Raw genomic sequence first — 55,576 nt, 5'->3', positions numbered from 1 at the left:
ATCAGCAGCGTGAACCGGGCCTGCCCGCCGGACAGGTCGATGTCGATCAGCCGGAAATCGGCCTGCGGGTTCTCGCCATAGGTGACGACGCGCCGGTCCTCGATCTGCCCGACCAGACCCTGCACGGTCGGATGATCGATGCACATCACGGCGAAGCCGTAGAAGGGCAGGTTCTCGACGAAGGAGCGGAAGGCCTCCTTGATCGCGTCGAAGGTCTTGAAGTGGTCGAGATGCTCGGGATCGATATTGGTGACGATCGCCACGTCGGCCGGCAGCTTCAGGAAGGTGCCGTCCGATTCGTCGGCCTCGACGACCATCCAGTCGCTCTCGCCCATGCGCGCATTGGTGCCGTAGGCGTTGATGATGCCGCCATTGATCACCGTCGGGTCGAGCCCGCCCTTCTCCAGCAGCGTCGCGACCAGCGAGGTCGTCGTGGTCTTGCCATGGGTGCCGGCGACGGCGACGCAGGATTTCAGCCGCATCAGCTCGGCCAGCATCTCGGCCCGGCGCACGACCGGCAGGCGCTGCTCGCGCGCCGCGGTGAGTTCGGGATTGTCGCGCCTGATCGCGGTCGAGACGACCACGACCTCGGAATCCGCGATGTTCTCGGCCGCATGCCCGATGAAGGTCTTGATGCCCTTGTCGGCCAGGCGGCGGACATTGGCGTTGTCGGAAGCGTCCGAGCCCTGGACCTTGTAGCCGAGATTATGCAGCACCTCGGCGATACCGGACATGCCGATGCCGCCGATGCCGACGAAATGGATGGAGCCGAGTTTCGGCGGCAGCTTCATGGCTCAGGCGTCTCCGTGGGATTTGAGACCCGCGACCTCGATGACGAGGCGGGCGAGTCGGTCGGCGGCATCAGGGATGCCGGCGCTCTTGGCGCTCGCGGCCAGGGCAGTCAAGCGCCCGGGCTCGGAGATCAGGGCAGAAAGCTCGCCCGCCAGCCGGCGCGGCGTGAAATCGGGCTGCAGGATGCGGATGGTTCCGCCCGCCCGTTCCAGCACCGCCGCATTGGCGGCCTGGTCCTGGTCGAGCGCGCCCGGCAGCGGCACCAGGATGGAAGGGCGCCCGATCACGGTCAGCTCGGCGATCGTCGAGGCGCCCGAGCGCGCCACCACGAGATGCGACGCCGCCATGCGGGCCGGCATGTCCTTGAAGAAGGGCTCGATCTCCGCCGCCACGCCGAGCCCGGCATAGATCCGGCGCACCCGCTCGTCATCCTCGGCACGCGCCTGCTGCATGATATGAAGGCGAGCGCGCTCCTCCGGCGTCAGCAGCTGGATCGCCGGCGGCACGATGTCGGCCATGATCCGGGCGCCCTGGCTACCGCCGAAGACCAGCAGCCTGAGCGGCCCCGTCGTCGGGTCGGGATAGGGCGAGACCGCGTCGATCACCGCCGGCCGCACCGGGTTGCCGACCTGCCGGCACTTCGCGGCACGCGCGCCGTCGAGCCCGCCGACCTCGGCGAAGCCGGTCGCGATGGTGTGGACACGCCCCGCCAGGAAGCGGTTGGCCCGGCCGATCACGGCATTCTGCTCGTGCACCATCGTCTTCACGCCCATCAGCGAGGCGGCGAGCACGGGCGGCACCGTCGGATAGCCGCCGAAGCCGACGACGATCGCGGGCTGGAGGGCCTTGATCACGCGCCGCGCGACGAAAAGACCCTTGGTCAGCTCCAGCGCCGCGCCGGCCATTTTCAGCGGCGAGCGGCCGGACGGAGTGGCGGCCGGGACCGGGTGCACGGATTCGGCCGGGAAGCCGCCGGCATACTCGACCGCCCGCGTGTCGGTGACGAGCGCGACCCGGGCGCCGAGCCTGGCCAGGGCATGGCTCAGCGCCTCGGCGGGAAAGAGGTGACCGCCGGTGCCGCCGGCCGCGAGAACGACGAGCGGAGCTTTTGCCATCTTCGTCAGCGTCCGAATTCGCCAAAACCCTCGGCGCGCGGTCGTTTGCGGGTCAGCGCCAGCAGGAAGCCGGTACCGAGCGCCAGCGAGAGCAGCGAGGAGCCGCCATAGGAAATGAAGGGCAAGGTCATGCCCTTGGCCGGCATCATGTGGAGATTGACCATCATGTTGATCGCGGCCTGCACGCCGAAGAGCAGGGCGAGCCCGGTGACCGCCAGCCGCACGAATGGATCCTCGGCGCGCTGCGCCACGAAGAGCGCGCGCAGCACGATCAGCGCGAACAGCGCGACCAGGACGATGCAGACGACGATGCCGAACTCCTCGGCCGTGACCGCGAAGATGAAGTCGGTATGCGCGTCGGGCAGGATGCGCTTCACCGTGCCCTCGCCCGGCCCTTTGCCGAACCAGCCGCCCTGCGCGAAGCTTTCCAGCGCCGTGTCGATCTGAAAAGTGTCGCCCGAGCCCTTGTCCATGAAGCGTTCGATGCGGGCGCGCACATGCGGGATGAGCTGGTAGGCGACGAGCACACCACCCATGCCCGCCCCGCCGAGCCCGATCACCCAGAACCAGTGCAGGCCCGCCACGAAGAACAGCCCGCCCCAGACCAGGCTGATCAGCACGGTCTGGCCGAAATCGGGCTGGAGCACGAGCGGCACGATCGTCGCCGGCAGCAGCAGGAAGGCGAGTGTGGTGCCCGGCAGGTCGGGCCGGCGCGTGCCTTCCGCGAAGGCCCAGGCGGCGAGCACCACGAAGGCCGGCTTCAGGAATTCCGAAGGCTGGATCGAGCCGAGCGGGCCCAGTGTCAGCCAGCGCCGCGCGCCCTTGACCTCGACGCCGAGATAGAGCGTCGCCACCACCATCGCCAGCGAGACCACGAAGATCAGCAGCGCCGCGCGCCGGACCTGCCGCGGTGTCAGGAAGGAGGTGGCGAGGAAGATGGCGAAGGCCGCCACCAGGTAGAGCGCTTGCCGGTTGACGAAATGGAAGGTCGAGAGCCCGAGCCGCTCCGCCACCGGCGGGCCGCCAGCCATCAGCAGCACGACGCCGGAGACCATCAGGGCAACCAGTGTCGTCAGGATGACGCGGTCGATCGACCACCACCAGCGACCGCTGAGACTGGGTTCCGCGCGCGAGACCATGGTTCAGGCTCCATAAGCCGCACGGCACCAACAACGCGCCGCCCGGGCGAATCACTCTGTCAATGAATGGTTAACCGATTGATTCCGATCGTCGGGTTTCGCGGCGAGCCTTGATCTCCCCGCTACCTCCTCCGGCGGCTCAAGGCGCGGGATAGGGCCTCCCGTCCTTGTGCACGAAGCGCCCGTCGGCATTGGCGCTCATCATGTCGATGTCGGAGCAGGTCGTCACGTCGGCGGGGGCCCGCGTGCCGACTTCGAGATAGACCGCGACCTTGCCCGACCGGTTGATCATGTGATGGCCGTTGCCGCTGTTCTTGGCGAAGGCGGCGCAATCGCCGGCCCGCAGCACCGTCTCGCCATCGTCCTCGACCAGAACCAGCTCACCTTCGAGCAGATAGACGAACTCGTCCTCATGCGAATGCCAGTGGCGCTGGCTCGACCAGTTCCCGGGCGGCAGTCGCATGAGATTGACGCCGAAATCGCTCAAGCCGCCGGCATTGCCGAGCCGCTTGCGAATGCGCTCGGCGCAGGGGGTATCGAAGGGCTTCGGGTAGCCCGAACCCTTGCGCTCCGGCACGGCAGTGACATCGATCTTGGGCATGGGCGCGGCTCCTGATGATGGGCCCAACCTATCACGGTTCGACAGGGGCTCAGTTCGGCTGAACCGTCATTGCGAGCGCAGCGAAGCAATCCAGGGGCGGCAGAGCTCTACGTCCCCCCTGGATTGCTTCGTCGCTTACGCTCCTCGCAATGACGAACCGGGAGCTAGCGGCCCGCGACCGCCTCGAACCCCGGCAGCGCCGCCACCAGCGTGCGAAAAGCGTCGCCCCGGACCTCGAAATTGGGGAACTGGTCGTAGGATGCACAAGCCGGCGAAAGCAGCACCGCGATCTCCGCATCCCCGCCATGCGCCGCCGCATCGCGTGCGGCCGCGGCGACGGCGAGGTCGAGCGTGCCGCTGCGCTCATAGGTGACGCGGCCATCGGCGTCGAAAGTCGTAGCGAAGGCGTCGGACGCCGCACCGATCAGATAGGCCTTGGCGATGTTCGGGAAATAGCGCCGCAGGCTCTCGATGCCGCCCTCCTTGGCCTTGCCGCCAAGGATCCAGAAGATGTCGCGGAAGGAGGTCAGCGCCTTTTCCGTCGAATCGGCATTGGTCGCCTTGGAATCGTTGATGAAGACGACGCGGCCGATGCGGCCGAGCTCCTCCATGCGATGGGCGAGCCCGGGATAGCTCCGGAAGCCGGCCGCGATCTCGTCGTCCGAGAGCCCGAGCGCCGAGCAGGCGGCAAAGGCCGCCGCCGCGTTCTGGGCATTATGCGAGCCGCGCAGCGAGCCGATGCCGGCGAGATTGGCGACCACGCGCGGCTTGCCGTCCCTGACCGACACAATGCGCGTGTCGAGCTTGCCTTCATTGGCGGTGACGCCGGCGAAGACGCCCTCGTCGAGCGGCTGCTCGCCGCTGATCCTGACCAGCGGGCGACCGGACGCGGCGCGCCGGCGGGCCATCTGCTTGGACGGCTCGTCATCGACACCGACAATGGCGATATCGGCGGACGCGACCATGCGCTCCTTGATCGCGGCATAGGCTTGAAGCGTGCCGTGCCGGTCGAGATGATCGGGCGTCAGGTTCATCTGGATGCCGACCGTGGGCTTGAGCGACGGCGTCAGGTCGATCTGGAAGGTCGAGCATTCGACGACATGGATGCGGTCGTCGGCCGGCGGCTCCAGAGCGAGGACGGCCGTGCCGATATTGCCGCCCATCTGCACGTCGCGGCCCGCTTGGCGCAGGACATGGGCGATCAGCGCCGTCGTGGTCGATTTGCCATTGGTGCCGGTGATGCAGACCACCGGCGCCTTCGGGGCGACCCTGGCGCGCTCGCGGAAGAACAGCTCGATATCGCCGATGATCTCGACGCCGGCGCCCTGCGCCTTTCCGACCGACCAATGCGGCTGCGGATGCGTCAGTGGCACGCCGGGCGACAGCACGAAGCTGGCGAAGCTCGACCAGTCCGCCTGCGTCAGATCGACGATCGCGATACCCTCAGTCGCTGCCTTCTCGCGGCTCTCGGCCTTGTCGTCCCAGGCCGCGACCTCGGCGCCGCCCGCGATCAGCGCGCGCGCCGTCGCCAGCCCCGAGCCGCCGAGGCCGAACAGGGCGACCTTGCGCCCGGCGAAGACCGTGACGGGTAGCATGATCAGCGCAGCTTCAGCGTGGCGAGGCCGATCAGCGCCAGCACCACGGAAATGATCCAGAACCGGATCACCACCTGCGGCTCGGTCCAGCCCAGCTTCTCGAAATGATGGTGGATCGGCGCCATCAGGAAGACGCGCTTGCCCGTGCGCTTGAAGACGAAGACCTGGATGATCACCGAGAGCGCTTCCAGGACGAAAAGGCCGCCGACGATGGCGAGCACGATCTCATGCTTGGTCGCGACCGCGATGACGCCGAGCAGGCCGCCCAGGCCGAGCGAGCCGGTGTCGCCCATGAAGATCTGCGCCGGCGGGGCATTGAACCAGAGAAAGCCGAGACCGGCGCCGATCACCGCACCGCAGATCACCGAGAGCTCGCCGGCGCCCGGCACATGGTGGATCTGCAGGTAATTGGCGAAGATCGCGTTGCCGGTCAGGTAGGAGATGAAGCCGAAGGTCCCGGCCGCGATCATCACCGGCACGATCGCCAGCCCGTCGAGCCCGTCCGTCAGGTTGACCGCGTTGCCGGCGCCGACCACGACGAAGGCCGTGACCACCGGGAACAGCAGGCCGAGCGGAATCACCAGTTCCTTCAGGAAGGGCATGGCGAAGCCGGACGAGATCGCCGGCGGCCCGACATTCATGACCGCCGCGCAGGCGGCGAGCGCGATGAGCATCTCCAGCGTCAGCCGCGCCTTGCCCGAGAAGCCCTTGTGCGACTGCTTCGTGACCTTGAGGAAATCGTCATAGAACCCGATCGCGCCGAAGGTCACGGTCACGAACAGCACGATCCAGACATAAGGATTGCGCAGGTTGCCCCAGAGCAGGACGGCGGCGAACAGGCCCGACAGGATCATCAGCCCACCCATGGTCGGCGTGCCACGCTTGGCGAGATGCGATTCCGGCCCGTCGGTGCGGATCGGCTGGCCCTTGCCCTGCTTGATGCGCAGCCAGGAGATGGCAGCGGGACCGAAGAAGAAGACGAAGAGCAGCGCGGTCGCGGTCGCGCCGCCGGCCCGGAACGTGATGTAGCGGAACACGTTCAGGATCGGGAAGGCGCCGGAAAAATCGGCAAGCCAGACCAGCATCGGCAGGGGTGTCCTCTTGTCTCAGTCGTCGGCAGGCACAGCAGGGAAACGGGCTGTGATGGCCTTGACGACCTCGCCCATGCGGGAACTCAGCGAGCCCTTGACCGTGACGACGTCGCCGGTCCGGATCGCATCCAGGACGAGCGGCGCAAGCCCGCTCGACTGCGGGGCATAAGCGCCTCTGAGGGCGGATGGCAAGCTGTCATAGAGGCCGCGCATCAACGTTCCGCAGGCAAAGACCTTGTCAATGCCGTTTCCGGTGATGGCATCGGCCAGGCCTTCATGCAGTTCCGGGCCGCGCGGGCCGAGCTCCAGCATGTCGCCGAGCACCGCGAACCGCCGCCCGCGTCCGCTCACCGGGATGCGCCCGAGATTCTCGATCGCGGCGCGCATTGAGGCCGGGTTGCCGTTATAGCTTTCGTCGATCAGCGTGAACGGGCCGGACGGCGCATTCAGGACCTGGCTGGCGCCGCGCCCGGCCGGCGGCGTCAGGTCGCCAAGCGCCAGCGCCGCCAAAGCGAGATCGGCCCCAAGCGCCTCGACCGCCGCCAGAACGGCGAGCGAATTCAGCACGATATGCCTGCCCGGGCTGCCGAGCCTGTAGGCCACCGGCTTGCCCAGCACAATCGCGTCGACAGTCGAGACGTCGGGCTTCAGCGAGCAGGAGACCAGCCTGACATCCGCCTCGGCGCTCTCGCCGAAGGAGATGATCCGGCCGGCGGGGCTTTTTTCGGCGAGCTCCCGCAGCAGCGCGGCCTGCGCGATGTCTGCATTGACGATGGCGGTTCCGCCCGGCTTCAGCCCGGTGAAGATCGCGGCCTTCTCGACGGCGATGCCCTCGACCGAGTCAAAGGCGGCGAGATGCACCGGCTGCACGGTGGTGACGATCGCCACATCGGGCGCGACCATCATCGCGAGCGGCAGAATCTCACCGGGGCTGTTCATGCCGATCTCGTAGACGCCGTAGCGCACCGAGGCCGGCGTGCGCGTCAGGGTCAGCGGCACGCCCCAATGGTTGTTATAGGATGCGACCGGGGCATGGGTCTGCCCCTGCCGCGACAGCACCAGCCTGAGCGCCTCCTTGGTGCCGGTCTTGCCGACCGAGCCGGTCACCGCCACGACGCCGGCCTTGAGCTCGGCGCGCCGCGCCATGCCGGCCTTTTCCATGGCGCGCAGGACATCGGGCACGACCGCCAGGGCGCCCTGCCCCGCAAAGCTCCCGGCATGCGCCTCATCGACCACCGCGAGCGCGGCGCCCTTGGCCAGCGCGGCCTCGACGAAGTCATGCCCGTCGCGTGCCTCGCCCCTGATCGCGAAGAAGGCGTCGCCGGGCTGCAGCGTGCGCGTGTCGATCGAGGCCCCTGTCACGGCGGCAGGCACGTCGCCGACCAGCCGGGCCTCCATCGCGCCAATGAGACGCTCCCCGGACCACAAAGCTTCGCCGCTCATTCCTCGATCTCCGCGATGGCCGTCCGCACCACGTCGTGATCGGAGAAGGGCAAGGTCCGATCGCCCACGATCTGGCCGGTTTCATGGCCTTTTCCGGCCACCACCAGAAGATCGCCGGGCCCGATCATGCCGACCGCGACACGGATGGCCTCGGTGCGGTCGCCGATCTCGCGCAGGCCGGGCGCCGCCGCCAGGATCTCGGCGCGGATCGCGGCCGGGTCCTCGCTGCGCGGGTTGTCGTCGGTGACGATGGCGATATCGGCCTTCTCGGCGGCGATCCGGCCCATGATCGGGCGCTTGCCGCGGTCGCGGTCGCCACCGCAGCCGAAGACGCAGATCAGCCGGCCGCTCGCATAGGGCCGGAGCGTCGAGAGCACCGCTGCCAGCGCGTCGGGCTTGTGGGCATAGTCGACGACGACGAGCCCGCCATTGACCTCGCCGACGCGCTCGAGCCGTCCGGCGACGCCGCGCAGCCCCGAGATCGCGGACAGCGCCGCCTCCTCATCCTCACCCGCGGCGATGGCGAGGCCGGCGGCGACGAGCGCGTTGCCGGCCATGAAATCGCCGACCAGCGGCAGGACGACCTCCATCTCGCCCGCCTGCGTCCGCAAGGAGAGACGCTGCGAGAAACCCTCGCGCGCCACGTCGAGAAGCCTGATCGTCTCGCCCGCCCGGCCGACGCCGATCATCGGGTGGCGGCTCGCCTGCGCGGCGGCGGCGGCTTCGGCGGAATAGGGCTCGTCACGGTTGACCACCGCCGGTGCGCCCTCCGGCAGCAGCTCCCAGAGCCGCAGCTTGGCTTCGAGATAGGCCTCGACGCTGGGATGATAGTCGAGATGGTCGTGCCCCAGGTTGAGGAAGGCGCCGGCCTTGAGCCTGACGCCGTCGAGACGGTGCTGGTCGAGCCCGTGCGAGGACGCTTCCATGGCGAGATGGGTCACGCCGTCGCCGGCCAGCCGGTCGAGCGACTGATGCAGCGAGAGCGGATCCGGCGTCGTCAGCGAGCCGTAATCGGCCCCCTTGGAGGTGACGACGCCGATCGTGCCGAGGCTCGCCGCCTCATGGCCGAGCGCGCTGAAGATCTGGCGGGTGAAATCGGCCACCGAGGATTTTCCGCTCGTGCCGGTCACCGCGACGATTGTTCCGGGCTGGCCCGGATGGATCCGCGCCGCCGCCTGGGCTAGCGCCAGCCTGGGCTCGGCCACGACGCCATAGGCTATGCCGGCGGCGAGATCCGCCGGCCGGGGCTGATCGGAGACGATCGCGACGGCGCCGCGCGCGACCGCGTCCGCGACGAAGCGCGCGCCATCCGCCTTCGCCCCGGCGAGCGCGACGAAGACGTCGCCCTCACCGACTTTGCGGCTGTCGGCAGCGACGCCCGAGACCGGCCGGGCCGCGTCCTCGGGAAACGCCCCGGGGAAAAGCTGGCCGAGGCTGAAACCGCGTTGTCCCATAGTCCTCGTCCGTCTCTCGCTTTTAGTTCAGAGACCGTTTTCCCGATCAGCTTGCAGTGCAAATCGATCGGAACGGGCTCTAGCGCGAACCCCAGGCGCCGAGCCGCGCCATCAGCGGGAACGGCGCGGTCGGCGGCTCGAAGCGCGGCGGCAGTCCGAGGATCGGCGCCGCACGCTCGACGAGCTTGCCGGTGGTGACGCCGGCATTCCAGGCCGCGGTCGAATAACCGCCGCTCTCGGCATAGCCTTTAGGCTCGTCATAGATCGCAAGGAAGAGGTAGCGCGGCTTGTCCGCAGGCACGATCGCCATGAAGGTCGTAAAATTCTTGTTCTTGGCGTAGCGGCCGTTGATGACCTTTTCGGCCGTGCCGGTCTTGCCGCCGACGAAATAGCCGGGGACGTCGGCCTTCCGGGCCGAACCGCGTTCGCCGTTGAGGCGCATGATGTAGCGCATCGCCTCCGAGGTCTCGGGCTTGATGACGCGCACCGAAGCACGTTCCGCGTCGTCCGGAGCACGCTTGATATAGGTCGGCGTCATCAGCTTGCCGCCATTGACCAGCGCGCCGACGGCGGCCAGCGCCTGGATCGGCGCTACGGCGAGGCCGTGGCCGAAGGCGATGGTGGCGGTGTTGAGCTCGCCCCAACGCGGCGGGAGGATCGGCTCGGCGCTCTCGGGCAGTTCCGTGCGCATGCGGTCGAGCTGCGCCATCTTGCGCAGGAAGGCCTTGTGGCCCTCGACGCCGACCGAGAGCGCCATCTTCACCGAGCCCATGTTCGACGAGTGCACGAAGACCTCGGGAACCGTCAGGGTCCGGCCCGTGCCGTGATATTCGCGGATGACCTGGCGGCCGAAGCGCATCATGCCGCCGGCCGTCGAATAGGTGGAGTTGATATTGGCCTTGCCGGAATCCAGCGCCATCGCCACGGTCAGCGCCTTGAAGGTCGAGCCCATCTCGTAGACGCCGACATTGATGCGGTTGATCCGGTCTTTTTCCTGGGCATCGACCGGGTTGCTCGGATCGTAGTCGGGCAGCGAGGCGGCGGCGATCATCTCGCCGGTATTGACGTCCATGATGGCGCCGGCCGCCGCGAGCGCGCGGTATTTCTCCATGCCCTTGATCAGCTCGTCGCGCAGCAGGTGCTGGACGCGCAGGTCGATCGACAGCACCACCGGCTTCAGGTCGGAGGCCTGGGTCGCGAGACCGGCGCCGTTGAGGTCCTGCAGGCCTTGCGAGTCGATGTATTTCTCGATGCCGGCGATGCCGACATTGTCGATATTGGCGAAGCCGAGCACATGCGCGGCCGCCGGCCCGTTCGGATAGACCCGCTTGTTCTCGGGCACGAAGCCGACGCCGGGGATGCCGAGCCTATGCACCTCCTGCTGCTGGCGCGGCGTGATCTCGCGCTTGACCCAGACGAAACCCTTCCTGGTGCCGAGCTTGTCGCGCAATTCCTTGGCGTTGAGATCGGGCAGGACTGCCGTCAGCAGCTCCGTCGCCTCGTCCTTGTCGATGATGTTGCGCGGTTCGGCGAAGACCGAGACCGAGCGCACATCGGTCGCCAGCACGACGCCGTTGCGGTCGACGATATCGGGCCGCGCCGCCGAGATCGCGTTCGAGGTCGCGCGGCGCAGGCCGACCTGCTCGTTCGGCAGGGTCGCGAGCATCACCAGCCGCCCGGTGATCGCGATGAACAGGGCCGAGAAGCCCAGGATGACGAGGCCGACGCGCGGCTGGCTCTTCTCGCCGCTCATCCGGAAGACATCGCGCAGGAAGGCCAGTCGGCTGCTTGGCGCGGCTTCCTGGCCCTGCTCTGCCTGCTCCGGGCGGGCTGCGGAGACCTGAGCTTCGGTCATGGCCGGCCTCCGGGCGTTGTGACACCGCTCGCCTTGCGGTCCTTGGGGGTCTCGGTCGGCAGCCCGAGGCCGAGATCGGCAAGCTTGCGGCCGATGGAATCGACCTTCGGGCCACGATTCGGGATGTCGGAGACGCGCACGATCTGGTTGATCGCCAGCGGCTGGAGGTCGAGATGGCGGTCCGCCAGCGCCTGCAGCCGGTCCGGCCGGTTGAGATATTGCCATTCGGCCTTCAGCACGGCGATCGCGTCGCGCTCACGCTGCGCCTTGCCCTTGAGCTTCTGCAGCTGCTCGGCTTCGAGCGTCGTCTCGTATTTGATCGTGTAGGCATAGAGCGCCGAGGAGACGAGCGCGCCGATGGCGATCACATGCAGGAGCTTGATCATCCTCAGGATCTCCGGCGCGGCTGCGGTTGGGGGACGCTCGCGAGCGCCACGAGCTCCGGCTCGGCAGGGCGGGCGTCGGCGGCGGTCCGTTCCGCGGCGCGCAGCTTGGCCGAACGGGCCCGCGGATTGGCCCGCATCTCCTCTTCGGACGGTGCGACCGCGCCCTTCGTGACGAGGCTGAAGGTCGCGACCGGCGCGACCGTCGCCGGCGCGTGGCGCGAGGCGGCAGGCGCGCGACCCGAGCGCGTCGTCAGGAACTGCTTGACGATCCGGTCCTCGAGCGAATGGAAGGTGACGACGGCGAGCCGCCCGCCCGGCGCGAGCACCGCCTCGGCGGCGTGCAGGGCCTGCACCAGCTCGCCGAGCTCGTCATTGACCGCGATGCGCAGCGCCTGGAAGACCCGCGTCGCCGGATGGGCGCCGCCGGGCTCCGCCCTGACGATGCCGGCCACGAGATCGGCGAGCTGCTTGGTGGTGGTCAGCGGCGCCTTGCGCCTGGCTTCGATCACGGCGCGCGCCACGGCCCGCGAGCGCCGCTCCTCGCCGTAATGGTAGAAGATATTGGCGAGCAGGCCTTCCTCGGCCTCGTTGACGAGATCGGCGGCGCTTTGCCCGTCCGAACCCATGCGCATGTCGAGCGGACCGTCGAAGCGGAAGGAGAAGCCGCGCCCGGCCTCGTCGATCTGCATCGAGGACACGCCGATATCGAGCACCACGCCGTCGAGCGGCACCATCTTGAAGCGCGCGGCCTCCTGCGCCAGCTCGCCGAAACGCGCCTGCGAGATCGTCAGGCGCCCGTTCATCGCCGCGACCAGGTCGGCCCCGCCGGCGACGGCCGTCGGATCGCGGTCGAGCGCAAGCAGGCTCGCCTCCGGAGCGCGCTCGAGCAGGGCTCGCGCATAGCCGCCCGCGCCGAAGGTGCCGTCGAGATAGCGCCCGCCCGGCTTGAGCGCGAGCGCGTCGAGCGCCTCCGTCATCAGCACCGGCACATGACGGGCCGGTCCGCCAACGGCGCCGCCATCGCGACTGCCGCGATCCGTCATGTGTCCGATGCCTTTATGGAATCCGCACTCCGCGAGCCGAGGCTGCGCTTGACGTCGCGCAGCCGGGCCCGCGCCGTGTCGAGATGCGCCTGGAACCGTGCGGGCTCCCAGATCTGGAACTTGTGGCCATGGCCGACAAAGGTCACGGCATCCTGGATGCCGGCATGCGCCCGCAGCGTCTCGCTGAGCATGATCCGCCCTTCCGGGTCGACCTTCAGCACCTCCGAGGTGCCGTTCAGCGCCGTCGACAGCGATTCCCATTCGTCCGAGAAAGGCGAGAAGCGCGACAGGATGTCGTCGATGGTCGCGCGCAGGGCATGGCCTCCCGCGTCGAGCGCCTCGAGATCCAGGGCTGGATGGACGTAGAGCCCCTCGTAGCCGTCCTTCGTCAGGACCGACCGGAAGCTCGCGGGAATCGAGACACGCCCCTTGGCGTCGAGCCGATTGGTGAAGTTCGAGACGAAGCGGTCCATCAACGCCGCCCCCCGGCCTGCTCTCTGTCATCCCGAGACGCCGCATCGGCGGCAGGATCGGGAGCTCCCGTCGAAGCAGGCACGGCATTGGCGATGACCGGGATCCGCGCGGCACACGGACCCTGATCTGCCTATCGCCTGCCGGCTTCGACGGGATGATTTGGGATAGCATGGGATATTATGGGCGTCAATGGATTCAGGGTTGTCGACGCAGCTGCGCCGACATCAGCCGTCATCACAACCTGTTAAGGTTAAGCATCCGTAAGCATATGGATTTTTGGCGGCCCGCCTGCCCGCGCGGCCGATCCGGGCGCGAGGCGCGCCGAAAAAAAGTCCGGCCTTAGCCCGGCTCGTCGGCGGCCTTCAGCAGCGTAGCGCGCAGGGCCCGCAAATCATCGGCCAGCCGGCCGGCCCGGTCGGGCGAGCCGCCGATCGCGCAGGCCATCCTGGCAGGAACGCCACGCGCCCGCTCGCGGAGCGCCTGCCCCGCCTCGGTCAGGTGGACGCGAACCTGCCGCTCATCCTTGCGGTCGCGTTCACGGCGAATGAGCCCGACGCTCTCCAGCCGCTTGAGCAAGGGCGTCAGCGTGCCTGAATCGAGCATCAGCCGCTCGCCGATCGCCTTCACCGGGATCGCGTCACGATCCCACAGCACGAGCATGACCAGATATTGCGGATAGGTCAGGCCGAGATCGGCGAGAACGGTGCGGTAGAGCCGGGTGAAGGCATGCCCCGCCGAATAGATCGCGAAGCAGAGCTGCTCCTCGGCTTTCGGCAAGAGCGTTTCGGGAACCTTTGGCCGCTTCATCTCTTCGTTTCGCATGGCTGACATCACCCAGGACACAAAGCCGCAACGGCGGCGCGGGCGCAATCACCGTCGCGTGATCACCTCGCTTTGATCGTTGACAATTAGATTGTGCACAATTTAATTTTGCTTCGCAAGTTCACTGCAGCCGAAGGAGTTCACGTCATGAAGATTCTCTACACCGCCCATGGATCGGCCACCGGCGGACGCGAGGGCGAGGCCGCGACGGATACCGGCAACGTCAAGCTCGTGCTCAACACGCCGAAGGAGCTCGGCGGCGGTGGCGGCAACGGCACCAATCCCGAGCAGCTCTTCTCGATGGGCTATTCGGCCTGTTTCCTCGGCGCGCTGAAATTCGTCGCCGGCAAGGAGAAGGTGAAGATCCCGGACGATGCCCGCGTCAGCGCCGATATCGGCATCGGCCCGCGCGACGATGGCGGCGGCTTCGGCATCGCCGCCAAGCTCACCATCTCGGTGCCGGGCGTCGACAAGGCCGTCGTCGAGGACCTCGTCAAGAAGGCCCATGTCGTCTGCCCCTACTCGCATGCGACCAAGGGCAATATCGACGTCGAGCTGAAGGTCGCCTGAGCAAGCGCCATCGGACCGGAACGCGAAAGGGCCGGATCGCTCCGGCCCTTTTCGTCGTTATCGTGATGGGCGCCAGCCGGCCTGTAAGCCGGGTTCTGGATGGAGGGCGGATCGCTCCGCCCCCGTGACGGCCATTCCTCTGGGACGCGCATTGCTGCGCGCCTCGAGCAACCAACCCGGACGACCGGGCCTGGAAACCGGCCCCTCCCTCCTTGCGGAGGAAGCATCGTCCCTATTCGGTTTTGCTCCCGGTGGGGCTTGCCATGCCGTCCCCGTTGCCGGGTCCGCGGTGCGCTCTTACCGCACCTTTTCACCCTTACCTGCCTTCGCAGCTTGCGCTGCTACGGCACGGCGAGCCCGGGGGCTTGTCGCGCCGAAGTCCCGAGGGACGAAGGCGGGCGGTTCGATCTCTGTGGCGCTTTCCCTGGGGTCGCCCCCGCCGGACGTTATCCGGCACCGTGTTTCCGTGGAGCCCGGACTTTCCTCCCCCGCGAGCGGGAGCGGCCGTCCGGCCGACTGGCAGGGCGCTACTGCGCCCTCGCCCGCCCCGCGTCAAGCGAAGCGGGTCCGCTTCGCCGCTCAGTTCTGCGCGGAGATGGTGCGGACCTTGGCGCAATAGGTCCGGTTGGCGCCGCTCATCCGCGTCGTCATATGCCCGCTCTGATATTTCATCACGGTCCTGCAGGTGTCGCCGCCGGCGAGGCGATAGGCCTGCGCCAGGTACTTCATGGCGTAGCGCGCATTGGTCTCGGCATCGAGCAGGCCGCCGGCGCTGCCCGAATAGCCCATGCCGCGGGCGGTCTGATGGCGGATCTGCATCAGGCCGTAATTGCCGGCATTGGAGGCGCGGGGATTGTAGCGGCTCTCGATGCGCACCACGGCATCGGCGAGCGCGAAGGGAACGCCGTTCTCGGCCGCGTGGCGCGCGACGAGCGCCTTCAGCCCGTCCGAGCCGGCGGGCGCCGCCAGCGCCTTCCGGCGGCCGGTCGCCTTGCCGGCAGCCTTCGGCGCGGCGGCCTCGGCAGCGGTCGCGCGCTGAGGCTTCGCTGGCGCGCCTGCTTCCTGCGCCTGCTTCTCGCGCTTGATCTCCGCTTCCCGGACGACGAAGGCGAGCGCGTCGTTCTCGTCATTCACGGGGCCGGCATGAGCAGACTGGAACGCCCCGAGGCAAATCAGGAGCGCGGCGGCGCCGGTGCAGGTATATTTCATTTCTGACTGATCCCATCCTTCAGGAAGGCGATTGATGGGGCGAGCGATCTGATGGGGGAATGTGTTGATAATCTGACCGATGAGGCACCCGAATCTAAGCCACAACGGTGGTCAATATCTATTTAGACTGAACTTTACGAAACGTATTCACTATGTATTGCCAACCCGAGCGAAGACCCTCCTGAAATCTTCCCTCCGCGCCGCCGCGGAGCAAATCATTGCCCCATTGCCGACGCATTTCCCCTCCGCAGTGCCGAGCGCGCGACTTTTTAACCGCCAGGGCGCCCGAATGCGCTCCATCGACAGGGAGAGACGCCGTGAAGAAGATACTGGCGATAGCCGCAATCGCACTCAGCCTGGGCGCCTGCACGGCCCGCGAGGAGCGCGCCGGCACCGGCGCCTTGATCGGCGGCGCGGCGGGCGCCGTCGTGGGCGGCCTCGCCACCGGGCGCGCCGGCGGCGCCGTCGCAGGCGGCGTGATCGGCGCGGCGGGCGGGGCCATCATCGGCGCGGCGACCACGCCGCGCTATCACCGCTATCATCGCCGCTGTCCTTACGGCTATTATCGCGGCCGCAGCGGCCGGCTCTATTGCCGCTGACGATCCGGGGCCGTCGGCGCCGGGCTTTGACGAGCGGCAGGGGTCGGGCGAACCTCGCGCAGGGCTGATTCTGGGAGTTGCCTGAACGATGGTTTCGTCATTCTGGGGCGCGCTGGGCGGCGGCGGCCTGGGCCTGGCTCTGGGCGGTCCGCTCGGTGCGCTGGTTGGCGCGCTCGCCGGCCATGTCCTTGTCGACCGCGAGGGCGCGCCTTTCGGGCCGGCTCCGCGCGAACTGATCTTCACCACGGGCCTCGTCGCGCTTGCGGCCAAGATGGCGCGCTCGGACGGCGTCGTGACGCGGGACGAGGTCGCCGCCTTCCGGCGGATCGTCGCGGTTCCCCCCGAACAGGAGGCCCGGATCGAGAACCTGTTCGACCTCGCCAAGCAGACCAGTGCCGGCTTCGAGGCCTATGCCAGGCAGATCGCCGACAGCTTCAGGGAGGAGCCGGCCCTGCTCGAGGACGTGCTGGACGGGCTTTTCCTGATCGCCGCCGCCGATGGCGCGATCCACGAGGCGGAACACGCCTATCTGCGTGACGTCGCGACGATCTTCGCGATCGACGAGGCGGGGTTCGCCCGCATCGAGGCCCGCCACATGCGCCGTCCCGACGATCCCTATCTCGTGCTCGGCGCCAGCCGCGAGATGAGCGACGCCGATCTGCGGCGCCACTATCGCCGCCTCGTCGCCGACACCCATCCCGACCGCGAGATCGCACGTGGCCTGCCCGAGGAGGCGGTGGCGATCGCGACGCGCCGGCTGGCCGCCATCAACGCCGCCTGGGACAATATCCAGAAGGAGCGCGGCATGGGTGTGCTCCGGCAGCCGGAGCCCGCATGAGCCTCGTCGCCACGCCCGACAGCCGCTTCGCCGCCAAAATCTTCCCCTCCCCCAATCACGGCGAGCGCATGGGCGCGAACGGCATGTCCGGACGCCGTCCGGACATGCTGATCCTGCACTATACCGGCATGCCGGACACCGGCGAGGCGCTGCAATGGCTGTGCAACCCGGTCTCGCAGGTCTCCTCGCATTATTTCGTCTTCGAGAACGGCCATGTCCTACAGCTCGTGCCGGAGGAGCGCCGCGCCTGGCATGCCGGCGCCTCGCACTGGGCCGGCGAGACCGATCTCAATTCCTGCTCGATCGGCATCGAGATCGCCAATCCCGGCCACCCCGGCGGCCTGCCCGACTTCACGGCCGAGCAGATCGCCGCGACGCTGAACCTGAGCCGCGACATCTGCGAGCGCTGGGCGATCCCGCCCGAGCGCGTCCTCGCCCATTCCGACATCGCGCCCGGCCGTAAGATCGACCCCGGCGAGAAATTCCCGTGGCGACATTTCGCCGAGGGCGGCGTCGGCCTCTGGAGCGAGCCGGCGCCGATCCGCGGCGGCCGCTTCCTGGCGCGCGGCGAGCGCGGCCAGCCGGTCGAGGCGCTGCAGGCGATGTTCGCGATGCTCGGCTACGGCGTGGCGGTCGACGGCGTCTTCGACCAGAAGCTGGAGGACGTCGTCGCCGCCTTCCAGCGCCACTGGCGGCAGGAGAAGGTCGACGGCGTCGCCGACGCCTCGACCATCACGACGCTGCGCGACCTCGTGGCGCAGACGCGGCAGGCCAGGACCGCCTGACCTCGCTTTCTGACTGCTGGCTCACCTGGACATTGCGTTAAGTTAACTCGCCTCGATCCCGCGATTCTGGCATCGTCCGGTCAAACGAGCTTTGCCTGTGGAACCAGGCGTTGGGGACGAAGACTTGCGCAACTGGGTGATCGCCGCTGGACTGGGATTGGCCGCCGCCGGCGCCGGATACTGGGCGCTCCGCCCGACCGGCGGCGCGGCGAACGATGTCGCCTATCGCACCACGACCGTCGACCGCGGCCAGATCACCGCGGCCGTGCGCGCCACCGGCACGCTGACGCCGATGACGACGGTCGTCGTCGGCTCGCAGCTCTCCGGCCAGATCGTCGAGATCCTCGCCGACTACAATTCGCAGGTGAAGGCCGGCCAGATCGTGGCGCGCCTCAACAGCGACCAGATCAAGACCCGGCGCGACGCCGCCGCCGCCGATCTCGCCCAGGCCCGGGCCGACCTGATCGTCAAGCGCGCCCAGCTCGACCGCGCCAAGTCGGGCCGCCTCAAGGCCAATTCGACGATCAAGGATCTCGAGGCGCAGCGTGACCGCGTCACCGCGCAGCTCGCCGACGCCAAGCGCACCTTCGATCGCCAGAACGAGCTGTTCACCCGCAAGGCCGGCTCGCAGCAGAGCCTCGACAGCGCCCGCACGCAGGTCGAGGTCCAGGCCGCCACCCTCGCCTCGACGCAGGCGCAGATCGCCTCGGCCACGGCCGAGCTCGACGGGCTCGATGCCGACATCCTGCTGGCGCAGGGCCAGCTCCAGGCCGGCGAGGCCCTGATCGCGGCGCGCGACGCCAAGCTCAAGGACATCATGATCGATCTCGAGCGCACCGACATCCGCTCGCCGGTCGAGGGCGTCGTGGTCCAGCGCCAGGTCGATCTCGGCCAGACGGTCGCCGCCTCGCTCTCGGCGCCGGTCCTGTTCCAGATCGCCCAGGATCTGCGGACGATCGACATCTACGCCAATATCGACGAGGCCGATGTCGGCCGGCTCAAGCCTGGCCAGCCGGTCTCCTTCACCGTCAACGCCTATCCCAGCCGCACCTTCGAGGGCCGGGTCGAGATGGTGCGGCTCGGCGCCCAGACGATCCAGAACGTCGTGACCTATACCGGCGTCGTGCGCGTCGAGAACCACGACATGGCGCTGCTGCCGGGCATGACGGCCAATCTGCAGGTCGTGACCGAGGACCGCGACAACGTGCTGCGCATCGCCAATGCCGCCTTGCGCTTCCGGCCGGCGGGCCAGACCGCCGGTCCGGCGAATGCCGCCTCCGTGGCTCCCGCCGCGGCGCAGGGCGAGCGCGGCGGGCGTGGTGGCGGGCGCGCCGTTGCGGCCCTGCGCGAACGCATCGAGACGGAATTGCAGCCGACCGCCGAGCAGAAGGAGGCGATCGCGGCCGTCTTCCAGGAGCGGCGCGGCGGCGGGCGCCAGGCCGCCGCCGGGCTTTCCGAGGAGGAGCGCCGCGCCGCCTTCCGCGCCGCGCGCGCCGAGTTGCTGGCCAAGGTCGCCGCCGCGCTCGACCCCGAGCGCAAGGCGAAGTTCGAGGCGATGATGCAGGAAGGCCGGCCCACGCCCCAGCAGGGCGTGCCGGGCCGCGTCCATGTGCTCGACGCCGGCGGCCAGCCCAAGGCCGTGCCGATCATGCTCGGGCCGACCGATGGCGCCTTCACCGAGATCGCCTCGGGCGATCTGAAGGAGGGCACGCAGGTTCTCGTCGGCGGCGGCCCGCGCGCGACGGCTCCCACTGAGCCGGCTCCCCGCATGCGCGGCCCACGGCTGTTCTGAGGAGCGAAGCGGTGGCCCTGATCGAAGCGCATGAGCTCAGCCGGGTCTACGACCTCGATTCCGGGCGCGTCACGGCGCTCGACCGGATCTCGCTCGAGATCGAGGCCGGCGACCTCGTCGCCGTGATGGGGCCGTCCGGTTCCGGCAAATCGACCTTCATGAACCTGATCGGCTGCCTCGACCGGCCGACCGGCGGCCAGTATCGTCTCGACGGCGTCGCGGTCGAGACGCTCTCGGGCGACGGCCTGGCGGAGCTGCGCAACCGCAAGCTCGGTTTCGTCTTCCAGCAGTTCAACCTGCTGCCGCGCGTCGATGCCTGCGCCAATGTCGAGCTGCCGATGGTCTATGCCGGGCGCGACGGCAGGACGCGGCGCGAAAAGGCGCTCGCCGCGCTCGGCCGCGTCGGCCTGGCCGAGCGCGCCCATCACCGGCCGATGCAGCTCTCCGGCGGCCAGCAGCAGCGCGTCGCCATCGCCCGCGCGCTGGTCAACGAGCCGCGCCTGCTGCTCGCCGACGAACCGACCGGTGCGCTCGACAGCCGCACCGCGCTCGAGATCCTCGCGCTCTTCCAGGACCTGAACCGCGAAGGCGTGACCGTCGTCATCGTCACCCATGACGCCGAAGTTGCGCGCCATGCCCGCCGCGTCATCCGCTTCCGCGACGGGCATCTCCTGTCGGACGAGCGCCAGGACGCAGCCGACGCCCGCGCCGCGCTGGCCGCGCTCGACACCGCTCCGACGAGCGAGGCCGCGGCATGAGCATCTGGGAAGCCGTCCGCTCGGCACTCTCCGCGATCGGCGCCAATGCCCTGCGCTCGGCGCTGACCATGCTCGGCATCATCATCGGCGTCGCCGCCGTCATCGCCATGGTCGCGATCGGCTCCGGCGCGCGCGAGCGCGTCACCGGCCAGATCAAGTCGCTCGGCGCCAATCTCGCCATCATCCAGTCCGGCAACGTCACCCAGGGCGGCGTCCGCCTCGGCGCCGGCGCCTCCTCGACCCTGACCGACGAGGATGCCCGCGCCGTCCTCGCCGAGGTCGAGAACGTCACGGCCGCCGCGCCGGTCATCTTCACGCGCGCCCAGGCCGTCTATGGCGGCACCAACTGGTCGACGCAGGTCACCGCGACCGATCTCGATTTCTTCACCGCCCGGGAATGGGACGTCGCCGAAGGCCGCCTGTTCGAGCCCGAGGAACTGCGCCGCGGCGAGATCGTCGCGATCATCGGCCAGACCGTGGCGAAGAACCTCTTCGGCGAAGACGATCCGATCGACCAGATGTTCCGCATCCGCAACGTGCCGTTCAAGGTCATCGGCGTGATGGCGGCCAAGGGCCAGTCGGCGCTCGGGCAGGACCAGGACGACGTGATCTTCGTGCCGCTCGACACCGGCCGGCGCCGCATCATCGGGCGCAACTATGCCCGCGACCGTTCGGTCCAGACCATCATGGTCAAGTTCGCCAGCGAGGAGGCGATCGCGCCCGGCATCGCCGACACCAGCGCGCTGCTGCGCCAGCGCCATCGCCTGGGCGATGACCAGGACGACGACTTCATCGTCCGCAACCTGACCGAGATCGCCAATACCGCGACGGCAGCGGCGACCACGCTGTCCTGGCTGCTCGCGGCGGTCGCCGGCGTCTCGCTGCTGGTCGGCGGCATCGGCATCATGAACATCATGCTGGTCTCGGTGACCGAGCGCACCCGCGAGATCGGCCTGCGGCTGGCGGTCGGCGCACGCCAGCGCGACGTGCTCGCCCAGTTTCTGATCGAGGCGACGACGCTGGCGACGATCGGCGGCGCGGTCGGCATCGCGCTCGGCATCGGGGCGGCGCTGACCATCGCCAACATCGCCGGCTGGCCCTCGGTGATCTCGATCGAGACCATCCTGATCGCCGTTGGCGTCTCGGGCATGATCGGCGTCTTTTTCGGTTTCTATCCGGCCCGGCAGGCGGCGCGGCTCGACCCGATCGAGGCGCTGCGGCGCGAGTGACGCGCGCCGCAAATAGTAACCTTCGTTAACCAGTTGCGGCCTAGCTTCGACGGGGCTGCGGTCCGGCAAGGGGAAGCCGGCTGCCGGCCGCCGAAGACGAGATTTGACCCGCATGCCGCTGCATGACGCCGAAGCCAGACGCCTCTACGACCAGGCCGCCGGATTGGCCGGAATCGGCGCCTGGGAATGCGTGCTGGCGACCGAGCAATTGACCTGGACCGACGGCGTCTACGACCTGTTCGGCCTGCCCCGCGGCTCGACCTTGCACCGGCCGTCCACCGTCGATCTCTACAGCAACGAGTCGCGCGCCGAGATGGAGCGGCTTCGCGCCGGCATGATCCGCACCGGCCAGGGCTTCGTGCTCGATGCGCGGATCATCGCGGCCGACGGCGAGGACCGCTGGATGCGCCTGAGCGCCGCGGTCTCGCATAGCCAGAACCGACCCACCCGCATCTTCGGGGCGAAGCAGAACATCACCTCCGAGAAACACATGTGGCAGGGCCTGCGCCGGCTCGCCTATAGCGACCCGCTCACCGGCCTCGCCAATCGGCGCGCTTTCGAGGCCCAGCTATCCGAGTTGCGCCACAGCCCCGCCGATAGCGCGGCGATCGGCGCGCTCGCGCTCGTCGACCTCGACATGTTCAAGCCGATCAATGACCGCTTCGGCCACGCCGCCGGCGACGAATGCCTGCGGCAGGTGGCGCTGCGGCTCGAGGCCACGCTCAGCGATGCCGTGATGATTGCTCGCCTCGGTGGCGACGAGTTCGCGTTGCTGCTCTGCTCCCGCGCCGGCTGGCCCGCCATCCTGCGCCGGCTCGACCATGCGCTGGCCGCCCTTGCGCAGCCTGTCGCCTGGAACGGCCGCCTGATCGAGATCAGCGCCTCGATCGGCGTGACGACCCTGCTGCCCGGCAGGCTCCACGAGACCGACCGGAGCTTCGCCGAAGCCGATTCCGCGCTCTATGTCGCCAAGGCCTCCGGCCGCAACCGCTTGCATCTGTTCGGCGACCCGCTGCGCAGCCAGGCCAATGGCGAGGCGGTGCTGCGCCAGGCCCTCGCGACCGGCTGAGCCACCTGTCCCAAGGCAAGCCAGGCGCGCCGCCCGCGCCTTCACAATAGTCACCAAGTTGTCGCACCCGCGGCCTAGCGTGATCTCGCTGGCGGGTTAAGGGGTCAGTTGCGTCTGAAGAGGCGTTCCTTAGGGAAGCGTGGGTGTTTTCCTGCGCCAACGTTCCCGTGCCTGATCGAGCGACCATTGCGGAGCAGGTCAGATGCAGGTCGATATTTTTACGCAGGTAGTGGTGCCGGTCATCGGCGGGCTGGGCATCTTCATGCTCGGCCTCGAATTCATGAGCAACGGCATCCAGTCCCTCGCCGTCAACAAGATGCGGGCTTTGCTGGCCAAGATCGCCGGCACGCCGGTCAAGGGCGTGATGGCAGGCACCTTCATCACCGGCGTCATCCAGTCCTCGACCGCGATGACCGTCATGGTCGTCGGTCTCGTCAATGCCGGCGTCATCGGGCTGCGCCCGGCGATCAGCGTGATCATGGGCGCCAATATCGGCACGACGCTGGGCAACGGCCTGATCGCGCTGCCGCTCGGGCCGCTCGGCCTGCTGCTCGCCGGCATTTTCGCGCTGCTCCACATCTTCGCCAAGACCGACAAGGTGAAGAACATCGCGCTCGCCTGCATGGGCTTCGCGCTGATCTTCTACGGCCTCAACCTGATGACCGGCGGTCTCAGGCCGCTGCGCTCCATGCCGGAAGTGATGGGCGTGATCTCCGCGCTCAGGGCCGACACCTATCTCAACCTGCTCTATTGCGTGCTGATCGCCGCCGGCATCACGGCGATGATCCACTCCTCCTCGGCGACGATCGGCATCGTCATGGGCCTCGGCGCCGCCGGCATCCTGGACTGGAAGACCGCCGTCGCCTTCTCGCTCGGCGCCGATCTCGGCACGACGATCACCTCCTGGATGGCCTCGCTCAACCTCTCGAAGAACGCCAAGCGCGCGGCCTATGCCCATATCTCCTTCAACATCATCGGCGTCGCGGTCACGATACCGCTCTTCTTCGTCTCGATGGACGTGCTCGCCTGGGCGATGCAGTGGTTCGGCGGCGATCCCGGCGTCCCCGTCGTCAAGGACGGCAAGGAGACCTTCCCGCTGATCCCGGTCGCGATCGGCCTCTACTCGACCTTCTTCAACATCTTCAACACCGCCCTGCTCTTCCCCTTCGTCGGTGTCTTCGAGCGCGTCCTCTCGAAGGTCGGCGCCTCGACGCTCGACGATGTCGAGGATTACTCGCAGCCGCGCTTCCTGACGCCGGGCGCCGCCGCCGATCCGGCGCTCGCCGTCCCGGCGATCCAGCGCGAGACCGGGCGCTATCTCGAGGCCGCCCGCCTCTTCCTCGACATCGCCAAGGGAACCGAGAACGCACCGGACAAGGTCGAGGAGCACTATGCCGCGATCGACATCCTCAATCGCGAGATCCGCTCCTACACCTCGGGCATGTTCCAGCCCGACATGCCCTACGCACGTGCCGACCTCGTCGCCAGCCTGATCGAGGAGGAGGACCACACCGCGAGCCTCGGCGAGACGCTCTACCAGATCGCCCGCCGGATCGAGCGCCAGCCCTTCGGCGAGCTCGGCCGGGGCATCGTCGACACCATCGTCGACCAGGTCTCCGACGCCTTGCGCGCCATCATCCCGATCGACCAGCCGAACCCGCCGGTCGGCGCCGAGGCCGCGCCGCGGCTCGGCGACCTGCTCGCCCTGCGCGAGCGCTGCCTGCGGCTCGGCGCCGAGCTGCCCTGGACCGAGCGCGGCGCGATCCTGGCCCTGCTCGGCAGCGCCGAACGCGCCTATTTCATGATCGAGCGCATCGACGCCGAGCGGAAATCGGTCTCGCGCGCCGTGCCGGCGAGCCGGCCGGCCGAACAGCCGCGCGGCGCCGAGGATTTTGGCGGGGCCGCCGTTCCTGCGTAAGCAACACGGTCCTTCGGACAGCAGCGAGGGCCGCCCCTGAGGCGGCCCTTTTCTGTTGAGCGGCCGGGAGATGCTTGGACAGCGCTCCGGGCTCCTCGACAGCTTTGATTTGCAGAGTGAGCGATCCGCGCGTGATTGCCGCAGGATAGTCGCCACAAAGTCGCCGAACTTCCTGCGCATATGCCGCCCGCGCAACGCACAAAATCCCCTTGAGATTGGAACGAGCAAGTTTTGTTGGAAGTCACAAGCGGCGAAGGCCGCCGCTATACGTTTCAGAGAGCCGTGATCGTCCTGATCTCGATCGGCCCAAAGCTGCTCACCCCATCAAAAATCTGAGATAGACCGAGCCAGCGGGCCGCTTCTTCAGCCGCCCATGAGCCGAAGCGCGCGCGCTCGGCCTGGCCCTTACCCCGGAGCATCCCGTATCATGAAGCGCATCGCCCCGCTGGCGTTGCTCGCGCTCTCGGCTTTCGTCGAGCCGCTCGCCGCGAGCACACCGAGCACGTCCCTCATCCTCTCGGGCGTGCCCGTCGTCATCGACGGGGACACGCTGGCGAAAGAGCAGCGCTGCCTGGCGGAGGCGGTCTATTTCGAGGCCCGCTCGGAAGAGCAGGATGGTCGCGCCGCCGTCGCTCAGGTCGTCCTCAACCGGGTCAGGAGCGGGGTTTATCCGGGCTCCGTCTGCGGCGTCGTCTACCAGAACCGCCACCGCTATCTCGCCTGCCAGTTCACCTTCGCCTGCGAGGGCAAGTCGCTGCGCATCACCGAGCCAGAGCCGTGGCGGGAAGCCGTGCGCATCGCCCGCGACGTCTACGAGGGCCGGATCTATCTCGCCGAGGTCGGCGCCTCGACGCATTATCACGCCGACTATGTCAGTCCCTACTGGGCGAAGAAGCTGAAGAAGATGGACGTGATCGGCCGCCACATCTTCTACAGCGACGAGACGCATCCGAAGGCCGCGATGGGTGGCTAGTTGCCTTCAGAGCTGAACGCGCAGTTCCCGCTCCAGATGCTGCCGGCGCGGCCGATGCCAGTAGTCGTAGCCGTTCCGCTGGTCGTCGTCATAGAGCGACTCCACGAATGCGCGAAAAGACGGAGCCTGGCGGCAAAGATAGCTGTTCTCCTCGCTTCCCCAGACGCCCCAGTTGCGAACCCAGCTATAGACTGCGCCATGGTCGTCCTGCCGCAGGGACAGGATGATCTCGAGCAAGCCCGGATCGGCTCCAATCGTCAGCGTCGCGGGTGGCAAGCGATTTCCGAGTTCCCCGCTCCACGTCACCACCCGATCCCAATCGTAAAACGGATCGAGATAGCTCTCTGACGGATTCGGAAAGTCCTGGGCATCGAGGGCCGTATGCCTGAAGATGTTGGGATAGGGACGGCCGCCATTATAGCCGCGCATGAAATCGCGATAGTCTTCGGGCAGTTGCAGGCGGCTTTCTTGTTCCCATAGGGCGATCGCGGAAGCAGCCGCTCCGTCGGTATTCCAGGCCTCGCCCACGGGTCTGATCAATCTGTTCATCGGCGCGCTCCAGACCGTCGTCAATTCGATGCGAGGCGCATTTGCGGCTTCATCGGCCTACCGCGGCTCAGAGCGTCCGCACGAACACCACCTGCCCGCCGAGCTCGCGGCCCATGTCGCGCCAGCCGTGAGCCGTATAGAAGCGCTCCGCCCGGGTTCCGGCGCCCGTCGTCAGCCAGGCCTGGCGATGGCCGGCTTCGCCGAGCCGGCGCAGCACCTCGTCGAGCAGGCGACGGCCATGGCCGCGCCTCTCATGGGCCGGATCGATGAACAGCGCCCAGACCAGCCCGGTCTGGTGATTGGCGCAGGTGAAGCCGACGACCTCGCCCTCCTCCTCGCTGACGAGGAAGATCGCCTGCTCCATATACCAGGCGACCTCCTCGTCGCTGACCTTGGAGGGGTCGCGCAGCACGTTCTCGCTCACGCCATGCCGGATCGCGTGGATGGCCGGCAGGTCGGCAGGCGTCGCAGGCCTCAGGTTCACTCCGCCGCTTCCAGCCGATAGGCGCTGGTGTCGTAGTTCAGGATCGGCGAGAGCCAGCGCTCGACCTCGTGGATCGCCATGCCCTTACGCTGCGCATAATCCTCGACCTGGTCGCGCTCGACCTTGGCGACGCCGAAATAATAGGCCTCGGGATGCGAGAGATAGAGGCCCGAAACCGACGAGCCCGGCCACATCGCGTAGCTCTCGGTCAGCTTCACGCCGACGCGCGGCTCGGCCTGGAGCAGATCGAACAGGGTCACCTTCTCGGTATGGTCGGGCTGGGCCGGATAGCCCGGCGCCGGCCGGATGCCCTGGTATTCCTCGCGGATCAGGTCCTCGTTCGAAAGGTTCTCGTCCGGCGCATAGCCCCAGAACTCGGTGCGGACCTTCTGGTGCATGCGCTCGGCAAAGGCCTCGGCGATGCGGTCGGCCAGCGCCTTGACCATGATCGAGCGGTAATCGTCATTGTCGCGGGCGAAGCGCTCGGAGATGCGCTCCTCCTCCGCGCCCGACGTCACAACGAAGGCGCCGACATAGTCCGGCCGCTCGATGCCTTCGGGCGCGACGAAATCGGCGATGCACATGTTCGGCTTGCCGTCGCGCTTCGAGAGCTGCTGGCGCAGCCCGTGGAAGGTCGCGAGCGTCTCCTGCCGGCTTTCGCCGGTATAGAGCCGGATATCGTCCCCGACGGCGTTCGCCGGCCAGAAGCCGATCACCGCCTTGGGATTGAACCAGCGCTCCTCGACGATGCGCTTCAGCATCGCCTGCGCGTCGTCCCAGAGCGCGCGCGCCGCCTCGCCCTGCTTCTCGTCCTGGAGGATCGCCGGGAAGCGCCCCTTCATCTCCCAGGTCTGGAAGAACGGCGTCCAGTCGATCAGCGGCACCAGGTCGGCGACGTCATAGGTCCGGAACACGCGGGTGCCGAGGAAGCTCGGCTTCGGCGGCGCATAGTTCGCCCAGTCCGGCTTGAAGGCGTTGGCGCGCGCCTTGACCAGCGGCAGGCGCTGCTTGTCGGCCTCCGAGCGGCGATGCGCATCGGCGACCTTGGCATATTCCGTCTTGATGCCGTCGACATAGGCCGGCTTCTGGTCCTGCGAGAGCAGGCTCGAGACCACGCCGACCGCGCGCGAGGCGTCGGTGACATAGACCGTCTGGCCCTGGCTATAGGCCGGATGGATCTTCACAGCCGTGTGGACGCGGCTCGTCGTCGCTCCGCCGATCAGGAGCGGGATATCGAAACCCTCGCGCTCCATCTCGGAAGCGACCGTCACCATCTCGTCGAGCGAGGGCGTGATCAGGCCCGATAGCCCGATAATGTCGACCTTCTCCTTGCGCGCCGTATCGAGGATCTTCTGCGTCGGCACCATCACGCCGAGATCGATCACCTCGTAATTGTTGCACTGGAGCACGACGCCGACGATGTTCTTGCCGATATCGTGGACGTCGCCCTTGACCGTCGCCATCAGCACCTTGCCGGCGGCCGAGCGCTCGGAGCCGCCGTTCAGACGCTTCTCCTCCTCCATATAGGGCATCAGATAAGCCACGGCCTGCTTCATCACGCGGGCCGACTTCACCACCTGCGGCAGGAACATCTTGCCGGCGCCGAACAGATCGCCAACGACGTTCATGCCGGCCATCAGGGGGCCCTCGATGACGTGGAGCGGCTTGTCGGCCTGGAGCCGCGCCTCCTCCGTATCGCGGTCGATGAACTCGGTGATGCCGTTGACCAGCGCGTGCTCGAGGCGCTTCTGCACATCGGCCTCGCGCCAGGCGAGGTCCTTGCCCGAGACGGCCTGCGAGCCGTCGCCCTTGAAGCGCGGCGCGGCGTCGAGCAGCCGCTCGGTCGAATCCTTGCGCCGGTTGAGGACGACATCCTCGCAGAGCTCGCGCAGCTCCGGGTCGAGATCATCATAGGAGCCGAGCTGGCCGGCATTGACGATGCCCATGTCCATCCCGACCTTGATGCAGTGGTAGAGGAAGACCGAGTGCATCGCCTCGCGCACGGCCTCGTTGCCGCGGAACGAGAAGGACAGGTTCGAAACGCCGCCTGAGATATGGGCGTGCGGCAGGGTCTCGCGAATGGCGCGCGTCGCGTTGATGAAGTCGTTGCCGTAGTTGTCGTGCTCCTCGATCCCGGTCGCCACCGCAAAGATGTTCGGGTCGAAGATGATGTCCTCGGGCGGGAAGCCGGCCTGCTCGGTCAGCAGCTTGTAGGCCCGCGTGCAGATCTCGATCTTGCGCTCATAGGTGTCGGCCTGGCCCGTCTCGTCGAAGGCCATGACGACGACCGCCGCACCGTAATTGCGGCAGATGCGGGCATGCTCGAGGAAGGCGGCCTCGCCCTCCTTCATCGAGATCGAGTTGACGATCGGCTTGCCCTGGATCGTCTTCAGGCCCGCCTCGATGACGTGGAACTTCGACGAGTCGACCATGATCGGCACGCGGCTGATATCCGGCTCCGAGGCGATCAGGTTGCAGAACTCGGTCATCGCCTTCTCGGAATCGAGCAGGCCCTCGTCCATGTTGATGTCGATGACCTGCGCGCCGTTGGCGACCTGGTCACGCGCCACGTCGAGCGCGGCGGCGAAGTCGCCCTCCTTGACCAGCTTGCGGAAGCGGGCCGAGCCGGTGACGTTGGTGCGCTCGCCGACATTGACGAAGGGGATCGTCTCGTCGAGCGTGAAGGGCTCCAGTCCGGCGAGCCTGAGATAGCGCTTCACCTCCGGCACCACGCGCGGCGCCTTGCCGGCGACGGCCTCGGCGATGGCCTTGATATGGCCGGGCGTCGTCCCGCAGCAGCCGCCGACGACATTGACCAGCCCGGCATCGGCGAACTCGGCCAGCATCGCCGCCGTCGCCTCGGGCCGCTCGTCATAGAGGCCGAACTCGTTCGGCAGGCCGGCATTGGGGTAGGCGCAGACCAGCGTCTCGGCGACGCGCGACAGGTCCTTGATATGCGCCCGCATCTCGCGCGCGCCCAGCGCGCAGTTGAGCCCGATCGTCAGCGGCGAGGCATGGCGCACCGCGTTCCAGAAGGCCTCCGTCGTCTGGCCCGACAGCGTGCGGCCGGACAGGTCGGTGATGGTGCCGGAGATCATCACCGGCAGCCGGATGCCCTTCTCGCGATAGACATCCTCGATCGCCACGATCGCCGCCTTGGCGTTGAGCGTATCGAAGATCGTCTCGATCAGCATCAGCTCGGCGCCGCCATCGATCAGCCCGCGCACCTGCTCGGCATAGGAGTCGCGGACCTGATCGAAGGTCACGGCCCGGAAGCCGGGATTGTTGACGTCGGGCGAGATCGAGAGCGTCCGGTTGGTCGGGCCGATCGCGCCCGCGACGAAGCGACGGCGGCCATCCTGCTTCTGTGCGATGCCGGCAGCCTCGCGGGCGAGCTTGGCGGATTCGACATTGAGCTCGTAGACCAGCGCCTCCATGCCGTAATCGGCCTGGGCGATCGCCGTCGAGGAGAAGGTGTTGGTCTCGACGATGTCGGCGCCGGCATTGAAATAGGCGAGATGGATGTCGCGGATCGCCTCCGGCTGGGTCAGCACCAGCAGGTCGTTATTGCCCTTGAGGTCGTGGTTCCAGCCCTTGAAGCGCTCGGCGCGGAAATCCGCCTCGGAGAGCTTCAGGTCCTGGATCTGCGTCCCCATCGCGCCATCGAGCACGAGGATGCGCTCGGACGCGGCCTGGCGCAGCACGCGCTCGATTTCGGCGCCGTCGACGGGATTGGGCTGGTAGTCGGACATTGCTGACGCTTTCGTCGTGACACTGAATCTGTATCGTCTTTCGTCATCGCGAGAGGCGAAGCGACTTTGCTTCGCTCGCAATGACGAGCCTCATTCCGCGGCCGCTTGCTGCTGCACGCTCTTGTCCGGCTTCAGCCCGACGAGATGGCAGATCGCATAGACCAGGTCGGCCTTGTTCATCGTGTAGAAATGCAGGTCGGAGACGCCGCGGTCGACCAGGTCGAGCACCTGCTCGGCGCAGACCGCCGCCGCCACCAGCCGACGCGTCGCCGGATCGTCCTCCAGCCCCTCGAAACGGTCGGCCAGCCATTGCGGCACGCTGGCGCCCGTGCGGGCGGCGAAGCCCGCCGTCTGCTTGAAGTTCTGGACGGGGACGATGCCGGGCAGGATCGGGATGTCGATGCCGCGCGCGCGCACCTTGTCGAGATAGCGGAAATAGACGTCGTTATCGAAGAAGAACTGGGTGATCGCGCGGGTCGCACCGGCATCGACCTTCTTCTTCAGCGCGTCGATATCGGCATCGAGCGAGGCCGCTTCCGGATGCTTTTCGGGATAGGCCGAGACCGTCACCTCGAAATCGCCGACGCGGCGGATGCCGGCGACGAGGTCGGAGGTCTGGTGATAGCCCTGCGCATGCGGCTCATAGACCGTGCCGAGGCCGCCGGCCGGATCGCCGCGCAGCGCCACGATATGGCGCACGCCCGCGGCCCAATAGGCGCGGATGACGTCGTCGACCTCGTCGCAGGACGCCGAGACGCAGGTCAGATGGGCGGCAGGCTTCAGCCCGGTCTCATCGACCATGCGCTTGACGGTGTTGTGCGTGCGCTCGCGGGTCGAGCCGCCGGCGCCATAGGTCACCGAAACGAAGGACGGGCCGAGCGGCTCGAGCCGGCGCACGCTCTCCCAGAGCGCAACCTCCATCTCGGGCGTCTTCGGCGGGAAGAACTCGAAGGAGACGCGGGGACGGCGCGAGCCGTGCCGGCTGGGACGAAACGCGTTCATCAGGCTACCTCGAAACTGGATTCTTGACGCAATGGAAAATCTCCCCGCACGCGCCGGTCGCGCCCGCGCCAGAGCATCACGGAAAGCTGGCCGGAGGCGCCCTCGGCCGAGGTCACCTCCTCGGCCAGGTCGCAGGTGAGCCCGGCCTCGCCGAACCAGCCGGTGATCTGCGCGCGCGAGAAGCCGAGGCGGCGATGGGCATGCTCGGTGCGCAGGAACTCCATCTCGTGCGGCGCGAAATCGACGACGATCAGGCGGCCGCCCGGCGCGAGCATGGCCGCCGCCTCGCGCAGTGCCCGGCCCGGATCCTCGAGGAAATGCAGGACCTGGTGGATGATCACGAGATCGAAGGCGCCGCGCGCGAAAGGCAGGGCATGGATATCGCCCTGGCGCAGCTCGACGCGTGACAGGCCCGCCTTTTCCAGGTTGGCGCGCGCCACCGCGAGCATGGCGTGGCTGGCGTCGACGCCGATGGCGCGGCCGAATTTCGGCGCGATCCGCTCCAGCATCCGTCCGGTGCCGGTGCCGAGATCGAGCATCGCCCCGGCCGAGCCCTCGCCCGCCGCGGCCTCGACGGCGGCCTCGACCGCATCGTCCGGCACATGCAGCGAGCGCAGCCGGTCCCAGTCCCGCGCCACGCTGGCGAAATAGGATTGCGCGGCATCGGCGCGCGCTGCGCGCACCGCGGCGAGCCGTTCGCGATCGGCCGCGAGCTCCGGATCGGAGCGATCGAGCCAGGCCGCGAGCGAGGCGGCAAAGGCGCCCCCGGCGCCCGCCTCATCCAGCCGGAAGAAGGCCCAGGCGCCTTCGCGATAGCGCCGCACCAGGCCGGCCTCGGCGAGGAGCTTGAGATGGCGCGAAATGCGCGGCTGCGACTGGCCGAGAATGTCCGTCAGGTCGGACACCGACAATTCGCCCTCGGCAAGCAGCGCCAGGATGCGCAGCCGCGTCTCCTCGCCGGCGGCGCGCAGGCCGGCGAGCAGGGATGGCGATGACAGCGTCGTCGGTTGGCGCAACGGTTCGGCCTCCGCGAAACGAAAAAAGATATAAAGATATCTTTATGTCGAAATCGCCATGGGTGCAAGCCTCTTCGATCGCCGACGTGCGTCCGGAGGCAACATCAAAAACATCCCGCGCGCCTCGCATTCTCGACACGATGCCGTTGCGGAAGAAGATGAAGAGGGAAGTTGAATCCTATGAATTACCTGCGCACAATGATACCTCATTTGCGCGATCTAATGATCAAATTGGGGGAGGAGGCGCATGTGCGACTGTTTTAGCAACAGCACTGGAGTTTGCACAGGCAATCGAATTTCGAGGAGAGCGGTAATCGGCGCCATTGCTTGCCTATCTGTTGATTCAAAGTTTAGTACGGCAAGATCGCAGGATCAATTTAAGCACATTTTAGACGGAGCCTGCAATTTCTATCCTGATGATAAATTCGACACCAACGTTTATTCATTTGGCTCTACAGCCGAAGCGCAATCTGTGGTTAGCAAGATTACATCATCTGCGGGATTGAAGCCTAATTTTGAGATCATTGCATATAATGTTCCGAATGCAGCGGCCGTTATCCAGAACGGAATTAGATACATCCTCTACAATCAGGCGTTCATAAATCAAATCACCCAGCAGACGAGCTCTGAGTGGGGTGCGTGGTCCATTATGGCGCATGAGGTAGGGCATCATCTTAACGGCCATACTTTGCAGCCAGGAGGCAGCAAGCCGCCAACCGAGCTTGAGGCTGACGAATTTGCCGGCTTCGCCGTGCAGAAGATTGGAGGAACGCTCGATCAGGCCCTGTCGCCCTACAAGACCATGAACCCCGCCGGCTCTTCAACTCATCCTCCGCGTGACGCACGGTTGACGGCAGTCACCAAGGGTTGGAACAGTGCTGCCGGGACCGGTGGACCGGCCAATATTCCGACCCCAGGGTCGGTTCCTGCACCGGTTGCAAATGCTCACGATATGCTCACTGCAATTGTTACGAGTCTCCAAAACGGGATGACGCCACCGTTTCCTATGCTGCCTCAGCTGAAAGCTATCTATGATTCTCAAGCGCCCATGGTTGGACAGCAACTGAAGGCGCTAGGAAGCCTGACAGGATTAACGCAGCTTAAGCCACCTGTCGTCATGGCAGACGCAACGTATTATGATTACAGATCTTCTTTCTCAACCGGCCAAGCTTTTTGGCGTATTGGGGTTGCTCCGAATGGTGTGATTGCCGGCCTTTGGATTTCGCCGGCCCCGCTCTAGCCTAGCGCCGCATCGCCGCCTCCAGCGCCCGAATCAGCCGCGGATCGGAGGATTGCGCGACGTTGAAGCGCAGGAAGCCACCGGCCGATTGCGACAGGCTGAAGGCGTTGCCGGGCGCCAGCACGATGTTCTCCAAGAGCACGCGCTGCGCGATCTCGGCCGCGTCGAGCCCGTCCGGCAGCCGGCACCAGAGGAACATGCCGGCGCGCGGCTCCAGCCATGGTTCGATCCCCAGGGCCTTGAGACGGACCGTGGCCTCGCCCATGGCGCGCCCCAGCCGCTCGCGCAGTCCGTCCATATGCTTGCGATAGGTGCCGTCCTTCAGGATGCCCAGCACGAACTCCGCCGAGAGCCGGCCGCCGCCGAAGGTGGTTGCGATCTTGAGATCGGTCAGCCCCTCGATCCAGTCGCGCCGCGCCGCGACATAGCCGCAGCGCACCGAGGCCGAGAGCGTCTTGGAGAAGCTGCCGATATGGACGACCCGGCTGAGCCCGTCGAAGGCGGCGAGCCGCGCTGCGGGCTCACGCTCGAAATCGGCGAAGATGTCGTCCTCGATGATGACCAGCCCGGCCGCGTCCGCGAGCTTGAGGAGCCGATGGGCCACGACGGGCGACAGCGTCGCCCCGGTTGGATTGTGCACGGACGAATTGGTCACGTAGAGGCGCGGCCTGTGCTCGGCCAGCGCCTGCTCGAACAGCGCGAGATCCGGACCCGAGGCCGTGTAGGGAACGCTGACGAGCTTTGCGCGATGGGCTCGCAGCAAGGCCTGGAAGTTGAAATAGCAGGGGTCGTCGACGAGCACCGTGTCGCCGGGCTCGATCAGGAAGCGGCAGAGCAGGTCGATCGCCTGGGTGCCCGACTCGGTCAGCATGATCTGGTCGGGCGCGACCTCGATGCCATGCTCGGCGACGCGGCGGGCCAGGATCTGGCGCAGCGGCAGCAGGCCGAGCGGCGTGCCGTAATCGGTGAGCGTCGCGGTATCGGCGCGCGCCAGCGAACGCAGGTTACGGCGCAGGCTCTCCTCCGGGAACCAGGCCGGCGGAAGCCAGCCGCAACCGGGCTTCAGAAAATCCTCCCCCGCATCGAGCGATTGCCGCGACACCCAGAACGGATCGATGGCGCGGTCGAGGCGCGGCCCGATCTCCGCCAGCGACAAGGGAGGCAGGCGCCCCGCGACATAGAAGCCCGCCCCGCGGCGGGAGCGGATCACGCCCTCGGCGGCGAGCCGGTCATAGGCTTCGACGACCGTCGATTTCGAGACGCCCATGGTCTGGGCGAGCCCCCTGATCGAGGGCAGCTTGGCGCCGGGCGTCAGCGCGCGACCCGCCAGCCGTTGCCGGACGGCCTGCATCACCCGCCCCACAAGCGTGTCGTCCTGCTCCAGGATCGTCATGTGAGCATCGCCTGTACTGCTCGCCCGAGCATGACAGTTTAGCCCAACTGTGCTGAAGCGTCTCTGGAAAACGCGCGCGGAGCGCCCAAAGCAGGCACCCGGTTCGAGGCATCGCGGAGATTGCAGCGTGAACGGTTGGATGAACGGCTTTCTCGGCGTGCTGATCTTCAGCGGCTCGCTGCCTGCCACCCGCGTGGCGGTCGCCGATCTCGATCCGATATTCCTGACCGCCGCCCGCGCCGCGATCGCAGGGCTGCTCGGGCTCGGCCTCCTGTTGGCGTTTCGGGAAGCCCGGCCGAAGCGCGGCGACCTCGTCCCGCTCGCCGTCGTCGCGCTCAGCGTGGTGGTCGGCTTTCCGCTGCTGACGGCGCTGGCGCTGCAGCATGTCAATTCTGCCCACTCGATCGTCTTCATCGGGCTCTTGCCGCTGGCGACGGCGGTCTTCGGCGTCCTGCGCGGCGGCGAGCGGCCGCGCCCCGCCTTCTGGCTGTTCTCCTGCCTCGGCAGCGCGCTGGTCGCCGGCTTCGCCATGGGCCAGGGCTTCACGGCCGCACCAGCCGGCGATCTGCTGATGCTGGCCGCCATCATCATTTGCGGCCTCGGCTATGCCGAAGGCGCAGCGTTGTCGCGCCGGCTCGGCGGCTGGCAGGTGATCTCCTGGGCACTGGTGCTCTCGCTGCCCGTCATGGCGGCGCTGAGCGCGCTGACCATGCCGGCCACATTCGCGGGCGTCGGCGCCCCGGCCTGGATCGGGCTCGCCTATGTCTCGGTCTTCAGCATGCTGGTCGGCTTCGTGTTCTGGTATCGCGGCCTCGTGCAGGGCGGAATCGCCGCCGTCGGGCAATTGCAGCTGCTGCAGCCCTTCTTCGGGCTGATGCTGGCCGCGACGATCCTGCACGAGACGGTGAGCTGGGCGATGGTCGCGGCGACGATGGGCGTCGCGCTCTGCGTGGCCGGCGCAAAACGCTTTGCCCGCTAAAGCACGCGCCGATCAGATTGCACGGCATCGGGATATCGGGCGGCAGCGCTCCGCACACGACCGGTTTCGCAACGGCCGGATCCGAGGCACGCGAGGCCAGAGGGGTCACAGCAGCTGGAGCGAACCCGCCGCTGTCTTGCCACGTTCGGTTTTCAGGTCGAACGAGACCTTCTGTCCTTCCGTCAGGGTCATCAGGCCCGCTTCCTTTACGGCAGTGATATGGACGAACACGTCCTTGCCGCCATCCGAAGGCTGAATGAACCCGAAGCCCTTTTCAGTATTGAACCATTTGACGGTTCCGGTCGCCATAGCCGCATCCCCTGAGGCCCGAGCATCTTGCCGAACCCGTGGACAGGCGTGTCCAAAGGCCCCGCGCTCGAAGGATTGACCGAAACTTCAATGATGTCGAGATCAATCCACAAGCAATTGCCGCCCGGCGCGATTAAGGCTTGACCAGTTCGATCGCCGTCTTGGCATCGGCCAGCGACGAGCCGCCGAGATAGATCTCGAACCGGCCGGGCTCGACGACATAGCGCCCGGCATCGTCATGATAGCCGAGTTTCGCCGCCTCCAGCCTGAAACGGACGCTGCGCGTCTCGCCCGCCTTGAGCGCGATCTTGCTGAAGCCCTTCAGCTCGCGCACCGGCCGCGAGCGGGTTGCGACAGGCTGGCGGATATAAAGCTGTACGACCTCCTGGCCGTCGCGCGCGCCGGTATTGGTGACGTCGACCGTGACCTCGGCGATCCCGTTCGTCGCGACGCGCGCCCGGTCGACGCGCGGATTGGCGTAGGCGAAGCGGCTATAGGACAGGCCGAAGCCGAACGGGTAGAGCGGCTCGTTCTTCTCGTCCATGTAGATGGATTCGTAGCGCTGGCGGATCTTCTGCGGCCGGCCGGTCGGGAGATGGTCGTAATAGACCGGGATCTGCCCGACCGAGCGCGGAAAGCTCATCGGCGTGCGGCCCGACGGATTGGCCTCCCCGGTCAGGATCTCGGCCAGCGCCGCGCGCCCTTCCGTGCCGCCATGGAAGGTCTGCACGATCGCCGCGACATGCTCGTCCGCCCAGGTCAGCACCAGCGGGCGGCCGGTCGCCAGCACCAGCACGACCGGCTTGCCAGTGGCGACCAGCGCCTCGAGCAGTTCCTGCTGCACGCCGGGCAGACCGAGCTTGGTGCGCGAAGCCGCCTCGCCCATGAACTCGCAATCCTCGCCGAGCATGGCGATGACGAGGTCGCTCGCCGCCGCGGCCCGGACGGCCGCGTCCTTGTCGGCGAATTCCGTGCCGCAATTCTTGGTGAAGGCCGGCTCGTAGACCAGCTCGACACCGGCTCCGATGCGCTCCTTCAGGGCGTCGGGCAGCGACTGGATCGCCCGCCGGCCGAGCCCGGCCGGGTCGGTCCAGACGCGCTCGGCCTCCGGCACCGCCATCGCGCCGATCACCACGAGCCTCTTGACCGACGGTGCGATCGGCAAGGTCTCGTTGGCGTTCTTGAGCAGGATCGTGCCCTCGCGCGCCGCCCGGCGCGCCACCTCGCGCGCCTCCTGCGTCTGCATCAGCGCCGGCGCCGCGGCGGGGTCGACATCGGGCCGCTCGAACAGGCCGAGATGGAACTTGACGCGCAGCACCCGGCGCACCGCCTCGTCGAGCGCCTTCATCGGCACCCGCCCGGCCTTGACCTCGCCGGCGAGGTGCTTGTCGTAGACATCCCCCATCATGTCCATGTCGATGCCGGCGAGCAGGGCTTTCCGCGCCGCTTCCGCGTCATCCTTGGCGATGCCGTGCAGGCGAAGCTCGGTGATAGAGCCGAAATCAGAGACGACGAAGCCCTTGAAGCCCCATGTCTGGCGCAGGAGCCCGGTCAGCAAGTCGCGATGCGCCGTCGTCGGCACGCCGTTCAGCGCGTTGAACGCCGCCATCGCCGTCATCGAGCCGGCGTCGAACGAGGCCTTGAACGGCGGCAGGTAGAGGTCGAAGAGCTGGCTCGTCGGAATCCAGGTCGAGTTGTAGTCGCGCCCGGCCTCGCCCGCGCCATAGCCGACGAAATGCTTCACCGTCGTCGCCACGCCGCCGCGCTGGTAGCCGCGGGTGCGCGCCGTCGCCACGACCGAGCCGAGATAGGCGTCCTCGCCCGCGCCCTCGAGCACCCGGCCCCAGCGCGGATCGCGCGAGACGTCGACCATCGGCGCGAAGGTCCAGTTGATGCCGGCGGCGCCCGCCTCGCGGCCGGTCCAATAGGCGGCCTGCTCGATCAGCTCCGGATTCCAGGTCGAGGCCTGGCCGAGCGGCAAGGGAAAATAGGTCGAGAAGCCATGGACCGCGTCGAGCCCGATGATCAGCGGAATCTTCAGCCGCGACTCGCGCACGGCCTTCTGGACGTCGGCGACCTCCTGCGGGACGACGAAGTTCATCACCCCGCCCATCCGCCCCTCGCGGATGCGCGCCGCGTTGAAGCCCTCGCCGCGCCCCGAGAGATGGAGCTGGCCGACCTTCTCCTCGAGGGTCATTTGCTTGAGCAGGGCCTCGATGCGCCGCTCGATGGCCTGCGCCTCGCGCCCGGTCTTCCAGGCGACGGTCTTGAGGGCGACGGTTTCCTGGGCCGGGGCGGCATGAGCGAAAAGCGTCAGGCAAAGCGCAGCGAAGAGCCGCAAGATCATGGAACAGGTCTCTCACTGCAGGCGTAGGATAGCCCCGCCCCCTACAGGATCGCATCCCGCGGCTCAACCGGCGCATGGTCGCGGCGGCCGTTCCGGCACGAGCCTGGGGCCCGCCTTTCGCAGGATGCGGTTGCCTGACGAAACATTCCATGCGACCGAGCCGGCGATGTGAAATGCGGAGCCGGCCGACCATGTCCCAGCCGTTGACCATCGAAGATCTGCGCATCCTGGCCCAGCGCCGCGTGCCGCGCATGTTCTACGACTATGCCGATTCCGGCGCCTGGACCGAGGGCACCTACCGCGCCAACGAGACGGATTTCGCTGAGATCAAGCTGCGCCAGCGCGTCGCGGTCGACATGACCAACCGGACATTGGCCTCGACCATGGCGGGACAGGCCGTCTCGATGCCGGTCGCACTCGCCCCGACCGGGCTGACCGGCATGCAGCACGCCGATGGCGAGATCCTCGCCGCCCGCGCCGCCGCCAAGGCCGGCGTGCCCTTCACGCTCTCGACCATGAGCATCTGCTCGATCGAGGATGTCGCCGAGAACAGCGACGCCCCCTTCTGGTTCCAGCTCTATGTGATGAAGGACCGCGACTTCATCGACCGGCTGATCGACCGCGCCAAGGCGGCGCAATGCTCGGCGCTGATGCTGACGCTCGACCTGCAGATCCTCGGCCAGCGCCACAAGGACATCCGCAACGGCCTCTCGGCCCCGCCGAAGCCGACGCTCGCCAACCTGATCAACCTCGCGACCAAGCCGCGCTGGTGCCTCGGTATGCTCGGCACCAGGCGCCGCAGCTTCGGCAACATCGTCGGCCATGCCAAGGGCGTCGGCGATCTCTCCTCGCTCTCCTCCTGGACGGCCGAGCAGTTCGATCCCGCGCTGAGCTGGGACGACGTCGCCCGGATCAAGGACCGCTGGGGCGGCAAGCTGATCCTGAAGGGCATCCTCGATCCGGAGGATGCCGAGCTTGCGGCCAGGACCGGCGCGGACGCGCTGATCGTCTCGAACCATGGCGGCCGCCAGCTCGATGGCGCGGTCTCCTCGATCGCGGCCCTGCCCGGCATCGTCGAGCAGGTCGGCGGGCGCATGGAGGTGCTGATGGATGGCGGCATCCGCTCCGGCCAGGACGTGATCAAGGCGGTGGCGCTGGGCGCGCGCGGCGTCCTGATCGGCCGCGCCTTCCTCTATGGGCTCGGCGCGATGGGCGAGGACGGCGTCACCCGCTGCCTCGACATCATCCGCAAGGAGCTCGACGTCACCATGGCGCTCTGCGGCCTGCGCGACATCCAGCAGGTCGACGGGAATATCCTGGTGAAGGGGAAGGCCTGAACTCTTCGCCCGTTTCGGGCAAGCAAAGGGGCCCGCGTTCAGTCGAGCGCGGGCCCTTTTTTGAATCCTGCGCTCGATAGTTAGCGCGAGAACTTCTTGTACTGGATGCGCTTGGGAATGGTGGAATCGATCCCCAGCCGGCGCTTCTTGTCTTCCTCGTAATCGGCGAAATTGCCCTCGAACCATTCGACATGGCTGTCGCCCTCGAAGGAGAGGATATGGGTCGCGATGCGGTCGAGGAACCAGCGATCGTGGCTGATGATCACGGCGCAGCCGGCATAGTCCTCGAGCGCCTCTTCCAGCGCGCGCAACGTGTCGACGTCGAGATCGTTGGTCGGCTCGTCGAGCAGCAGGACATTGGCGCCGCTCTTCAGCATCTTGGCGAGATGGACGCGGTTGCGCTCGCCGCCCGAGAGCGAGCCGACCTTCTTCTGCTGGTCGCCGCCCTTGAAGTTGAAGGTCGAGCAATAGGCACGCGAATTCACCTCGCGCTTGCCGAGATAGAGGATGTCGTTGCCGCCTGAGATCTCCTCCCAGACGTTCTTCTTGTCGTCGAGCGAGTCGCGGCTCTGGTCGACATAGCCGAGCTGGACGCTCTCGCCGATCGTGATCGAGCCGGCATCGGGCTTGTCCTGCCCGGTGATCATCCGGAACAGCGTGGTCTTGCCGGCGCCGTTGGGGCCGATCACGCCGACGATGCCGCCGGGCGGCAGCTTGAAGCTCAAACCGTCGATGAGAAGTTTGTCCTGGAAGCCCTTGGAGAGATTCTCGAAATCGACGACGTTGTTGCCGAGCCGCTCGGCGATCGGGATGACGATCTGCGCGGTGTCCGGACCCTTGTTGGAGGCCTTCTGCACCAGCTCGTCATAGCGCTGGATGCGGGCCTTGCTCTTGGCCTGGCGCGCCTTGGGCGAGGCCGAGATCCAGTCCTGCTCGCGCTCCAGCATCTTCTGGCGCGACACGTCCTCGCGGCCTTCCTGGGCCAGGCGCTTCTGCTTCTGCACCGACCAGGCCGAGTAGTTGCCCTCGTAGGGGATGCCCTGGCCGCGATCGAGCTCGAGGATCCAGCTCGTGACGTTGTCGAGGAAGTAGCGATCGTGGGTGACGATCAGGATCGCGCCCGGATAGGTCCGCAGATGGCCTTCGAGCCAGGCGGTGGTCTCGGCGTCGAGATGGTTGGTCGGCTCGTCGAGGAGCAGCAGCTCCGGCTGCTCGAGCAGCAGCTTGCAGAGCGCGACGCGGCGGCGCTCGCCGCCCGAGAGCTTGCCGACCTCCCAGTCGTCCGGCGGGCAGCGCAGCGCGTCCATCGCCTGGTCGACCTTGGAATCGAGATCCCACAGGCCCTTGGCCTCGATCTCGTCCTGGAGCTTGGTCATCTCGTCCGCTGTCTCGTCCGAGTAGTTCATGGCGAGCTCGTTATAGCGGTCGAGGATCGCCTTCTGCGGCGCAACGCCGAGCATGACGTTGTCGCGGACGTTCAGCTCCTCATTGAGCTTCGGCTCCTGCGGCAGGTAGCCGACGCGCGCGCCTTCGGCGACCCAGGCCTCGCCGGTCCAGTCCTTGTCGAAGCCCGCCATGATCTTGAGCAGGGTCGACTTGCCGGCGCCGTTGACGCCGAGCACGCCGATCTTGGCGTCCGGATAGAAGGACAGGTGGATGTTGTTCAACACCTGCTTGCCGCCCGGATAGGTCTTCGACAGGCCGCGCATATGGTAGATGAACTGACGGGACATGGACGTGCGGACTCCGCTTGCGGCTGATCGGCCCGAGAGAGTGTCCGGGAATTCGCCGGCAGCGGCGTCGAGCCATGCCGGCGGAACTCACGAACTCTCTCTGAGGCTTTCGGGAAATTCAGCCGCTATGTAGCGACGCAGCCCGGCCGGCGCAACGGCCCCGCCAGTTCAGGCGGCCCGCTCGATCACCATATGCGTCGTCGCCTCCGTGCCGACATGGCGCGTGCAGTCATAGCCGAGCGCCGGCAGGTCGAGGCCAGTGAAGAGGTTCTCGCCCTCGCCCAGAAGCACAGGCGAGACGGCGAGATGCATCTCGTCGATCGCGCGGGCCCGGAGATAGTGCCGGACCGTCGCGACCCCGCCGCCGAGCCTGACATCCTTGCCCTGTGCCGCCTCCCGCGCCAGCCTCAGCGCCACCTCCGGTCCCTCGGTGACGAAATGGAAGACCGTGCCGCCCTCCATCTCCAGCGGCGGGCGGGCATGATGGGTCAGCACGAAGACCGGGACGTGATAGGGCGGGTTGTCGCCCCACCAGCCCTTCCAGCTCTCGTCCGGCCATTCGCCCCGGATCGGGCCGAACATGTTCCGCCCCATGATCCAGGCGCCGATATTCTCGAAGCCGCGCGCCGCGAACTCCTCGTCGATGCCAGTGCCACCGCCCTCCTGGCCGAGCATCTTGCGGAAGGTCCGCGTCTTGAAGACCCAGCGATGCAAGCTCTCGCCTTTCACGCCGAGCGGATGCTGCAGGCTCTGCTCCGGCCCGGCGCCGAACCCGTCGAGCGAGACCGAGAAATTCCTCACCACCAGCTTGCTCATCTCATGCCTCCAATACCAGTTGCAATTCGATATCGGATTATTCTCATATCCGATTGCGAATTACAACTGGTATTTTGCGGCTCGTTTCAGCGTGGCGATCTGCCGGGACTCATGTCCCGCTCGGGCCGGCCTGAGCATCGGATCGCCGCAGCCATGCGGGCAGGGACCAGCCGAGCGTCATGCCCGCCGCCGCGACCAGGATCGCCGCCGCGCCGGCGATCTGCGCAAGCTGCGGCTGCAGGCCGAAGGCGGCGAGATCGACGATGATCGCCACGAGCGGATAGATGAAGGACAGCGCCCCGGTCAGCGTCGTCGGCAGGCGCTGGATCGCCGCATAGAGCAGGATGAAGACCAGGCCGGTATGGACCACGCCGAGCGTGCCGAGCAGCGCCCAGCTCGTTGCCCCGCTCGGCAGCTCGGAGACATTCGCCAGCGGCGCCAGCATCACGATCCCCACCAGGACCTGCACGAGCACGATCAGATGGGGCGGCACGCCCTTCAGCGCCTTCGCGACGATCGCGGCGACCGCATAGAAGAACGCCGCCCCGAGCGCCAAGGCGATCCCGACGAGATAATCGCCGCCGGCCCCCGAGCCGCCCGGCTTCCCCTGCACGATCATGAGCATCCCGAGGAACGCCATGACGAGCCAGAACAGCTTGGACAGGGTCAGCCGCTCCGCGAAGAGCAGCACGCCGAGGCCGACCAGCATGAAGGGCTGCGTGTTGTAGACCACTGTCGCGACCGAGATCGAGGCATGCGAATAGGCCGCGAAGAGCAGGAGCCAGTTCAGCACGATCGCGACGCCGCCGAGCGCCGCCAGGGCGAGCTGCCGGCCGCTCATCGCGTCCCGCCTGATCAGCCCCATCGCGGCGCAGACCGCGATCATCGTCACCGCGCCGAAGACGCAGCGCCAGAACACCACGGCCAGCACCGGCTGGCCGGAGCGGACGACGAACCAGCCGATCGTGCCCGAGATCACCATGGCGGCCGACATTTCGGCGGTCCCGCGCGTCGTGCTGTTCATTGCGACCTCCATCATTCTATCGCCAGAGCGTAGAGAGGCGGGCACGCATCTGATATGGATTTTCAGAGACAAAACGAATGATGAGCCTCATAATGTGAGGCGCACTCAGCAAACGAGCTATCATCATGCTTGACGACCTTGACCGCCGCATCGTCGAAATCCTGATCGACGACGCTCGCATCTCGCTGAAGGAGCTGGCGCTGCGCGTGAAGCTGTCCTCTCCCAGCGTCTCCGAACGCCTGCGGCGCCTGGAGGAACGCGGCGTGATCCGCGCCTTCACCGTCGATATCGACCCCCAGGCGCTCGGCTATCAGCTGCAGGCCATCGTCCGCATCCGCCCGCTGCCAGGAAAGCTGCACGCGGTCAGACAGCTGATCGAGGAGATTCCCGAATTCGGCGAATGCGACAAGGTCACCGGCGATGACTGCTTCATCGGCCGCCTCTATCTGCGTTCGATCGAGCAGCTCGACCAGATCCTCGACCGCATCGCCGACAAGGCCGAGACCAGCTCGGCCATCGTCAAGAGCCAGCCGGTGAGACGGCGATTGCCGCCGCTATAGGGAATCCTAGGCTCGCAACCTGCCGCGAGAAAACCGCTCCCAACGACGGGTCGATGCTGTATCTCTTTGCCGCAAGGTGCTGGGCCAATTGAGTCCTTGATTGTTTGTCCGTCTGTCGTGGAGCGAACGCAATGGCCAAGGAGACGTCCAAGAAGTCGGCGACGGTCGCAAAGAAGCCCGACGCCAAACCGGTCGCCGCGAAGGCGGCCAAGCCGCGCAAGGAGGTTGCGAAGTCAGCGGATGCGAAGCCGATCCTCCTCTCGGGCGGCAACCCCCAGATCGCGAAGGGCTATGGCGACGCCCCCGTGCAGGCCTATATCGCGGCCATGCCGGGCTGGAAGAGCGATCTCGGGCGCCGCCTCGACGCGCTCATCGCGCGCACCGTCCCGGGCGTGCGCAAGGCCGTCAAATGGAACTCGCCCTTCTATGGCCTCGAGGACAACGTTTGGTTCCTCAGCCTGCATTGCTTCACGAAATACGTGAAGGTGACCTTCTTCCGCGGCACGTCGCTGCGTCCTGTCCCGCTCGGCGCGTCCAAGCACCCCGAAGTGCGCTATCTCGACATCTACGAGGGCCAGCTCGACGAAGCTCAATTCGCCGATTGGGTGAAGCAGGCCAGCCAATTGCCCGGCGAACGCATGTGAGATGCCGCTCGAACTAGCCGAGAGCGTCCGCAAGCACCTCGTTCAGGCGCGCGAACGCGGCGGCCTCGTCCGGCGCGTGGTCCGGACTGACCTCGGTGATGGTCAAGCCGCGCCATTGCGGCAGGGCGGCCAACCGCTTCAGCACGAAGGCGGCTTGCTCCAGTGTGAGACCGTCGCAACGGCGCACATTCTCGGCGATCGGAAACTCGATGTAGGAGAGTGCGTCGACATCGAAGTGAACCAGCACGCAGTCGAACTGCGCCGCCCATTCGGCCGCGCGCGCCGCTGCCGCCTCGATGTCGCTCAAAGCGTCCGCGCGCGATATCACCTCGATCGCATGATCCCTGATTACGGCCGCTTCAGGGGGAGTGATGTTCTCGACGCCGAAATAGAGCAGCTGCTCGGGCGTGAGCATCGGCCGGGTCGGGCCGAGCCCGGCAAGCGAAGGCTCGCAGCCGGGGATATCGAGCAGATGCGCGACCCCGGTCCAGTCCAGAGCGCCATCGCTCGTGACAGGCGCGTTTAGATCGGCATCGAAGTCGATATAGACGAGTCCGACCTGGGCTCCGGCCGCCTTCGCGCCCGCGACCGTTCCCAGTTCCACGGTGCAATCCCCGCCCAGGACGAGCACGTCTTCCTGCGCTGCGATCGCCGTCGTCACCCGGCCTGCGACCTGCTCACAGGCCTGGCGTACGGCGTCCAGATTCATGGCCTGCGGCCTCGAGGCATCCGGTCGCCAGCGGAACGAGGCGACATCGCCATGATCCCTGACGGCTCTGCCTCGGCTCGCAAGCGCCTCCGCCAGCCCATGTCGCCGAAAAGCCGCCGGCGCCTGTTCCTGCCCCGGCGCATAGGCACCCGCACTGGTGGCGGCGCCGATCAGGTTCAACACGCGCGCCGCCAACTTGACGCTCCATTTCGGATAATCCCTGCTACTGAACGTGTCGAAGGGAAGGAAGTTTCGTCCGCGATGCCTCGATGCGGCCGCGAAGCGCCAAGCGCCGAACATGCGCAAAGCCGGAAGGAGCTGGTTCAACCATGAAGAAGAGCGGCGCGAAGGAAGCCGAAGGCGGCGACAGCCCCTCTGAGCTGATCGATGGGAGAATCCGGGAGCTGAGTGACTGGCGAGGCGCGACGCTCGCCCGCGTTCGAGCCCTCATCAGGCAGGCCGACCCTGACGTGGTCGAGGCATGGAAGTGGCGCGGGGTTCCGATCTGGGAGCATGCCGGGATCATCTGCACCGGCGAGACCTACAAGGCTGCCGTGAAGCTGACCTTCGCCAAGGGCGCTTCGCTGGAAGACCCGTCAGGCCTCTTCAACTCGAGCCTCGACGGCAATACCAGGCGCGCCATTGATCTCCATGAGGGTGACGAGATCGATGAAGCGGCGTTTCAGGCGCTCATTCGCGCCGCCGTGGCCCTGAACGCCTCGGCGCGGTCGCGGAAGGGGTCAAAGGGCGCCTGACGCCTTCGCCGTTCACGAAACCGCCAGATCGAGCTCCGAGACTTCCCCCGGCGCGGCTTTTGCCTAGGCTTGCCAAGCTGAACAAGCTGGAGCGCTTCATGGGCTTGTCGAGGATTCTGATCGGTATCGGACTGGCGCTTGCGGCATTCGGCTTCGCCCAGCCCAATCCCGCCCTGGCCCAGTCCGACGAGCCGGGCTGCCGCCCCGAGATGGCGAGCTTGCGGCTGCCGATCCAACGTGCCGCGCTGGCCAAGGACGAGATCCGCCTGACCTTTATCGGCCACGCCACCTTCCTGATCGAGACGCCGGGAGGCGTGAAGGCCGCGACCGACTACAACGACTATGTCCGCCCGCCCGGGACGCCCGACATCGCCACGATGAACAAGGCGCATTCGACGCATAACTCGCGCAATCCCGACCCTGCGATCAAGCAGGTCCTGCCGGGTTGGGATCCGACCGGCCAGGGCCCGGCGAAGCACGACGTCACGCTCGGCGACATGCGCGTGCGCAACGTGCCGACCAATATCCGCTCCTATTCCGGCTCGACCGATTTCGACGGCAACTCGATGTTCGTCTTCGAGATCGGCGATCTCTGCATCGCCCATCTCGGCCATTTGCATCACCCGCTCGAGCCCGGTCATCTGCGCGCGCTCGGCCGCGTCGACGTGGTGCTCTTCCCGGTCGATGGCAGCTACACGCTCGATCAGGAGGGCATGCTGGAGGTGCTGAAATCGCTGCAGGCCAAGGTGATGATCCCGATGCATTTCTTCGGCGGCTCGAGCCTCAGCCGCTTCCTCGCACGTTCGCAGGACCTCTGGCCGGTCGAGCGCCGCGATACGTCCGAGATCGTCGTGAGCAAGGCCGGACTGCCGGCGAAGCCGACCATCATCGTCCTGCCGGGGAACTGAGCACTGGCAGCGCCTTCCAGCTTGGCCTTAACGCCTTGCTCAGCCTGATAAAAGGCTCCGCTTGCGGTTTTCTTCCGTTGCGGCAGGGTGCTGTCCTCGACAGGAGGACAGCATGATCCGCTTTCTCGCGATTGCCATTCTGGCGACGACCTTGCTGCCGGCCAGCGCCGAGGCCCGAAAATTCCGTTCCGGCAGCCGCTCGCACACGGACGCCGGCGCGAGCCCGACCGGAGGAAGCGGAAGCTCGACCGTCGTCGTGCCGCGGGTCGGCCGCTCGTCGAGGCCGGATGAGGCCAAGGCCGGGCAGCCGACGCGCCCGCCCTTCCCCACCGCCAGCGCTGCACCGGTCCTGCTGCGCGTGAACAGCGTCACCGAGCCCAAGATCTGGTGCCGCAGCGATGTCGTCGTCGGCGGCTTCTGCGTGGTGAACTGAGGCCAACGGCCGTCAGCTATTGACCCCGCCATCCACCGCGAAGCCCGCGCCGGTGACGAAGCGCGCCTCCTCGCTGGCGAGATAGGCGACCATGCTGGCGATATCCTCCGGCTTGCCGTAGCGCGGGATCGCCATCCGGGCGCGCTGCGCATCGGCCTGCGGACCCGAGGCCGGGTTCATGTCAGTGTCGGTCGAGCCGGGATGCACGATATTGACGGTGACGCCGCGCGGCCCGAGATCACGCGCCAGCCCCTTGGTAAAGCCGATCAGCGCCGCCTTGCTCATCGCATAGAGCGTGATGTCCGGCTCGGTGACGCGCTCGGCGAGGCAGGAGCCGATCGAGACGATCCGCCCGCCTTCGCTGAGATGCGCGGCCGCGGCCTGCGAGGCGAGCACGACGGCCCGCACGTTCACGGCGAGCGTCGCATCGATATCGGCGAGCTGCCAGCCTTCGACCGGCCCGGCTCCGCGGAAGATGCCGGCATTGTTGACCAGGATGTCAAGGCCGCCGAGCGTGGCCGCCGTTTTGTCGACCGCGCCCTTGATCGCGGCCGGGTCGGCGCTGTCGGCCGCGAACGCGACGGCCTTGCGGCCGAGCGCCTCGATCGCGCGCACGACCTCCGCGGCCTTGTCGGCCGAGCGCTCATAGGTCAGCGCCACGTCGGCGCCCTCCTGCGCCAGTCGCAAAGCGATCGCCGCGCCGATGCCACGGCTGCCGCCGGTGACGAGGGCCTTCTTGCCAGTGAGGCGGGACATTGGGAACTCCATTTCTATAATGATCGATACAGAAATGGCTAAATCGCTTGCCGGCGCCCGTCAAGCGATTTATTTATCGATCGTTATAGAATGGAGGAGACGATGAGCGATCGCGGCCGCCCGCGCTCTTTCGACCGCACCCAGGCCCTGCGGAACGCCATGATGCTGTTCTGGGCCAAGGGCTATCACGCGACCTCGCTCGGCGATCTGACCGAGGCGATGGGCATCGGCGCGCCGAGCCTCTATGCCGCCTTCGGCAGCAAGGAGAAGCTCTATTGCGAAGCGGCCGATTTCTTTGAGGCCAGCGAAAGCGGCGAGATCATCGGCCCGTTCGATCGGGCATCGACGGCAAGGGACGCCATCGCCGGCTTCCTGATGGCGAGCGCCGCGGTGTTCACGCGCCCCGGGCGGCCGCCCGGCTGCATGATCGTGCTCTCGGCGGTGAACGCGATCGGCGTCGGCGAGGAGACCACGGACAAGCTGCGCAGGATGCGCGCCGGCAGCGTCAAGACCATCGCCGGCAGGCTGCGCCGGGCGGTCGAGGCCGGCGAGATCCCGCCCGGCATCGATGCCGAGGCGATCGCCAGCTATTACGTCACGGTCCAGCAGGGCATGTCGATCCAGGCGCGCGACGGCGCCTCGCGCGCCCAGCTCGAAGCGATCGCCCAGGGCGCCATGGCGGCCTGGGACGGCTTGGTGCGGCCGCTTACGGAACCCGCTCTTCGCTGAGATCGTCGGGCACGTTGCCATGCACCTTGCCCGGCGCCTTCGGCTTGGTCAGCGGCGCCGGCACCGGCGCGTTGCCGCGGATCAGGTCGTTGCCGGCATGGATGTCGCTCGCCACCTGCAGGTCGAGGCGCTCGTCGTCGCGACGGCGCACATCCTCGGCGATCTCCGCCACCTCGTCCTCGGGCACGCCCATGCCGCGCAGCACGGCGGCGCCGAAGACCATGGCGGATTCGAAGGTCTCGCGGATCTGGTAGTCGACATTGGCCCGGATCAGGTCCATCGCATGGCCACGGTCATAGGCCCGGACGAACAGTTTCGCATGCGGGAACTCGGCCTGGGCCAGCCCGACGATGCGGTTGGCCGTGACGCGGCTCTCGACACAGATCAGGATCGCCTCGGCCCGCTCGGCGCCCGAGGCTTGCAGGATCTCGCGGCGCGTGCCGTCGCCGTAATGCACCTTGAAGCCGAAATCCGCCGCCGCGCGGATCAGCTCGACATCGACCTCGATGATCGAGACGCTGAAGCCGCGCGCCAGCAGTGCCTGGCTCGCGACCTGGCCGAAGCGGCCGAAGCCGATGATCAGCGCCCTGCCCTGCAACCCGTCCGCGACGTCGATGCCGTCGAGCGATTCCTGCTCCGGCGGCAGGAAGCGGTCGAGCGCGATCACGAGCAGCGGCGTCAGCGCCATCGACAGGATCACGGTCGCGCTGGCGACGGCATTGACCTGCGCATCGAAAATCCCGGCCGACGCTGCAGCCGCGTAGAGCACGAAGGCGAACTCGCCGCCCTGCGAGAACAGCGCGACGCGGGTGATCGCGTCGCGCGTGCTCGACCTGAACAGCTTGGCGACGATGAAGATGCCGGTCGCCTTCACCGCCATGAAGGCGATCACGGCGAACAGGACGAGCTGCCATTGCTGCGCGATCATGCCGAGGTCGAGCGACATGCCGACCGCCAGGAAGAACAGTCCGAGCAGGATCCCGCGGAACGGCTCGATATCGGCTTCGAGCTGGTGCCTGAAACTCGATTCCGAGAGCAGCACGCCGGCGAGGAAGGCGCCCATCGCCATCGAGAGCCCGCCGAGCTGCATCACCAGGGCCGCGCCGAGCACGACGAGCAGCGCCGCAGCCGTCATCACCTCGCGGGCCTGCGAGGCCGCCAGCAGCCGGAACATCGGGTTGAGCAGCCAGCGGCCGGCGACGACGAGCCCGACGAGACAGGCTGCCCCGATCAGCAGCGGCATCCAGCCGCCGGTCGTGCCGGCCTTGGCTGGCGCCAGCACCGCGACGATCGCCAGCAAGGGCACGATCGCCAGGTCCTCGAGCAGCAGGATCGAGACCGCCTGCTGCCCCTGCGGCGTCGAGGTTTCGCCGCGCTCGTTCAGCATCTGCATGACGACCGCGGTCGAGGACAGCACGAAGCCCATTCCGGCGACGAAGGCGGCAGGCAGGCTCAGGCCCGCCAGCAGCCCGACCCCGGTCAGCAGCGCGCCGCAAAGGCAGACCTGCGCCGCGCCGAGCCCGAAGATCTCTCCCCGGAGCTTCCACAGCCGCGACGGCTGCATTTCCAGGCCGATGATGAACAGGAACATGACGACGCCGAGCTCGGCGACGTGCAGCACCGCTTCCGGATTCGAGAACAGCCCCAGGCCCGACGGGCCGATGACGATGCCGGCGCTGAAATAGCCGAGCACCGAGCCGAGGCCGAGACGGCGGAAGATCGGCACCGCGACGACGCCGGCGCCGAGCAGCGCGACGACCTTGACGAGATCTCCGGTCAGGCCTTCGACTGCCATGCATCCCCCTTGGCGCTCTTCGGGCGGCGCGCCGCCTCCAAAATTGTCAGACGCTCACTTGCGCATCCCGTCCCGAAAGAGCAAGCCTCGCGCCATCAGGCGCCCATACCCCCGGCGCCACGCGCAATGCGGCCCTCCAGCGGATAGGCCGGGTCGCTATAGCCCGGCGTCGACGGATGGCCGGGCGGCACGAGCCGATCGACCAGCGCCTCGTCCTGCGCATCGAAACCGGCCTCCAGCGCCGCCAGATAGGCCTGCCATTGCGCCAGCGTGCGCGGGCCGGCGATCGCAGCCGTCACCAAGGCGTTGTTGAGCACCCAGGCCACGGCGAACTGGATCGGGGTCAGGCCCTTGGCCACGGCGTGGTCGCGAATCTCGCGCGCGATCACCAGCGATTCCTCGCGCCACTCGGTCTGCATGATGCGCCGGTCGGCGCGCCCGGCGCGGGTGCCTTCCGGCGGCGCCTGGCCCGGCTCGTATTTCGCGGTGAGCACGCCGCGCGCCAGGGGTGAGTAGGAGGCGACGCCGAGCCCGTAGAACCCGCAGGCCGGCAGATGCTCGACCTCGGGCATGCGGTTCATCGCGTTGTAATAGGGTTGGCTGACCACCGGCCGGTCGATGCCGAGCTCGTCGCAGAGCCGGCAGATCTCGGCGACGCGCCAGGAGCGATAGTTCGAGACGCCGAAATGCCGGATCTTGCCTTGCCGAACGAGGTCGCCCATCGCCCGCACCGTTTCGGCCAGCGGCACGGTATGGTCCTCCTTGTGGAGGTAGTAGATGTCGATGAAATCGGTGCCGAGCCGCCTCAGGCTGTCCTCGCAGGCCTGCATCACCCATTTGCGCGAGAGCCCGCTCTGGTAGGGGCCCGGCCCCATCACGCTTGCGACCTTGGTGGCGAGCACCCATTCGTGCCGGTTCGCGGCGACGGCGCGGCCCGTCACCTCCTCGGAGCGGCCTTCGTTATAGGCATCGGCGGTGTCGATGAAATTGATACCGGCAGCGCGGGCAGACGCGACGATCTCGCGCGAATCCGCCTCGCTGGTGGCGCCCCCGAACATCATCGTGCCGAGGCAAAGCGGCGAAACCTTCAGGCCGGAACGGCCGAGCCGGCGATAATCCATGAGCGTAGTCCTTGCTGCGTTGCGGCAAACCTGCCCCATCGCTCGCCCTCGCACCAGAGCGGTGGGCGCAGGCGCGCCCTGCCGAAGCGGAGGATTCTCAAGAGTTTCCTTAAGCTTTCATGGGAAGCTGCGACAACTCGTCAATGGCCGTTTCCCGATGAACCTCGCCGCTCTCGCCCAGAGCCAGACCTTCGCGACCTTGCTCGCGGCACTTGCGCCGACGGGCGACCTCGCCATCGGCAAGACGATCGAGGCGCGCCTGATCTCGCTCGACGGGAACGGAGCCGCGACGGCGCTGGTCAACGGCGTCAGGATCGACCTCGTTCTGGCCGGTCCGGAAGCGAGGCAGGCGGCCCTGCAGCCCGGCGCCACGCTGACGCTCAGGATCGATGCCCCGGAAGATGGCGGCAAGGGCCTGCGCGCGACCCTGATCGAGGTCCGCCCCGCCGGCGCCGACACGGTGCCGCGAACCGCCCAGCCCGTTCCTCTGGACCGGCCGGGACCCGCAGCGACGGCCGCGACAAGCCTGGCCATGGCGACGCTCCCTGCGCTGACCGCAGCTCGGCCGCAAGGCGCCGAAGCCGCCATGGTCGGCGCGCAACCCCCCGCTCGCGACGCAGCGCCAGCCGGCCCCGCCAGGGCGCCGCAGCTCGACGCCACGCTCTCGCCCCGCGCGCTGGCTGGCCCGTTGCTGGGCGCCGCGCTGGCCCGGCAGGACAGCCTGGCGCCGCTCTTCGCCAATCTGCGCGTGCTCGCGAACGGCTCGGTCTCGCTGGTGCTTCCCAAGCCCCTGCTCGGGCTGATCGACCAGATCCTCGCCCAGGCCATGCCTGTCGAGCGCCGGGCGGTGACGGCCCCGACCCTGAAGCAGGCCGTCGCCCGTTCCGGGCTTTTCCTCGAAGCCCGCGAGGCCGAGGCGCCGCGTTCGGACACGCCTGGACGAGGCACTGACGCGCCCCGCTCCCCCGCGGCCATGCCGCCGGACGATCTCAAAGCCGGCCTGCGCGCGCTGCGCGAAATGCTGCGGCCGCTGATCGCAATCGATGCGCCGCCTCCCGATGCGAAGCCCGCCGACGCCGCGCCGAGGACCGAAGGAGAACAGCCCCCCACGCGTCCGGCGCCGCCGCGGCGCGACGGCACGCTCGTCTCGCAGCAGATCGCCGAGCCGAGCCTGACTGCCGCCGAGAAGCCGGTCGTCATCGCCCGAACCCTGCTCGACCAGACCGAAGCGGCGCTCGACCGGATCAAGCTGGCGCAGTTCGCCTCGCTGCCGCCGGAAAGCGCGCGCCCCGAAGCCGCGCAGAGCCTGCGCTGGGTGACCGAGATCCCACTCACCTTCCAGGCCGGCACGGCGATCCTGCCGCTCCATATCGAGAAGGAGCCGCCGCGCCGGAACGCGTCGGGCGCGACCGCGCCGATCTGGCGCATGCGCTTCGCCCTCGACGCCGAGCCGATGGGGCCCCTCCAGGGCGTCGTCACCCTGCAGGGACGCGCCGTCAGCGTCTCGCTCTGGGCCGAGCGCGAGGATACCAGCCAGTTCCTGCAAGGAGCGGCCCCCGATCTCCAGGCCGCGCTCGCCAACGCGCAGTTCGAGGACGGCACGGTCGATATCCATACCGGCCACCCGCAGGCGCGCCATGCCGTGTCCGGGCAATTCCTGGATCGCCTGTCATGACCCCTCTCCCGCCGAACCCGCTCGCGGTCGCGCTCGAATATGACGGCCACGGCGCCCCGCGCGTCACCGCGAAGGGTCGCGGCGAGCTGGCCCAGCGCATCATCGAGACGGCGCGCGAGCACGATGTCGATATCGAGCAGAACGCCATGCTGGCGCAGGCTCTCTCGACCGTCGAGCTCGACGACCAGATTCCCGAGGAGCTCTATCGCGCGGCAGCGCAGGTCATCGCCTTCGTGCTCTCGCTGCGGGGCGAGATGCGGCCTCGCAAGCGGGACGGCCGGCGATCGTGAGTCGCGAGGCCCCCGAGCCAGGCGGCCGGCACCGCATGGACGCCCTATGAACGCGGATATCGTCATCCGGCGTGCGGGCGTCACCGACTATGCCGAGCTCGGCACGGCCTTCGCGGAGTTGGCCAGGCGCGCCGTCGAGCCCAACCCGGCGATGTCGCCTGACGCGGTCTCCGCCGCGTGCCTGCTCGTGCCCGAGGAACAGATCATCGTTCTCTGCGCCTGGCGCAGCGAGGCCCTCGGCTCGGACAGCCTGGTCGGCGTCTGGGCGCTCCGCCTTCGGCGCGATTGGCGCAGCGGCTTCGCATCCGTCCTGAGCGCACCGCTGGTCCCGCTCTACGAGGTCTCGTCGGCCCCGGTGCTCGACCGCGACGATGCCGACGACATCGCGCGCGCCATGCTGCGCCACCTCGCCGCCTCCGGCGATCTGCCGAAGACGCTGGCCCTGCCGCTCCTGCCGATGGAAGGCCCCGGTTTCCGGGCGCTGGAGGAGGCCTGCCGGGCGACGGGCAGCAAGGTGACGACCTATGAGGCCTGGGAGCGCCCGGTGATGGTCGCGCAGCCCGACGACGACGCCGAGCGCTATCTCCGGCGCGCGCTCGGCTCCGGCTACAAGAAGCGCATGCAGCAGTTCCGTTCGGTCGGACGCAGCGGCGCCGTCTCCTTCCAGCGAAAACGCCGCGCCGCGGCGCAAGAGGCTTTCGGCACCTTCCTCGCGCTCGAGGCGGCCGGCTGGAAGGGCGCGGCGGGAACCGCGATCGCCTGCCTGCCGGCGGATGCCGCCTATTTCAACAAGCTGGTAGAGCTCCTCGCGGCGCAGGACGCGCTGCAGCTCGACACGCTCCTGCTCGACGGCCAGCCCATCGCCATGGGGCTTCTCGTCGACAGCGCCGGCACCCGCCAGTTCCTCAAGATCGCCTATGACGAGACACAAGGCCGGCATTCGCCGGGCCGGACGCTGGCCATCGCCATGCTGCAGGCCGATTTCACCGAGGGCCCGCCGGCCTTCTTCGACAGCGGCGCCGGCGAAGGCGTCGATGCCGGGACCTATGTCTGGGGCGAGCGACGCCCCATGGCGAACGCCATTGTCGCGATCGGCAGCGCGATGTTCGGCCCGGCGCAGGCTGCGGCCCTGGCCCGGATGTGGCTGCGCCGCCTGCGCGATCGCCGGGCTGGCGCCAAACCCGTTTGAGCGTCGGGCGCGCGCGGCAGCCTCATTGACCGCGAGGCCGGGCCGTCCGATACCCGCGCAACGGCAATCGGCGGCGCGGAACGGCATGACCAGCGAGATCAGGATCGGCATCGTCACGGTTTCCGACCGCGCTTCGGCCGGCATCTATGCCGACGAGGGCGGCCCGGCCATCCACGACTACCTGACCAAGGCGCTCGCCTCGCCCTGGGTTCCGGTCGCGCGCGTCATTCCCGACGACCGCAAGGGCATCGCGCAGACGCTGATCGAGCTCGCCGACCGCGAGGGCTGCTGCCTGATCGTCACGACCGGCGGCACAGGCCCGGCGCCGCGCGACGTCACGCCGGAGGCGACGGAAGATGTCGTCGAGAAGCCGATGCCGGGCTTCGGCGAATTGATGCGCCAGGTCAGCCTGGCCAAGGTGCCGACCGCGATCCTGTCGCGTCAGACCGCCGGCATCCGTGGGCGCTCGCTGATCGTCAAC

At 67.7% G+C, this 55,576-nt stretch carries 51 protein-coding genes, 1 other RNA gene and 1 pseudogene (1 of these 53 cut by a window edge); 23 read left to right on the top strand and 30 right to left on the bottom strand.

Annotated features, from left to right (window positions below; translation table 11 throughout):
- From murC to ACTIF2_RS08095, 13 genes are all read right to left on the bottom strand, one after another.
- Positions 1–791 carry the 5' portion of a UDP-N-acetylmuramate--L-alanine ligase gene (gene murC / locus ACTIF2_RS08155; protein WP_439496556.1) on the bottom strand. It extends 613 nt beyond the left edge of the window, so only the first 791 of its 1,404 coding nucleotides appear in the window; the start codon lies at positions 789–791; its stop codon lies beyond the left edge, outside the window.
- 3 nt (positions 792–794) lie between these two features.
- The gene (gene murG, locus ACTIF2_RS08150; RefSeq protein ID WP_439496555.1) at positions 795–1,907 is read right to left on the bottom strand and encodes an undecaprenyldiphospho-muramoylpentapeptide beta-N-acetylglucosaminyltransferase; all 1,113 of its coding nucleotides are present in this window, start codon (positions 1,905–1,907) and stop codon (positions 795–797) included.
- A gap of 5 nt (positions 1,908–1,912) precedes the next feature.
- The gene (locus tag ACTIF2_RS08145; RefSeq protein ID WP_439496554.1) at positions 1,913–3,046 is read right to left on the bottom strand and encodes an FtsW/RodA/SpoVE family cell cycle protein; all 1,134 of its coding nucleotides are present in this window, start codon (positions 3,044–3,046) and stop codon (positions 1,913–1,915) included.
- Between the two features lie 139 nt (positions 3,047–3,185).
- Positions 3,186–3,647 (bottom strand): cupin domain-containing protein, encoded by a 462-nt coding sequence (locus ACTIF2_RS08140; protein WP_439496553.1) that lies wholly within the window; start codon positions 3,645–3,647, stop codon positions 3,186–3,188.
- 164 nt (positions 3,648–3,811) lie between these two features.
- Entirely contained in the window at positions 3,812–5,242 is a 1,431-nt protein-coding gene (murD, locus tag ACTIF2_RS08135; protein WP_439496552.1) for a UDP-N-acetylmuramoyl-L-alanine--D-glutamate ligase, read from the bottom strand.
- Between the two features lie 2 nt (positions 5,243–5,244).
- Entirely contained in the window at positions 5,245–6,327 is a 1,083-nt protein-coding gene (mraY, locus tag ACTIF2_RS08130) for a phospho-N-acetylmuramoyl-pentapeptide-transferase (RefSeq protein ID WP_439496551.1), read from the bottom strand.
- A 21-nt stretch (positions 6,328–6,348) separates the two neighbouring features.
- Entirely contained in the window at positions 6,349–7,776 is a 1,428-nt protein-coding gene (locus ACTIF2_RS08125; protein WP_439496550.1) for a UDP-N-acetylmuramoylalanyl-D-glutamyl-2,6-diaminopimelate--D-alanyl-D-alanine ligase, read from the bottom strand.
- Entirely contained in the window at positions 7,773–9,230 is a 1,458-nt protein-coding gene (locus ACTIF2_RS08120; RefSeq protein ID WP_439496549.1) for a UDP-N-acetylmuramoyl-L-alanyl-D-glutamate--2,6-diaminopimelate ligase, read from the bottom strand. Before ACTIF2_RS08120 ends, ACTIF2_RS08125 begins: the two co-directional genes overlap by 4 nt.
- A gap of 79 nt (positions 9,231–9,309) precedes the next feature.
- Positions 9,310–11,085: a peptidoglycan D,D-transpeptidase FtsI family protein gene (locus tag ACTIF2_RS08115; protein WP_439496548.1), complete on the bottom strand. Its 1,776-nt coding sequence runs from the start codon at positions 11,083–11,085 to the stop codon at positions 9,310–9,312.
- A complete protein-coding gene (gene ftsL / locus ACTIF2_RS08110) occupies positions 11,082–11,471 on the bottom strand; it encodes a cell division protein FtsL (RefSeq protein ID WP_439496547.1) in 390 nt (129 codons plus the stop codon). The genes ACTIF2_RS08115 and ftsL overlap by 4 nt, the downstream gene beginning before the upstream one ends.
- A gap of 2 nt (positions 11,472–11,473) precedes the next feature.
- The gene (rsmH, locus tag ACTIF2_RS08105) at positions 11,474–12,514 is read right to left on the bottom strand and encodes a 16S rRNA (cytosine(1402)-N(4))-methyltransferase RsmH (RefSeq protein ID WP_439496546.1); all 1,041 of its coding nucleotides are present in this window, start codon (positions 12,512–12,514) and stop codon (positions 11,474–11,476) included.
- On the bottom strand, positions 12,511–12,987 hold the full coding sequence (locus ACTIF2_RS08100) for a division/cell wall cluster transcriptional repressor MraZ (protein ID WP_439496545.1): 477 nt from the start codon (positions 12,985–12,987) through the stop codon (positions 12,511–12,513). The genes rsmH and ACTIF2_RS08100 overlap by 4 nt, the downstream gene beginning before the upstream one ends.
- A 340-nt stretch (positions 12,988–13,327) precedes the next feature.
- On the bottom strand, positions 13,328–13,795 hold the full coding sequence (locus tag ACTIF2_RS08095; RefSeq protein WP_439496544.1) for a MarR family winged helix-turn-helix transcriptional regulator: 468 nt from the start codon (positions 13,793–13,795) through the stop codon (positions 13,328–13,330).
- Positions 13,796–13,957: 162 nt separating this feature from the next.
- Here ACTIF2_RS08095 and ACTIF2_RS08090 point away from each other — a divergent pair, with 162 nt between their 5' ends.
- Positions 13,958–14,380 carry an organic hydroperoxide resistance protein gene (locus tag ACTIF2_RS08090; RefSeq protein ID WP_439496543.1) on the top strand — a complete coding sequence of 141 codons (423 nt, stop codon included), beginning with the start codon at positions 13,958–13,960 and terminating at the stop codon, positions 14,378–14,380.
- 68 nt (positions 14,381–14,448) lie between these two features.
- Here the strand turns inward: ACTIF2_RS08090 and rnpB are convergent.
- Positions 14,449–14,900: RNase P RNA component class A (gene rnpB / locus ACTIF2_RS08085), an RNA gene on the bottom strand.
- 59 nt (positions 14,901–14,959) lie between these two features.
- Entirely contained in the window at positions 14,960–15,589 is a 630-nt protein-coding gene (locus tag ACTIF2_RS08080; protein WP_439496542.1) for a lytic transglycosylase domain-containing protein, read from the bottom strand.
- Between the two features lie 317 nt (positions 15,590–15,906).
- On the opposite strand from ACTIF2_RS08080, the gene ACTIF2_RS08075 reads away from it, so the two are divergent.
- From ACTIF2_RS08075 to ACTIF2_RS08035, 9 genes and pseudogenes are all read left to right on the top strand, one after another.
- Positions 15,907–16,188, top strand: coding sequence for a glycine zipper domain-containing protein (locus tag ACTIF2_RS08075; protein WP_439496541.1), 282 nt, complete (start codon positions 15,907–15,909; stop codon positions 16,186–16,188).
- An 88-nt stretch (positions 16,189–16,276) separates the two neighbouring features.
- The gene (locus tag ACTIF2_RS08070; protein WP_439496540.1) at positions 16,277–17,026 is read left to right on the top strand and encodes a TerB family tellurite resistance protein; all 750 of its coding nucleotides are present in this window, start codon (positions 16,277–16,279) and stop codon (positions 17,024–17,026) included.
- Entirely contained in the window at positions 17,023–17,811 is a 789-nt protein-coding gene (locus ACTIF2_RS08065) for an N-acetylmuramoyl-L-alanine amidase (protein WP_439496539.1), read from the top strand. Before ACTIF2_RS08070 ends, ACTIF2_RS08065 begins: the two co-directional genes overlap by 4 nt.
- A 124-nt stretch (positions 17,812–17,935) precedes the next feature.
- Entirely contained in the window at positions 17,936–19,603 is a 1,668-nt protein-coding gene (locus ACTIF2_RS08060; protein ID WP_439496538.1) for an efflux RND transporter periplasmic adaptor subunit, read from the top strand.
- A gap of 11 nt (positions 19,604–19,614) precedes the next feature.
- Positions 19,615–20,361, top strand: a complete 747-nt coding sequence (locus ACTIF2_RS08055; protein ID WP_439496537.1) for an ABC transporter ATP-binding protein — start codon at positions 19,615–19,617, stop codon at positions 20,359–20,361.
- Positions 20,358–21,590, top strand: a complete 1,233-nt coding sequence (locus ACTIF2_RS08050; protein WP_439496536.1) for an ABC transporter permease — start codon at positions 20,358–20,360, stop codon at positions 21,588–21,590. Before ACTIF2_RS08055 ends, ACTIF2_RS08050 begins: the two co-directional genes overlap by 4 nt.
- Positions 21,591–21,702: 112 nt before the next feature.
- The gene (locus ACTIF2_RS08045; RefSeq protein WP_439496535.1) at positions 21,703–22,659 is read left to right on the top strand and encodes a diguanylate cyclase domain-containing protein; all 957 of its coding nucleotides are present in this window, start codon (positions 21,703–21,705) and stop codon (positions 22,657–22,659) included.
- A gap of 202 nt (positions 22,660–22,861) precedes the next feature.
- Positions 22,862–24,577 carry a Na/Pi cotransporter family protein gene (locus ACTIF2_RS08040; protein ID WP_439496534.1) on the top strand — a complete coding sequence of 572 codons (1,716 nt, stop codon included), beginning with the start codon at positions 22,862–22,864 and terminating at the stop codon, positions 24,575–24,577.
- A 532-nt stretch (positions 24,578–25,109) separates the two neighbouring features.
- Positions 25,110–25,550, top strand: a pseudogene (locus ACTIF2_RS08035) (cell wall hydrolase); the annotation flags it as partial.
- A gap of 6 nt (positions 25,551–25,556) precedes the next feature.
- On the opposite strand, the gene ACTIF2_RS08030 reads toward ACTIF2_RS08035, so the two are convergent.
- The 5 genes from ACTIF2_RS08030 to ACTIF2_RS08010 all read right to left on the bottom strand — a co-directional run bounded on the left by ACTIF2_RS08030 (position 25,557) and on the right by ACTIF2_RS08010 (position 32,353).
- Complete coding sequence (locus ACTIF2_RS08030) at positions 25,557–26,099, bottom strand: SMI1/KNR4 family protein (protein WP_439496533.1); 543 nt, start codon at positions 26,097–26,099, stop codon at positions 25,557–25,559.
- Positions 26,100–26,166: 67 nt separating this feature from the next.
- Positions 26,167–26,583: a GNAT family N-acetyltransferase gene (locus ACTIF2_RS08025; RefSeq protein WP_439496532.1), complete on the bottom strand. Its 417-nt coding sequence runs from the start codon at positions 26,581–26,583 to the stop codon at positions 26,167–26,169.
- Positions 26,580–30,335: a methionine synthase gene (metH, locus tag ACTIF2_RS08020; RefSeq protein WP_439496531.1), complete on the bottom strand. Its 3,756-nt coding sequence runs from the start codon at positions 30,333–30,335 to the stop codon at positions 26,580–26,582. The genes ACTIF2_RS08025 and metH overlap by 4 nt, the downstream gene beginning before the upstream one ends.
- A 90-nt stretch (positions 30,336–30,425) precedes the next feature.
- Complete coding sequence (gene metF, locus ACTIF2_RS08015) at positions 30,426–31,337, bottom strand: methylenetetrahydrofolate reductase [NAD(P)H] (RefSeq protein ID WP_439496530.1); 912 nt, start codon at positions 31,335–31,337, stop codon at positions 30,426–30,428.
- Positions 31,337–32,353, bottom strand: coding sequence for an ArsR/SmtB family transcription factor (locus tag ACTIF2_RS08010; RefSeq protein WP_439496529.1), 1,017 nt, complete (start codon positions 32,351–32,353; stop codon positions 31,337–31,339). The genes metF and ACTIF2_RS08010 overlap by 1 nt, the downstream gene beginning before the upstream one ends.
- Before the next feature lie 247 nt (positions 32,354–32,600).
- On the opposite strand from ACTIF2_RS08010, the gene ACTIF2_RS08005 reads away from it, so the two are divergent.
- Positions 32,601–33,593 (top strand): M48 family metalloprotease, encoded by a 993-nt coding sequence (locus tag ACTIF2_RS08005; protein ID WP_439496528.1) that lies wholly within the window; start codon positions 32,601–32,603, stop codon positions 33,591–33,593.
- Position 33,594: 1 nt separating this feature from the next.
- Here the strand turns inward: ACTIF2_RS08005 and ACTIF2_RS08000 are convergent, their stop codons facing one another.
- Positions 33,595–34,986, bottom strand: a complete 1,392-nt coding sequence (locus ACTIF2_RS08000; protein WP_439496527.1) for an aminotransferase-like domain-containing protein — start codon at positions 34,984–34,986, stop codon at positions 33,595–33,597.
- 139 nt (positions 34,987–35,125) lie between these two features.
- Here ACTIF2_RS08000 and ACTIF2_RS07995 point away from each other — a divergent pair, with 139 nt between their 5' ends.
- Positions 35,126–35,965 (top strand): DMT family transporter, encoded by an 840-nt coding sequence (locus ACTIF2_RS07995; RefSeq protein WP_439496526.1) that lies wholly within the window; start codon positions 35,126–35,128, stop codon positions 35,963–35,965.
- Positions 35,966–36,070: 105 nt separating this feature from the next.
- Here ACTIF2_RS07995 and ACTIF2_RS07990 read toward each other — a convergent pair whose 3' ends face one another.
- Both ACTIF2_RS07990 and bglX read right to left on the bottom strand, forming a co-directional pair.
- The gene (locus ACTIF2_RS07990; RefSeq protein ID WP_043233603.1) at positions 36,071–36,274 is read right to left on the bottom strand and encodes a cold-shock protein; all 204 of its coding nucleotides are present in this window, start codon (positions 36,272–36,274) and stop codon (positions 36,071–36,073) included.
- 133 nt (positions 36,275–36,407) lie between these two features.
- On the bottom strand, positions 36,408–38,621 hold the full coding sequence (bglX, locus tag ACTIF2_RS07985) for a beta-glucosidase BglX (protein ID WP_439496525.1): 2,214 nt from the start codon (positions 38,619–38,621) through the stop codon (positions 36,408–36,410).
- A gap of 191 nt (positions 38,622–38,812) precedes the next feature.
- On the opposite strand from bglX, the gene ACTIF2_RS07980 reads away from it, so the two are divergent.
- Positions 38,813–39,958, top strand: a complete 1,146-nt coding sequence (locus ACTIF2_RS07980; RefSeq protein WP_439496524.1) for an alpha-hydroxy acid oxidase — start codon at positions 38,813–38,815, stop codon at positions 39,956–39,958.
- An 80-nt stretch (positions 39,959–40,038) separates the two neighbouring features.
- On the opposite strand, the gene ettA is transcribed toward ACTIF2_RS07980, so the two are convergent.
- The 3 genes from ettA to ACTIF2_RS07965 form a co-directional block, all read right to left on the bottom strand.
- Positions 40,039–41,691 (bottom strand): energy-dependent translational throttle protein EttA, encoded by a 1,653-nt coding sequence (gene ettA, locus ACTIF2_RS07975; RefSeq protein ID WP_439496523.1) that lies wholly within the window; start codon positions 41,689–41,691, stop codon positions 40,039–40,041.
- A 168-nt stretch (positions 41,692–41,859) separates the two neighbouring features.
- Complete coding sequence (locus ACTIF2_RS07970) at positions 41,860–42,507, bottom strand: dihydrofolate reductase family protein (RefSeq protein WP_439496522.1); 648 nt, start codon at positions 42,505–42,507, stop codon at positions 41,860–41,862.
- Between the two features lie 109 nt (positions 42,508–42,616).
- Positions 42,617–43,531, bottom strand: a complete 915-nt coding sequence (locus tag ACTIF2_RS07965; RefSeq protein WP_439496521.1) for a DMT family transporter — start codon at positions 43,529–43,531, stop codon at positions 42,617–42,619.
- Positions 43,532–43,656: 125 nt separating this feature from the next.
- Between ACTIF2_RS07965 and ACTIF2_RS07960 the strand changes: the two genes are divergently transcribed.
- The gene (locus ACTIF2_RS07960; RefSeq protein WP_439496520.1) at positions 43,657–44,091 is read left to right on the top strand and encodes an Lrp/AsnC family transcriptional regulator; all 435 of its coding nucleotides are present in this window, start codon (positions 43,657–43,659) and stop codon (positions 44,089–44,091) included.
- A gap of 131 nt (positions 44,092–44,222) precedes the next feature.
- A complete protein-coding gene (locus ACTIF2_RS07955; RefSeq protein WP_439496519.1) occupies positions 44,223–44,735 on the top strand; it encodes a DUF1801 domain-containing protein in 513 nt (170 codons plus the stop codon).
- A gap of 13 nt (positions 44,736–44,748) precedes the next feature.
- Here the strand turns inward: ACTIF2_RS07955 and ACTIF2_RS07950 are convergent, their stop codons facing one another.
- Positions 44,749–45,744, bottom strand: a complete 996-nt coding sequence (locus ACTIF2_RS07950) for an arginase family protein (protein WP_439496518.1) — start codon at positions 45,742–45,744, stop codon at positions 44,749–44,751.
- 29 nt (positions 45,745–45,773) lie between these two features.
- On the opposite strand from ACTIF2_RS07950, the gene ACTIF2_RS07945 reads away from it, so the two are divergent.
- The 3 genes from ACTIF2_RS07945 to ACTIF2_RS07935 all read left to right on the top strand — a co-directional run bounded on the left by ACTIF2_RS07945 (position 45,774) and on the right by ACTIF2_RS07935 (position 47,540).
- A complete protein-coding gene (locus ACTIF2_RS07945; RefSeq protein WP_439496517.1) occupies positions 45,774–46,199 on the top strand; it encodes a DUF1801 domain-containing protein in 426 nt (141 codons plus the stop codon).
- A 98-nt stretch (positions 46,200–46,297) separates the two neighbouring features.
- Entirely contained in the window at positions 46,298–47,107 is an 810-nt protein-coding gene (locus ACTIF2_RS07940; RefSeq protein ID WP_439496516.1) for an MBL fold metallo-hydrolase, read from the top strand.
- A gap of 112 nt (positions 47,108–47,219) precedes the next feature.
- Positions 47,220–47,540: a hypothetical protein gene (locus tag ACTIF2_RS07935; protein WP_439496515.1), complete on the top strand. Its 321-nt coding sequence runs from the start codon at positions 47,220–47,222 to the stop codon at positions 47,538–47,540.
- A gap of 12 nt (positions 47,541–47,552) precedes the next feature.
- Here ACTIF2_RS07935 and ACTIF2_RS07930 read toward each other — a convergent pair whose 3' ends face one another.
- The gene (locus tag ACTIF2_RS07930; RefSeq protein ID WP_439496514.1) at positions 47,553–48,296 is read right to left on the bottom strand and encodes a 3-oxoacyl-ACP reductase family protein; all 744 of its coding nucleotides are present in this window, start codon (positions 48,294–48,296) and stop codon (positions 47,553–47,555) included.
- A 102-nt stretch (positions 48,297–48,398) separates the two neighbouring features.
- Here ACTIF2_RS07930 and ACTIF2_RS07925 point away from each other — a divergent pair, with 102 nt between their 5' ends.
- A complete protein-coding gene (locus ACTIF2_RS07925; RefSeq protein ID WP_439496513.1) occupies positions 48,399–49,025 on the top strand; it encodes a TetR/AcrR family transcriptional regulator in 627 nt (208 codons plus the stop codon).
- Here ACTIF2_RS07925 and ACTIF2_RS07920 read toward each other — a convergent pair.
- Together ACTIF2_RS07920 and ACTIF2_RS07915 are read right to left on the bottom strand one after the other, a co-directional pair.
- Positions 49,003–50,820 carry a monovalent cation:proton antiporter-2 (CPA2) family protein gene (locus ACTIF2_RS07920; protein ID WP_439496512.1) on the bottom strand — a complete coding sequence of 606 codons (1,818 nt, stop codon included), beginning with the start codon at positions 50,818–50,820 and terminating at the stop codon, positions 49,003–49,005. The two genes, ACTIF2_RS07925 and ACTIF2_RS07920, sit on opposite strands and share 23 nt — an antisense overlap.
- A 95-nt stretch (positions 50,821–50,915) precedes the next feature.
- Complete coding sequence (locus ACTIF2_RS07915) at positions 50,916–51,941, bottom strand: aldo/keto reductase (protein WP_439496511.1); 1,026 nt, start codon at positions 51,939–51,941, stop codon at positions 50,916–50,918.
- A 157-nt stretch (positions 51,942–52,098) separates the two neighbouring features.
- Between ACTIF2_RS07915 and fliK the strand changes: the two genes are divergently transcribed.
- The 4 genes from fliK to mog form a co-directional block, all read left to right on the top strand.
- Positions 52,099–53,616, top strand: coding sequence for a flagellar hook-length control protein FliK (gene fliK, locus ACTIF2_RS07910; protein ID WP_439496510.1), 1,518 nt, complete (start codon positions 52,099–52,101; stop codon positions 53,614–53,616).
- Entirely contained in the window at positions 53,613–53,906 is a 294-nt protein-coding gene (locus ACTIF2_RS07905; RefSeq protein ID WP_439496509.1) for an EscU/YscU/HrcU family type III secretion system export apparatus switch protein, read from the top strand. The genes fliK and ACTIF2_RS07905 overlap by 4 nt, the downstream gene beginning before the upstream one ends.
- Positions 53,907–53,952: 46 nt before the next feature.
- Positions 53,953–55,095, top strand: coding sequence for a GNAT family N-acetyltransferase (locus ACTIF2_RS07900; RefSeq protein ID WP_439496508.1), 1,143 nt, complete (start codon positions 53,953–53,955; stop codon positions 55,093–55,095).
- Positions 55,096–55,180: 85 nt separating this feature from the next.
- On the top strand, positions 55,181–55,576 hold a 396-nt coding region (gene mog, locus ACTIF2_RS07895; protein WP_439496507.1), incomplete at its 3' end, for a molybdopterin adenylyltransferase.

The sequence above is a fragment of the Allobosea sp. genome, assembly GCF_051860145.1.
GTDB lineage: Bacteria > Pseudomonadota > Alphaproteobacteria > Rhizobiales > Beijerinckiaceae > Allobosea.
The sequence above is the reverse complement of the archived record's forward strand: the minus strand, read 5'-3'. Positions and strand labels throughout refer to the sequence as shown.

Excerpts from the sequence above, each read along its gene's own strand:
- murG (WP_439496555.1), bottom strand. The coding sequence starts at position 1,907 with ATGGCAAAAGCTCCGCTCGTCGTTCTCGCGGCCGGCGGCACCGGCGGT.
- ACTIF2_RS08145 (WP_439496554.1), bottom strand. The coding sequence starts at position 3,046 with ATGGTCTCGCGCGCGGAACCCAGTCTCAGCGGTCGCTGGTGGTGGTCG.
- ACTIF2_RS08140 (WP_439496553.1), bottom strand. The coding sequence starts at position 3,647 with ATGCCCAAGATCGATGTCACTGCCGTGCCGGAGCGCAAGGGTTCGGGC.
- murD (WP_439496552.1), bottom strand. The coding sequence starts at position 5,242 with ATGCTACCCGTCACGGTCTTCGCCGGGCGCAAGGTCGCCCTGTTCGGC.
- mraY (WP_439496551.1), bottom strand. The coding sequence starts at position 6,327 with ATGCTGGTCTGGCTTGCCGATTTTTCCGGCGCCTTCCCGATCCTGAAC.
- ACTIF2_RS08125 (WP_439496550.1), bottom strand. The coding sequence starts at position 7,776 with ATGAGCGGCGAAGCTTTGTGGTCCGGGGAGCGTCTCATTGGCGCGATG.
- ACTIF2_RS08120 (WP_439496549.1), bottom strand. The coding sequence starts at position 9,230 with ATGGGACAACGCGGTTTCAGCCTCGGCCAGCTTTTCCCCGGGGCGTTT.
- ACTIF2_RS08115 (WP_439496548.1), bottom strand. The coding sequence starts at position 11,085 with ATGACCGAAGCTCAGGTCTCCGCAGCCCGCCCGGAGCAGGCAGAGCAG.
- ftsL (WP_439496547.1), bottom strand. The coding sequence starts at position 11,471 with ATGATCAAGCTCCTGCATGTGATCGCCATCGGCGCGCTCGTCTCCTCG.
- rsmH (WP_439496546.1), bottom strand. The coding sequence starts at position 12,514 with ATGACGGATCGCGGCAGTCGCGATGGCGGCGCCGTTGGCGGACCGGCC.
- ACTIF2_RS08100 (WP_439496545.1), bottom strand. The coding sequence starts at position 12,987 with ATGGACCGCTTCGTCTCGAACTTCACCAATCGGCTCGACGCCAAGGGG.
- ACTIF2_RS08095 (WP_439496544.1), bottom strand. The coding sequence starts at position 13,795 with ATGAAGCGGCCAAAGGTTCCCGAAACGCTCTTGCCGAAAGCCGAGGAG.
- ACTIF2_RS08090 (WP_439496543.1), top strand. The coding sequence starts at position 13,958 with ATGAAGATTCTCTACACCGCCCATGGATCGGCCACCGGCGGACGCGAG.
- ACTIF2_RS08080 (WP_439496542.1), bottom strand. The coding sequence starts at position 15,589 with ATGAAATATACCTGCACCGGCGCCGCCGCGCTCCTGATTTGCCTCGGG.
- ACTIF2_RS08070 (WP_439496540.1), top strand. The coding sequence starts at position 16,277 with ATGGTTTCGTCATTCTGGGGCGCGCTGGGCGGCGGCGGCCTGGGCCTG.
- ACTIF2_RS08065 (WP_439496539.1), top strand. The coding sequence starts at position 17,023 with ATGAGCCTCGTCGCCACGCCCGACAGCCGCTTCGCCGCCAAAATCTTC.
- ACTIF2_RS08050 (WP_439496536.1), top strand. The coding sequence starts at position 20,358 with ATGAGCATCTGGGAAGCCGTCCGCTCGGCACTCTCCGCGATCGGCGCC.
- ACTIF2_RS08045 (WP_439496535.1), top strand. The coding sequence starts at position 21,703 with ATGCCGCTGCATGACGCCGAAGCCAGACGCCTCTACGACCAGGCCGCC.
- ACTIF2_RS08040 (WP_439496534.1), top strand. The coding sequence starts at position 22,862 with ATGCAGGTCGATATTTTTACGCAGGTAGTGGTGCCGGTCATCGGCGGG.
- ACTIF2_RS08030 (WP_439496533.1), bottom strand. The coding sequence starts at position 26,099 with ATGAACAGATTGATCAGACCCGTGGGCGAGGCCTGGAATACCGACGGA.
- metH (WP_439496531.1), bottom strand. The coding sequence starts at position 30,335 with ATGTCCGACTACCAGCCCAATCCCGTCGACGGCGCCGAAATCGAGCGC.
- metF (WP_439496530.1), bottom strand. The coding sequence starts at position 31,337 with ATGAACGCGTTTCGTCCCAGCCGGCACGGCTCGCGCCGTCCCCGCGTC.
- ACTIF2_RS08005 (WP_439496528.1), top strand. The coding sequence starts at position 32,601 with ATGTGCGACTGTTTTAGCAACAGCACTGGAGTTTGCACAGGCAATCGA.
- ACTIF2_RS08000 (WP_439496527.1), bottom strand. The coding sequence starts at position 34,986 with ATGACGATCCTGGAGCAGGACGACACGCTTGTGGGGCGGGTGATGCAG.
- ACTIF2_RS07995 (WP_439496526.1), top strand. The coding sequence starts at position 35,126 with ATGAACGGCTTTCTCGGCGTGCTGATCTTCAGCGGCTCGCTGCCTGCC.
- ACTIF2_RS07990 (WP_043233603.1), bottom strand. The coding sequence starts at position 36,274 with ATGGCGACCGGAACCGTCAAATGGTTCAATACTGAAAAGGGCTTCGGG.
- bglX (WP_439496525.1), bottom strand. The coding sequence starts at position 38,621 with ATGATCTTGCGGCTCTTCGCTGCGCTTTGCCTGACGCTTTTCGCTCAT.
- ACTIF2_RS07980 (WP_439496524.1), top strand. The coding sequence starts at position 38,813 with ATGTCCCAGCCGTTGACCATCGAAGATCTGCGCATCCTGGCCCAGCGC.
- ettA (WP_439496523.1), bottom strand. The coding sequence starts at position 41,691 with ATGTCCCGTCAGTTCATCTACCATATGCGCGGCCTGTCGAAGACCTAT.
- ACTIF2_RS07970 (WP_439496522.1), bottom strand. The coding sequence starts at position 42,507 with ATGAGCAAGCTGGTGGTGAGGAATTTCTCGGTCTCGCTCGACGGGTTC.
- ACTIF2_RS07965 (WP_439496521.1), bottom strand. The coding sequence starts at position 43,531 with ATGAACAGCACGACGCGCGGGACCGCCGAAATGTCGGCCGCCATGGTG.
- ACTIF2_RS07960 (WP_439496520.1), top strand. The coding sequence starts at position 43,657 with ATGCTTGACGACCTTGACCGCCGCATCGTCGAAATCCTGATCGACGAC.
- ACTIF2_RS07955 (WP_439496519.1), top strand. The coding sequence starts at position 44,223 with ATGGCCAAGGAGACGTCCAAGAAGTCGGCGACGGTCGCAAAGAAGCCC.
- ACTIF2_RS07950 (WP_439496518.1), bottom strand. The coding sequence starts at position 45,744 with ATGTTCGGCGCTTGGCGCTTCGCGGCCGCATCGAGGCATCGCGGACGA.
- ACTIF2_RS07945 (WP_439496517.1), top strand. The coding sequence starts at position 45,774 with ATGAAGAAGAGCGGCGCGAAGGAAGCCGAAGGCGGCGACAGCCCCTCT.
- ACTIF2_RS07940 (WP_439496516.1), top strand. The coding sequence starts at position 46,298 with ATGGGCTTGTCGAGGATTCTGATCGGTATCGGACTGGCGCTTGCGGCA.
- ACTIF2_RS07935 (WP_439496515.1), top strand. The coding sequence starts at position 47,220 with ATGATCCGCTTTCTCGCGATTGCCATTCTGGCGACGACCTTGCTGCCG.
- ACTIF2_RS07930 (WP_439496514.1), bottom strand. The coding sequence starts at position 48,296 with ATGTCCCGCCTCACTGGCAAGAAGGCCCTCGTCACCGGCGGCAGCCGT.
- ACTIF2_RS07925 (WP_439496513.1), top strand. The coding sequence starts at position 48,399 with ATGAGCGATCGCGGCCGCCCGCGCTCTTTCGACCGCACCCAGGCCCTG.
- ACTIF2_RS07920 (WP_439496512.1), bottom strand. The coding sequence starts at position 50,820 with ATGGCAGTCGAAGGCCTGACCGGAGATCTCGTCAAGGTCGTCGCGCTG.
- ACTIF2_RS07915 (WP_439496511.1), bottom strand. The coding sequence starts at position 51,941 with ATGGATTATCGCCGGCTCGGCCGTTCCGGCCTGAAGGTTTCGCCGCTT.
- fliK (WP_439496510.1), top strand. The coding sequence starts at position 52,099 with ATGAACCTCGCCGCTCTCGCCCAGAGCCAGACCTTCGCGACCTTGCTC.
- ACTIF2_RS07905 (WP_439496509.1), top strand. The coding sequence starts at position 53,613 with ATGACCCCTCTCCCGCCGAACCCGCTCGCGGTCGCGCTCGAATATGAC.
- ACTIF2_RS07900 (WP_439496508.1), top strand. The coding sequence starts at position 53,953 with ATGAACGCGGATATCGTCATCCGGCGTGCGGGCGTCACCGACTATGCC.